We start from the raw sequence: 57,671 nt of genomic DNA on the forward strand, positions 1-57,671 counted from the left end.
GGTCTGACCAGTTTTTTTTCAACAATTCTCTAAAAGCCTCTTGACAAAAGACTTACAGTCTTAACTTGTCACCAATGCTCCTGCAAGGATTGCTATATGGTATGATATGCGTTGGCGTCATTACCAATTCCCAATTCTCACAACAATATTAATAGATTTCTTATGAAATACTGGTACGAAACGCTCGCAGTAGCGCAGCGAATTTTAATTGAATTGGGGAGGCGGCGACGCAGCTTAGTCTTGTGGAGTATATTTCCAGTTTCTATCTTGGTAATTAACGGTTTAATTTTAAAAGAACGCGCTAATCTCAGCACAGCAAAAGCCTTTGAAACTGCTGCACCTGCCAGCTTAGTAGGAGCAGCTTTATTTTTTAGCTGTCTCGGTGGTAGCGTAGCAACAGTAGTAGCAGAGCGAGAACAGCATACCCTCAAACGCTTGTTTATTTCCCCGCTGAGCGGCACTTCCTACTTTTTAGGAATTTTCCTTGCTCACAGTTGCATCGGCATCGGTCAGGTAATTTTAGTATACACGATCGCCTCTTGTTTAGGAGCAAAATTTCAAGGCTCAATCCTGTTAGGATGTGCGATTATTCTGCTCAGTATTGTATCTTATGTAGGTGTAGGCTTTATTCTCGGCACCCAGTTTGCGAGGCGCACTGAAGATGTCAACTCGCTAGTAGCGGCTTTCGGCGTTCCTTTGTTGATTTTAGGAGGCGCATTTTTGCCTACTTCGCTGTTTCCCAAAAGTCTGCTGGATCTCGCCCAGTATAACCCAGTTTATCACATGAACGAAGCGCTGATGGGTGTGTGGGCTGACGGCAAAGATTTGGCTGATATTGCAGAACACTTTTGGTATTTATTCATATTTTCTATTGCCATGATTGTAGGTGGATGGCTTTCTTACCGCAGGATGCTGAGAGTAGAAAGAAGACTTTAAAAGTATCTCATTATGTCCTAATTCTTCATCTCTCTCTTCTCTTCCTCTGCGGTTTAATCGTTCAGAAAAAACCGTAAATATATAAAATAATACGGAGAATTAAAGCAGTGCTGCAAATTGAAAATTTAAATAAGTCTTACGGCGAGCGTTCAGTGCTTAAAGATTTAACACTGCACATTCAAGCTGGAGAAATTTACGGTTTGCTCGGATCAAACGGGGCAGGAAAAACTACTACTATCAATATTTTATGTAATTTGCTAAATGCCGATAGCGGTCAAGTTTCTATCAATGGCGAACCTGTTTCCGAAGCTACAAAATTGTTAATAGGTGTAGCGCCCCAAGAAAATTTGCTTTACAAAAGCCTTAGCTGCGAAGAAAACCTCAACTTTTTTGCTCAAATTTACGGCTTAGAGCGCAAGCAGCGGCGCTATCAAGTAAGACACTGTTTGAAAGCAGTAAATTTGACAGATAGAGCTACAAGCCCCGTGGAAACTTTGAGCGGAGGAATGCAGCGCCGTTTGAATATTGCGGTAGCTTTGGTACACCAGCCTAAGTTAGTAATTTTAGACGAACCGACAACGGGTTTAGATATTGAGGCCCGCTATGAAATTTGGGAGTTAATTCAGCGATTGCAATCGGAAGGAATTACAATTTTGCTGACAACTCACTTGTTGGATGAAGCTGAGCGGCTGTGTCACAGGATTGGGATTTTAAAGAATGGCAGTATTGTGGCGGAGGGCAGTTTGGAGGAGTTGCAAAAACTGATTCCGGCCCAAGAGATTATCGTCGTAAAAACCGAGGAAGAAGCTGAAGTCATCGCCCGCGCTAAACAATACAGTTTCATTCCCCGCCGCTACGGTAGCGATTTAGCTTTTTGGCTGCCGGAACGTTTAGAATTAAAAGAGATTATTCTGCTGTTCGATGGGATTTCTATTGATTCAATCGCTCGGTATCCGGTGCGGTTAGAACATATTTATGTCGAAGTCACCAAACAAACTGCATCTTAAATATGCGTCCATCAGCGTACATCCGCCCGGTGCGCTTCAAAAACCAAAGAAACCGGGTTTTTTGCCATTTTTGGCGACTGTAACGCACTATCTCGCAAAAACCCGGTTTCTGACCACCCTAACGGGTTTACACAGTCTTAGCCCACTCGATCCAAGTTTCCATCGGGTGGAAACCCACTGATTTGTAAAGCTTTGTTGCCCCCGTCAAACTGTCAGCATCAACGCTGAGTTTAGCTGTGTTTGCACCCGCTGCTTTCAACTTATGCAAACCAGCTAATAGCATCGCTTTTCCTAAACCCATTTTCCGAAAGTCGCGCCGCGTACCCAACAATTCAATCCAACCGTCTTTTGTGCCACTGCGGGCGTTTTTTTGGGGTTTGATTTGACAGTCGCAGAAAGCTGCAAATTTTCGTGAAGCGAAGCTATCCCGCAGAGAATCGCCCGAAACAGCAATCAAGTCTAATTCCGGCTTATAATTCGGATCTTGCATCCAATAACGCACGGTTTCGGCAGTTAAATCGTGGTGATTCCAGTGATCGATAAATGACTGGTTGAACATTTCTACCCAGGGTTGGATGTCTTGTTCTCCTGATACGTGTGTCAGCACAAAATCTGCGGGAAATTCGGGTGTTGGTATTGGTTCAGCGAGGGATCGGGCCATTGTCCAAAAATAGCGATCGACCTCAAAGCCCTGTTTTTTTAAAAGCATGATTTCATCTGTTTTATCCTCCCGGCTGTAGGTACGCAATTTCGCGGGCAAGTTCCGTTCTTTCGCCACTTCGCGCAGCCGCTTTTCTCCCCACTTAATTATGTCTTTTTCTAATCCTTCGCCCCGGAAATTTGGATGCACATAAAACCACAGACAAGCGTCTATTTCAGCCGGGAAATCTGGCATATCTAGGAGTGACAAACCGATTAGTTTGTAATTACCATCTTCCCACAACTGCACGTCGCGGGCTTTGTCGAGTTTGGGTGCATCAAGTATTAGCTTGAGTTCAGTTGCTGACACTTCTTCGCCGAGTCGATCCACTGCTTCGCAAGCATCGATCAAATTTGCGATCGCGCACCAGTCAGTTTCGCCCTTGTAGGAGCGTGTTGTTAAGATATTCATAGAAAACTTGCAATCCGTAACTTCGGACTGTTCCTCTTAATGGGTATTGGCAAACAAGTACAGTGAATTTCTTGCAAAAATCCGAGTTTTTGATGCTTAACCGCAGATAAACGCGGATAAACGCGGATGTAATGCAGATTTATTGTGGTGTCGATAAAACTCAGAAACCTGTTTATATCACCCAGGCTTTCAGGTTTTATCTAATTAGGCAATCATAAAAATTGGTTTGCCCCTTCGGGCTAGTTTTGTATGTGAGTTTATGGCTGGATGTCGATGAGTCGCGCTCTCTTTCGTTACCAAGCTTGGTGCTTAAGTAACTATTGTTTGAATAAAGTTTCTACAGCTAAGTAAAGAAGTTGTCACCCCCACCGGGTAGTTGATTTTTACTTTTGCTCTGTTTTACAATAAATCCTTTTTCAGGGTTTTTTGGCTCCTCGTGTTAACTCGCCCGATCGGGATAGGGGAGAAGTTGAACTTATTTAAAAGTTGCCTATTTCAACTATAACCTGAGCTGTTTTTTTTTGCAACTTGGAAATTGAGGGAATGTTGCTAGTATTAACGAGGCTGGCATTTGATTGCAGGAGCGCTCCGGCTTTTAACCAGCCGTAACTGTAATTTATATAACGTTTTTGCCTGAGTTGATGATTTAATTTTATCCAAACGTTAAACTAACGTTAAACTGTTTTTTACAGATTAATATGAGGTAAATATGCTCGACAACCTCGATTTAGATATTTCGCTGGATAAAGAAACCTATGATGCCAAGATAGAAATTTTAATGCAACAGTTGCGATCGCTCCAACTAGCCTGCTGGGAAAAAAAATTGCCCGCAATTATCGTTCTCGAAGGCTGGGCCGCTGCCGGCAAGGGTGCTTTAGTCAAACAAATGGTAGGGTACATGGACCCGCGGGGGTTTGCCGTCCACCCGATTTGGCCGCAGTCAGATGCAGAAATGGGCTATCCTTTCCTGTGGCGGTTTTGGCAGAAACTCCCTGCCCGCGGCAAAATTGGTTTTTTCTACCACAGTTGGTACACTCACATTTTAGAAGACCGATTGTTCGATCGAGTCTCCGACGCCGAAGTACCCACAGCAATCAGGCAAATCAACGCCTTCGAGCGGCAGATGGTTGATGACGGCGCCGCAATTGCCAAATTTTGGATTCACTTGAGCAAAAAAGAACTCAAGCATCGGCTCAAAAAACTAGAAGACGACACCTTACAAGCTTGGCGAGTGCGGCCAGAAGATTGGAAACAAGCCAAAAAATACGAAGAATACACAACTTTTGCCGAAGAAATGGTAGCCCAAACCGGCACGGGCCCCGCACCTTGGACGCTAGTAGAAGGCGATTGTCAGCGGTGGGCGAGAGTCAAAGTTTTAACGCAAATGGCAGCGACAATTACAGAAGCCTTAGACAGACGAACGATGCAATCAGCACCGATACAATTGCCGCATCAAGAACACTTACAACCTACTGAACCCGACTTGCTGGCCCAAGTAGATTTAACTCAATCGTTGTCGCCCGACGAATACAAACAGCAACTTCGCGAGGAACAAAGTCGTTTTGGGAAACTGCAACAAAGTATCTACGAAGAGGAAATCCCCGTGTTAGTGCTGTTTGAAGGTTGGGACGCCGCCGGTAAAGGAGGAGCAATCAAACGCTTGACGGATGTATTAGACCCCCGCAGTTACACCGTTAATGCCTTTGGGGCGCCGACAGACGAAGAAAAAGCCCACCAATACCTCTGGCGGTTCTGGCAACGGCTGCCAACTGCTGGTAAAATCAGCATTTGCGATCGAAGTTGGTATGGTAGAGTGCTCGTCGAGCGAGTCGAAGGATTTGCCACCGAACCCGAATGGCGCCGAGCTTATCAGGAAATCAACGAATTTGAGGAGCAACTCACCAGTTTCGGTTGTGTCTTAGTTAAATTCTGGCTGCACATCAGTCCTGACGAGCAACTAAAGCGGTTTACAGAGCGGCAAAACAATTCATTTAAACAATACAAACTCACCGAGGAAGATTGGCGGAATCGGGAAAAGTGGAATTATTATGAAGTAGCGGTGAATCAAATGATTCAGCGCACCAGCACGCCGGCTGCTCCCTGGACGCTAATTGCGGCCAATAACAAGTATTATGCTCGTGTTAAAGTAATTCAAACGGTAACGCAGGCAATTCGGAATCAACTGAAGCGCCGATAAAGTGGGATTGCTGAATCGGTAACAGGTAATGGGGAAAAAAGTAGGCAGAACAAAGCAGGCTTGAATTGTCAATTCCACCTGCGGCGTCCTCGCTCCATTACCAATTACCAATCAACTATTACCAGTTATCAATTACCAATTAACAGTCAGCAATCTGTGACTGGAAGTAGCGGGCTTGCACCCTGCAACCAATAGTTGATAGCTGACCGGAATCGAGCATCAGAATAAATGCGATCGGACTGCGTTATTCGCGAAAGTTAAAAACCCACCGATGCCCGTATTTCCTCCCGCAGCTAAATTCGCGCTCGTTTCCACACTTCCGTACTAATTTATGAAGACACAGAATATTGCAAGATGCCAGAACTGTTAGCTCGCATTCTATTTCTATTCCTCCTGTTCTCACTGATCAAATCGTGGTGGGATCAATCAGGAGGTAAAGACAATCCGTTATTAGACCGACTGCGCGTTTTGCTGCTGATCAGCCTTTTGTTCCTGGCTTTTTTTGCGCCAGACACACCAGTCGGAGCAGCGATTTTCGGGCTCATAGCCTTCTTCTTTAAGCCGTTGGGTTTTTCCATCACTCTGCTGGTGATTGCGTCGGCGCTGATCACGAACGGGGGCATCCGCAACCCGGCGCCGAGAATGATCCTGGCAGCGCTGCTAGTTTTGATCCTTTCGAGTATGCCAGTTGTCGCTTACTGGTTCGCCGACCAAGCAGAACGGGACGCCGCTGCTGCCGTCCGCACAGCTTGCTGCGATGAAACTGCCGCGGCGATAGTTCTCCTAGGCAAGGGAACCACTCAGCCTCACATCCCCAACCGAGTAGCGATTCAACTGACAGATACAGGTAATCGCCTGCCCTATGCTGCCGTTTTGTACCGCCAAAAAGTGGCACCGATGGTCATCGTTACCGCTGGCCCCAGACCAGAGTTGGAGGGTTATGTTGGGGAAGCGAAGGATATCGAGACTTTGCTGGCAAACAACATGGGCGTGCCGCGCAGCAGTATCGTTCTCGACGATAACGGCAGCAACATACGCACCAGCGCCCAAGAAGTGAGAAAGATACTCGACAGCCGTGGCGCCCCGCGCAAAGTAATCCTGGTAACATCTGCGATTCAGATGCGCCGTGCCAGCCTCGCTTTTGCGAATATGGGAATCCAGGTGATTCCTAGGGCTACCGACTTCTACACTTTTCAACCCACATCAGGAGGAAAATCCAGACTCCGCTTAGACGCGGGAGATTTTCTGCCCAGTGCAGAAGCTTTGGTAACTACGACGCGAGTATTCGATGAATATTTCGGGTCTTTTTATTACTATTTGCGCGGCTGGCAGGCTCCCAGAGCCTAAAGTGGCAAGTTGCTGGTGTTTTTCTTAGGCAACAGCGACTGCTCCCCAGATTGGTTTAACATCTGATGAGAATGAGACCTTTGTGGGGAGCTGTATTTTTTTCTCATTCCGGCGGGGTCGCCGACAATCAAGTTTGCCATGAATGCAAACAATACCCAAAAGATAACTGGCTCCCACTCGGATTTTTTGGGCGGTGCTTCTGGGGTTGTGACAGATTCGACGTTGACTTTGATATCTAGTTTGCCTTCAATTTCTTTGCCTTTGAGAACTCCCTCCTTGCACACACCCTTAAAAATCATGGGAGCGGGCTTTGGTGCTTCTGCTTTCGCTTCATCTGCCATTTTTTTATCCTGGTTTTGGTGAATCCGGTTGGATAGTACATTCTTAAAGGTTCGGGGGTTTTCCGGACAGGATTTCGCGAACTCTGAAAGAATTAAGTTAAATATGCACCTCGCCCCTTACAGGGGCTTAAACATAAGCATCTGAAGGCATTTCGAGCTAGTGCTGGTTTTTTTTAGATAGCAGCCTGGCCTTGAAGCTGCTACTTATATATCGGGGTGAAGGGGAGATGTTTATGCAAAGTACAGGTTTTTTATGAAAAATTTATTTGCTCCCGGTGGGCAGAAACGTCAATAGCCTGAAGTTCGAGCTTGGTTGAGATCCCCGAAGAAACCCAGTTTCTTCCCGCAGCGGGCCCAAGTGACGCAATTCCGTTAATAAACCGGGTTTATGGCTCAATATCGCGCCAGGAATACCAATCTAAAATTTAAAATGATCGAAATAATCGAGCGTGAATATATCCACCAGCCAACTATCTTCATTGGAACCCGAACAACTAGCAGCTTGGGCAAAAGAGGCAATAAATTGCAGTAAATTCGGTCAAATCCCCGCGTACATACCTCTCCTTGCGCGAGCCGAGAGACAAGGATTTGCCGTGCAAATTCGGGCAATTGACGGTAAATTTTTGAGCTGGGGTAGCATTGCTCAAACATTCCCGCTGATGAGTGTAGTCAAGCCCTTTGTGCTGCTTTATTTGCTGTGCGAATTGGGCGAAAAAAGGGTATTTGACTGCGTTGGCTGTGAGCCTTCGGAACTGCCTTTCAATTCCCTCATTCAACTCGAAATAGACGAAGGGAAGCCGAGAAATCCGATGATTAATAGCGGAGCGATCGCCCTAGCGTCTTTGATTCCCGGTCAAAATTCTGTGGCGCGCTGTCAAAACTTGCTCGAATGGTTAAATCAACAGGCAAACAGTCAGTTATTTCTTGATGAGTTAATGCTCGATTCAGTGAAGACAAATCCGAATCCAAACAATTGGAATCTAGCCTTGAGAATGGTAGAATCTGGTTATATTCAAAATGCAGAAATTGCTTTAGAAACCTACAACCGCGTCTGCTGTTTGTCGGGAAGTGTGGAGGATTTAGCTAAGCTGGGGATGGTTTTGGTAAAAAGTGGCGATCGACAAATCGGCGAAAACAGCCGTACTGTCAAAGCACTGATGGCAACTTGCGGTTTGTATGAAGCATCCGCCCGCTTTGCGCTGCGGGTGGGACTGCCGGCCAAGTCGGGAGTTAGCGGGGCAATGCTGTCGGTAATTCCGGGTCAAGGTGCGATCGGCTTTTACAGTCCGCCCCTGGATAAAGACGGAAATTCTATCGGTGGCTTATTTCTATTAGAAAAAATAGCTCACAGTCTGCGGCTAAGCGTATTTGATTAGATTGGTCAGTAGTCAGTAGTCAGTAGTCATTAGGAATGGGGAATGTCTAATGGGGAATTGGAAAAAAGGTAATTTTCCCTACTGACAACTGACAACTGACAACTGACAACTGACTAATGCTTTTCGCCCAAAATAGCATAAACCACAGTCTCTTCTTTTTTGCCGCGTAATTGAATCGAGCCTACTTTTTGGCCTTCGTAGCGATCGCGCACGTAAGAAAAAGTCCTCGCCGTCACCAACAAATTAAAAGGACTGTCAGAAACAATTTCCTTATTCATCGCCTCCAATCTAGCAGCAACATTGACAGCATCGCCGATCACAGAATAATTCAAACGCCTGGAACCGCCCACGCTGCCAGCAACTAACTGTCCGGTATGCAAACCGATGCCAAACTTAATTAAAGGTTTGCGTTCAATTCTAAGCTGCTGATTAAGTTGGTGCAGCCGTTCGTGCATCGCAATACAAGCCGCAACTGCATTCAAAGCATCTTGTTGAATTTGTCCATATTCGGTATGGCAAAAAGGCACCCCAAAAACTGCCATAATTGCATCACCGATGTATTTATCTACAACGCCGCCGTGATCCATAATACAGTTGGTCATCGCTTGCAAATAATTGTTCAGCCAGGTGAGTAAATCTCGCGGCGGCATTTTTTCTGAAATCGAAGTAAAACTACGAATATCCATAAACAGCACCGTTGCTGTAAGTTCTTGAGGTTCGAGTTCTCCCTGTTCAAATATCTCAGCTTTGCGTTGCCAAATAAGCTGAGCAGTCTCTGGATCGACGTGCTTTTCAAATAACCTCATCAACTGCTGCTTTTCGTACTGTTCCCGCAGTTGCAAAGCAGTGCTAGATAAAATGAGAGTGCCGATAGGTGCGGCAATCGGAACCCACCAAAAAAAGAAGCCAAATAACAAAGCAGCAGCCGCAATCCAAATTATAGGCAAACCGAGAGCGATCGCAATTCTCTCTTGAACACCTCGCTTGCCCAGAACCAAAGCAGTAAGCGGGCCAATCCCCAACAATAACAAAATTTCTACCACTACCGGCAGCCGCTGCAGCAAGCGTTGATTGAGCACATTGTCAACCAACGCTGCATATAAATAAACCCCAGCCGTAGTCTTGTTGAGAGGTGAAGATATGGGGTCGAATCCCGTAGCAACTATGCCCACTAAAACTAACTTATTGGTCAGAGCATCTGCGGGAATTCTACCTTCTACGACATCAACAAAACCATAGGTAGATAGATTTTCTGTTTTCCCCGGCCAGTTAATCCAAACTTTTTTTTCCTGCTTATTTTTTGAATGTGGAAGCAATACTGGATCTTGGGGATTAGCAGCATTGTACCTGTGAGTCATGGCTAAACCGAAATTAGGAATCCCGTTGAGAAAGATTTTTGACTCGCGGGTAATACCGTCGCTATCGGCTTCTTGGCTGATGTGGCCGACACCTGCGGCGGCTGCTTTTAAAGAGGCTACGGGTTCTTCTTTGGGGGTTCTAGGGAGTACAACTTTGCCGTTGGCGGCGATTGCAGCGGCTAAAATATCATCTTTCGGACTTGGATCGAGAAAAAGAATGTCAAAACCAACTGCTGTAGGGGGAGATTTTTTCAGTGCTTCTAGCAGTTCGGCGTAGCGGTTGCGGGGCCAAGGAAATTGACCGTATTCTTGCAGGGAATGTCGTTCGATCGCAATTACCACAATTCTCTCATCCCATCCGGGATTGGGCAAAATTCCCAATTCTCGAATTTGAAAGAGAGTTTTGTATCCCAAATATTCAAGGGGTTTCCACATTCCCACTTGCAGCATGATGACAGACATTATACCTACTACTGCCCCTGTCATCCAGGGAGGATTTGTTGCTATATATTGCCGGAGGCCGAGCAGTTGATTTTGTTTGAGATGATCGATCCATTCTTTGAACTTCATGCAATTAATTTGACGAAATCATTGACATTTGAGTCCGACCTTCGAGAGGAGTTATATCAATCCTCGCATCCTTTTTAAATTTTTTACCCCACCCCAACCCTCCTCTTATCAAGGGGAGGGAGTAAGAAATTCACAAAGGATGCAAGGATAGCTATATATCAATTGCGGTGGCACTCCTGTTGATTGTTAACTGTTGACTGTTGGCTGTTGACTTGCTATTTAAAAACTGAATGCTTGACTGTTAACTATTGACTCGATTTTATGATTCCGATGCAACCGGAACGCATATGATAGTCATGAAGTTTTACAAAACCGTAATGGCGAAAGGTTAACGCCAAATTTATTTATTTTGAGTAATCTCTTGGGCATCTAAATTATATTTGTAGGCGAGCGGGACACCTCACAATAATTGAATTAAACTTGACTTTAAGATTTAGACGCGGCTGGGCTTACGAAGTTTCACCGCGAAATGCTTCGCCCTTACACGAAATAATCAACTCAACTAAAACTTACGATCTAACTCAGATCCTCAGAGACTGCCCGCGCAATTGGCTCTGAGAGGTTGTTTAGGGAACGGCGAGGCTGTAGTGCCGTTCTGTGACTGACGGCCCTCGCACTACGATTTGGAGGCGGCGGCTTGGAGGTAAAATTCCTTGGATCTTGAAGTTGCCATTTCGATCGATCTTAATAGCTTCGTTGTTGACATAAAGTGTGTCGATCGGGTTAATTTGACCGCTGAGGCGATAGATATTGCCGCTGAGTCTCAACAACCTGCGGACTTTGAGTTTAGCTAGGCGAGGGCTGGCTGAGGGCGCCACGGGCGAGGTTTGAGGGAAAATTGTCGTGGAGTTGCCGCTGTTGACAACTACTTCCGAGTCGGTGTTGCCGGATACTACGACTTCACCTTCAATCGTTTCGACTGCGGTTTTACCCCCGCCGACACTGACGCCAAAGGAAGTGCCGCGGACTCCCGCAACGCCTTCTGGGGTTTCAACCCTGACTGGGGCGGTTTTGGCAGATTTTTTTTGTTGGGCAATTTGACTCGATTTGCCGAGTCCGCTGAAGGTATTGAGGGACGCTATTTGGTTCGGCGGGATAATTGTTGAGGTGCTGGCTGCGGGAGTTGTCGCCGCAGTTTTGCCGATCGACAACCTGACTCGCCCCCTGCTGACAAAAATGGCTGTGTCTTTTTCGCCGCCTGCACTGCTTGACAAATTGGATATTCTGACTGCGGTTTTTTCGCCAACTTCCACGGTGCCGAGGTTGTTGTCGATGCCTAAACGGGCTGTGGAATCGGGGCCGGTGATGATTTCGTCTCCGGGGGCGAGTAGCCGATCGCCCACAACCGCCGGCCGCCCTTTAAAGCTGACTGTACCGCGAATTTCTTCTATTTCGAGCGATCGCGCGCCCGTTGTTGCCTGAGCGTTTATCATCTCTGCTGGGGATGGATTCGCCGCCACTGTTGTCGGATTTTTGGGAGATTTTGAGGCGGTTGGTAGTGCTGGCTGTCGATCGACTGAGATAATTTTAGTAGGGTTAGACGGCTGTTTGGGGGATGCAGAGAGCGGACTGGCGATCGTCGCACGACCAAGCGGCAGACAGGCAAACACAGCTAATGATAAACTTAGGAGCGGAATTTGGGTCGAGCGCCCACAGGTAAAAATTTTATTCATAATTTCAATTTTGTCATATTGAAGTTTCTAGACTTCCTTTCCTGTATCAGACACCCTAAATCCGGCAATCGTTCGACTTTTTATGCCCTAACACAGCAGCACAAATAAACTTTCTCAGCCTGAAATTTTAGCATTAAATCTTTTTTTTATTGTCCGATTGTAGTAAACCGTTACAACATGACCGTTTCCTAGAATCTGACATTCGGAAAATTTTGCAAGCTAGACTCCAAGTGCTTTACAGCATTAATCTTAGCCGATGTCAACGTTAGAAATACAAGATTTATATATAGCAAACCTAAAATTAATTACTGCTTCTGAATGTCTTTTGGCTTCTACCGGAAGGATGACTAATTGGAAATAAATCCTGTAGTTGTGGCAATTAATAAAAAGATTGTTTTTGGGAATGGATAAAAAATAATTATCTCCGTGGTGCGCGAGGCTCTGGAAGTTGAGCTTGCCGCTGTGTAACCTGATGAGGCAAACCCAAGCGAATCCGGGTAGACGATCGACGAACTCCGACTAGAATACCGTTTTTTAGGGAAAGTTGGTGGAAATTTCGAGGGAAAATCATAGCGAGCGATCGCCTGCTGGTGTTGCTGTTGAGAAGTAGACGCCAAACTGTAAAATAAACGGTTGTATATAGGTTATATAGAGCAGGAGAACAATTTCAGTGGCAATAGAAGTAGGTCAGAGAGTGAAGGTGCGCCGTCTCAGAGATCGGATACCTGCAAATATAGTGGGCAAGATAAAGGAGAATCCAGTAGGCACTGTTGACGGATTCAAAATGGTTGACGGTAGCGGAGTAGGCGTGGTTGTCAAGTTTGACGGTTTTGCGACTTGGTTCTTTGAAGATGAGCTAGAACCCGTTTAACAGAAGGCAGTTGTCAGTGGGCAGTGGGCAGTCGGTAGTGGTTGTTTCTGATTCCTGATGTGTGAGTTGTTAGCTGCTACCAATAACAACTGACAACTGACAACTGACAACTGCCCCCCTCCCCCACTCTGGCTGAAGGTTGCGCTTAAATGTTAAAGAGTAAGCTTTGGCAGTGAGAACAGAAAATGGCTTTGATTTTGACATTTTTGGGCAAAGGCGGCACTGGCCGCAGTACGATCGCGATCGCAACAGCTAAAAAATACGCGGCTCAAGGCAAGCGAGTTCTGCTGCTCGGCCAAGATCCGGGCCCTGCATTGGGCATCCTGCTAGGGGTTCCCCTGACTCTCAACCCTCAAGAAATCGCCCCCAACCTCAAAGCAGTTCAGGTGCAAAGCGCGCCGCTGCTAGAACGCAGGTGGGACGAAGTTAAACAACTAGAAGCTCAATATGTCCGCACTCCGTTTTTCAAGCAGATTTACGGTCAAGAATTAGGAGTGTTGCCGGGAATGGACAGCGCGCTGGCGTTAAACGAACTTCGGGAATACGAGGACAGCAAACAATACGATGTAATCGTTTATGACGGCAATGGCGGCATGGATACGCTGCGGATGTTGGGAATGCCGGAAATTCTGAGTTGGTACATCCGCAGGTTCCGTCAAGCTTTGGTAGATTCGGATTTGGGGAAAGCGCTTTCACCTTTTATTCAACCGGTTGTGAGTACCGTGTTGACGGTGGATTTGTCGGGAGACAATGCTTTTCAATCTACTAAGCAAGTCGATAATCTCTTGGATAAGGGTAAGGAAGCCCTGGCAGATCCGAACCGCACGGCGGCTTTTTTGGTGACGACTGGGGATGCAAGTGCGATCGCAACTGCGCGCTATCTTTGGGGAAGTTCTCAACAAGTTGGCTTGACTGTGGGCGGTGTCATTGTTAATCAAGCATCGGTTACAGAAGCTATTACTGCCGATTTTGAGCCTTTGACGGCTGTTTCGGTTCCGGCGCACACTGACAATAATTGGCAGCCGCTAATTGATGCTTTGCCCGATTTTTCTCAGGCGGCAAAAGCTCCTCAACCCATTAACATCAACATTGCACAGCGTCAAGTTAGTTTGTTTTTGCCTGGGTTTGACAAGAAAGAAATTAAATTGATTCAATCCGGGCCGGAAGTGACGATCGAAGCTGGCGATCAGCGACGCAATATTTTGCTGCCTCCGGCGCTAACTGGCAAGTCTGTTACTGGTGCTAAGTTCCTGAATGGTTACTTGATTATTTCTTTTTAGGGTAAGGAAGAAGGCATGACACGGATACAGTGATGAATTATCGAGTTCTCTAATATCCTGTCTTGTTGATTCGCGAGTGTATAATTTGTGAGATCGTAGTGGCGGGTTTCACAAACCAGAATCGCTGGAAAAAAACAATCTCGAAAACCCGCCCTCTCCTCCCCACGATAAATCGAAATATACATTCAGATTTACCGTGGGGTGGGGGCGGGTTTATATAGATTGTTGGTCATCGTTATACATTGTTGGTGAACCCGCCCCTAGGAACCAAATGTACATTCAACCGCCAAATCTGCTACAATCTCCAGACAGTTTTCACGATTACTGGTAAAGTTAATCCCTAACTTTTAAACCATCGACTCTTATGAAAGAAAGAGATATTATTAGGCTGCAAGCCCTTGGCGCTGCTTTAGCTAAACTAGATTCATCTGTCCAGCTTGGCGAGTTGGAAGAGAATATAAGTCGTCAGATATTGGCTTTAGAAAAATTAGCCGAACAAAACAACACTCTGAACGAAATTTACACAAAAGAACGCCTCGACTTAAAAGAGCAGTACCAAGCAAAATCAAAAGACAAACGATACCAGCCGACAAGTGACAGCATTTACAGCACGGATGCTGCAAATTTAAGCCCTTCCTTTCCTCAGCCGCCTGAAGAAATGGAAAATCCCTCTGAAATAGCTAAAGCCTTTGACAATTTAATTGCATCTTTTAATAAAATCAAAAGCCTGTACGCGGTTGAAAACCCTCTAGAAAGTTTTCAAATCATGATGGAACAAGAAGCGATCGCACCTTTGATTCTGGAAGGTTACGATCGCATTCGAGCGCTATTTCCTACGGAAAGATTAGGCTTGGAAGTGAAAACCGATCCAGAAATTGCCAACTGGCGATCGCTGTGGATTGCTATCTACACTAAACTCGAAGTCGAGGAAGCTTTTGCAAAGTTAAATATCCTTGATGATAGTTGGTGGCTCGAAGCTAAAATAGCTGCCCCCAAAAATGATTTACATATTAGCCTTGAATGGGAGTCAAATGAGATTTGATTGGTCTGAATATTTGAATTTAGCTCAAGAGTTAGCTGCCACGAATAGTGACAGTTCACCTAACAGGGAAGCCAAGTTGCGATCGGCGATAAGTAGAGCATACTATTCGACATTTTGCCTAGCGCGAAATTACTTGCGCGACATTGAACAAGACCCAAGACTTTTTCGTAAGAATCGCGATATCAACGAACATCAATATGTAGCAAAAGAATTTATATACCACCCAACTAAAATGAAAAATATGACCAAAATAGGTGAAAATTTAAGTATATTGAGAGAACTTAGGAATAAAGCTGATTATGAAGATACTATGTTTAACTTACAAAGAGAAGCGAGAACTGCGTTAATGCTAGCTGAGAATATTATTTCAGCGTTAAGTAAGTTAACTCAATAATCCCAGAAATGGGAATTGAACCCAATAAACTTTAATTGCAACTCGTGCAAAAACCCGGTTTATTGAAGAAACCGGGTTTTTTAAGACAATTACCTAACTTTTACCGTTGCCGTTTCCATTGCCGCCAGTGGTTAGCAAAACCCGCTTAGCTAAAGGTTCCGGTACTTCTTGCAGTCGATCGAACTCCCAATTAAAAAATCCAACTCCCATTGTCTGCGATCGCAATTCTACGATCAAATTCTGCATTTCTGCGATCGGCAAATAAGCAGAAACTGCATCCCATCCCTTCCAGTCTTTTTTACCTTCGTAGCCGAGAATTTGGCCGCGGTGTCCGCTGACCAACTGCAACACCTTTGATGTACACTCGTTCGGAGCGCAAATTTCAACTTTGGCGATCGGCTCCAGCAATGCCGGTTCGCACTTCGCCATTCCCTCCTGCATCGCCAAACGCGCCGCTTGCTTGAAAGCTTGTTCGGAACTGTCCACAGAATGGTAGGAACCGTTCGTCAGCGTCACCGCTACGTCTACCACCGGGAAACCCAGCGGGCCGCGATCCAAATATTCGCGCACTCCCACTTCCACGCCGGGAATGTACTGTTTTGGGACGACGCCGCCGACTATTTTGTCGGTGAAATTGAAGCCTTCGCCTCGTGGCTGCGGCTGAATGTCGAGGTACACGTCGCCGAATTGTCCGTGTCCGCCGCTTTGGTGTTTGTAGCGCCCGTGGATAGAAGATGCAGGTTTGCGGATGGTTTCTTTGTACGGCACTTGCGGTAAGTGAGTTAGCATCGGCAAGTTATACTTGCGGCGCAACCTGTCCAAGGCTACTTTCAGGTGGATTTCGCCTTGACCCCAAAGTATAATTTCGTGAGTGTCGCCGTGCTGTTCCCAGACTAAAGATGGGTCTTCTTCTAGCAATTTAGCTAAAGCGGAGCTCAGCTTAACTTCATCGTTGCGCTTTTCTGGGACGATCGCCAGTGCGTAGACAGGCGGGATGATTTCGGCTTTTGGCAATTCTTCCGATCGGTCTAGCGCCAGCGTATCGCCTGTTTTCAAGCCTTCTAGCCTTCCCAAGGCGACAATTTCCCCGGCGCTGACAGACTGCAAACTTTGCGTTTGCTGGCCGGTCAAGCGGTACAAACCGTTAACTCGAACGCCGTTCAAAATTGCTCCGTCTGCCAGCGTCCCCCGCCACATTCTCACTAACGATAGTTTGCCTCCCTGCGGCGTGTAATAGGTTTTGAGGATTTGAGCTAGAACTTTGTTTTCACTTAGTATAATGCCGCGGCGCTCGGCTGTAGTTTCCGGTGTCGGCGCTTCCCTCAGCAAAGCTTCGAGCAAAGGCCGCACGCCGAAATCTTGTTCGGCGATGCCGATGAATACTGGCACAATTAAATCTGCGCCTAATTCCATCTTTAAATCGCGGGTAATTTCTTCGGCGTCGGGATTGATTTCTTCGAGCAATTCTTCGAGTAAATGGTCGTCAAAATTCGCCAATTCTTCCAACATTTGCTGCCGCGCTGCGCTTTCTTGTGCTTTGAGGTGTTCTGGAAGCGGAACGGGATCTGCGGCGGCGCCCGGATGGTAGTGGTAAGCTTGTTCGGTTACTAAGTCGATAAAACCGATGATTTGTTCGTTTTTGCCGATCGGATATTGGTGAGGTACGATCGGTCTACTGGAAACGGATTTGAGCGCGTCGATCACCTCGGTGAAGTTGGTGCCACAAGTAGTTTCGTCTGTGTAAGCTCGATCGATCTTGTTGATGAAAACTAAGTGGGGAATTTCCCAATCATCGAGGAATTTAAACAGGGGTGCGAGGGTTAAAGTGCGATCGGCAACGGGTTCGCAAACAATTATCGCCGCATCCACACCAATCAGCGCATTGTAAGTTTCTTGGACAAATTCTACTGAACCCGGACAGTCGAGAAATGTGAAGCGGACGCCTTCATATTCAGCGGTGGCGGCGTTTACTTCTACGCTCATTTGGCGATCGCGTGCTTCGGGCGAACTATCACCTATTGTGTTGCCATCTTTGACATTTCCTTTGCGGGTAATTGTCCCTGTCACCGACAGCAAACTTTCGAGCAGTGCGGTTTTACCGCTTAAATAAGGGCCAACAATTGCAACGTTTCGCGTGGCCCCAAGGACTTTTTCGTTCATATTGCCTCCAACAGAAAACTTGTTTTCCATTGCTCTTGGTGCAATCAGTTCTCTATCATTTTCTAGACTTTTTCTAGGTTAATTTTTATTGCATTTTCGAGCAACTTCAGATTTTGGTATGATTCTATACTTTTGACGGTAGCGTATTTTGAGTGACGCAAACACAAATTGTAGTTTTTCTTAATATTTTTTTTTATTTTTAACCGCAGATGAAGGCAGATTGACGCAGATGAACGCAGATAAAATTTTGGTTCCCAGGAAGAGTCTGGGAACGCATTTTACTCTTGCTCTGCTTCGATTTTAGCGGTTTTTCGTGTCTAATTTCTCAGCAGTCGCAAACCGCTTAAGGTTACTATTACTGTAGAGCCTTCGTGACCGATGACGCCGAAAGGCATGGTGATATTTCCGAAAAAATTAGCTGCCAACAACAGCATAATGCAACTGAGTGCAAAAACAATGTTTTGTTTGATAACTTTTTGAGCGCGGCGGCCCAAACTAATTGCTTTAGCTAGTTGCTCTAACTTATCTGCCATTAATACGATATCAGCAGTTTCTAAAGCAACATCGCTGCCGGAAATTCCCATCGCAATGCCTACGGAAGCTTGAGCGAGGGCGGGGGCGTCGTTGATGCCGTCTCCCACCATTGCTACAGTTTGATACTGGGTTTGCAGTTGTTTAATTGCCTGCACTTTGTCTTCTGGCAAAAGTTCGGCGTACACTTCTTTGATGCCTAGTTGACGGGCGATGTGTTGAGCTGTTTGCTCGTTGTCGCCGGTTAGCATAATTATATGTTCTACGCCTAATTTTTGCAAGCGTTTTACCATTGCTGCTGCTTCGGGGCGGATGGTATCTGCTACTGCAATGATTCCTAAAAGTTGCTCGCCTTTTGCCACCCAAACAACGGTTTTACCCTCTGCTTGCAACTGCTGGCTGATTTGACTCAATTCGGAAGTTGTTTCGACAAATTCCGCTTTACCAATGGCAATGATTTGATTGTTGACTTTACCGATAATTCCTTGACCGATTTTTGCTTGTACGTCGGTAGCGGTTGACAATTGTAACTGTTGTTGCTGGGCGGCGCTGACAATTGCGTGGGCGATCGCGTGTTCGGAATGAGCTTCTAGGGCTGCCGCAAATTGCAGAACTTCTGTTTCAGTATATCCGGCTGCTGGTACAATTTGGATAACTTCAGGTTTTCCCGTGGTGAGAGTTCCGGTTTTGTCAAAGGCGATCGCCCTGACTTTACCAATTATCTCTAATTGCGCGCCACTTTTAAACAAAATTCCCTGTCTCGCCCCATTAGCAATTCCCGAAAGCAGCGCCGGCATAATCGAAGCCATCAGCGCGCAGGGGGATGCGACTACTAGGAAAATCAGCGCCCGATAGATTGTCTCTTCCCAATTCCAGCCCAAAACAAAGGGTGGCAAAGTTGCCAGCAGTAAGCCTAAACCGACAATTAATTTGGCATAACCGCGCTCGAATTTTTCCACAAACATTTGAGAAGGCGGCGCTGCTGTTTGCGCTTCTTGAACCAGCCGAATCACTCGCTGAATCAAGCTGCTTTCTGGAGTTTTATGAACTTCGAGTTTCAGCGCGCCGACACCGTTAATTGTACCTGCATAGACTTCATCGCCACTGGTTTTTTCCACGGGCATCGATTCGCCGGTAATCGAGGCTTGATCGATCGCACTGTAGCCTTCAATAATTATCGCATCTGTGGGGATGATTTCTCCGGGCTTGACTAAAATGTAATCGCCAATTTCCAATTTGTCGATCGCAACTTCTCGTTCCCCGCCGTACATTACCACCCTAGCAGTATCCGCCGTCAAACTCATCAAACTGCGGATGCTGCGTTCAGTCCGCTGCATAGCATAACCTTCCAGCGCGCCGCTAATTGCAAAGATTAAAATCAACACTGCACCGTCAACAATTAAATGATATTCTTGCCGCCACAGCCCCAAACCGGCCGCGCCCAAAGCAGCGACAATCATTAACAAATCTACATCTAATTCGCGTTCTTGAAAAAGGGTAGTTAAGCCTTCGCGGGTACTGGAATAGCCGCCGATAACATAAGCTGCGGGCAAGATTAACACGGCTACACCCAGCCAGCCGAATTGCAGGGCTAGCGAACCCAAGATTACTAGAATTCCGCACAGGGCGGCAGTCACAGCATCTGGATGTTCTTCGGCTAACTGGGAGATGCGAGAAAGTGACAAAGAATTAGAAGTCATTTGTAAAGCTTGATTTAGTAGAATGACTCCTGTAGCCTAAACGTTGACATTAATGTCAATGTCAAGAGTAAAACCCAACAAAATTACAAAACTCAATAACCATCCATACCCATCTGCGTCCATCCGCGTTTATCCGCCCATATCTGCGGTTAAAAAATCCCATGCAACAATACCTGACAATCAAACAACTTACAGAAGCGGTAAAAGGCACAATTACCCCTCGGATGGTGCGACATTATCACGCTTTGGGGCTGCTATCTCCGGCGGTACGATCGACCTCTAACTACAGATTGTATACCCGCAGCGATGTGCAAAGACTCCAAAGAATAGTGGCACTCAAGCAGCAAGGCTTTCAACTGTCTCACATCCGCAAACTGTTAGAAACAGACGCGGATGCTTCCCCTGATGCGCTGATGGCGACTCTGCAACGGCAATATCTGTCGGTTATTCAGCAAATTGTTCGCCTCAGAGAAACGGCTTCGGCGCTGGAAGGATTGCTGGGGCGGGATATTTCCTGTCAAGCGGTGCAAGCGGACGCACTGGCGCAATTAAGGCTGTTGCAGGCGGAAACTGAGGGGGGGTTGGATGAGTTGGAACAACTTTGGGAGGGTTGGGATGCGGGGGCGCACACTCACCCGGAGGATTTTGGGGAGTCGTTGCAGCATTTGTTGCCGGATTTGGCCGATCGCTCGGAAATTGAGGTAGACTTGCTTTCTAAATTGGTGTTAGCCTGCGGTGATTGTTCGCTGCTGCCGTTTGTGAAGTTGAGCGAAACGGCGATTCAATCGGCGCGGGAAGCTTTGAAAATTCAGTGTCAAATTGTGGCTGATGTGCCGCCTGTTTTTGCGGCTTTGGATCAAACTAGATTGGCGCATTTGGGAACAAGTATTGCAACTTTAATTGATGACCCGCACATTAATGCTGCGGCGGAAGCGGAACAGGAATTCTGGCAGCAGCCTGAGTGGTTGGATAAGTTGTTGAAACTCGAAAAGGGATGTATATTGGTGATAGGATATGCGCCGTCTGTGTTGATGGCGGTTTGCGAGGCGATCGAGAGTGGGCAACTGCAACCGGCTTTGGTAATTGGAATGCCGATCGGTTTTAGTCATTCTCCGGTGGCGAAACGGCGGTTAGTGCGATCGGGTGTTGCTTATATTACGACTGTGGGGACTTTTGGCGGCGGATTATTGGCGGCGGTTGCTTTGAATGCTTTGGTTGATTCTTTGATTGAAAAGCCGAATTGTCATTGTCATCTCAAGTGAAGAGGGAATTTAGGTTTATTGTGGCTTAATTTGTTTTTTACTCTTTTATTCGTTTCAATCCCTGATAGGGAGTTAGGTTAATTGCGGCTTTTAAAATCGCCACCGGAAACTCGCACCCGGCAAAGTTTCAATCCCTGATAGGGAGTTAGGTTAATTGCGGCGTCGATAATTGCTGTGATGGCGCGGGAGCGATCTGGTTTCAATCCCTGATAGGGAGTTTGGTTAATTGCGGCCTGCCCCCACTGCGATCGCAAAACAATGCACGAGGCACGTTTCAATCCCTGATAGGGAGTTTGGTTAATTGCGGCAAGACGACAGCGGCCTTTCTGGCGAATTTGAAGAGGAAGTTTCAATCCCTGATAGGGAGTTTGGTTAATTGCGGCGTTTACCAACAAACTGATTGTACCAAACTATTGAGTTTCAATCCCTGATAGGGAGTTTGGTTAATTGCGGCTTTGAGTTATCCGGAATCCCCCCTAAACCCTCTGTTTCAATCCCTGATAGGGAGTTTGGTTAATTGCGGCCAGCGCCAGCGCAATTTTGCCTGAAAGCACCGGGTTTCAATCCCTGATAGGGAGTTTGGTTAATTGCGGCGCTCTGACATCTAGTGCATCGTCAACGGCAGCAGTTTCAATCCCTGATAGGGAGTTTGGTTAATTGCGGCTTAGTTTTCTGACAACTATAGTTATAAATGCGTTTCAATCCCTGATAGGGAGTTTGGTTAATTGCGGCCGAAGTCTTCACTTGGATCGGAATCTGCGTTAGAGTTTCAATCCCTGATAGGGAGTTTGGTTAATTGCGGCTTGGCGCTAATTCTGCGTTAAATATGCAGTCTTATACACAGTTTCAATCCCTGATAGGGAGTTTGGTTAATTGCGGCGAGGATGGGGTTTTAAGTGGCTATCGGTCTGTCAGTTTCAATCCCTGATAGGGAGTTTGGTTAATTGCGGCGTAACAGCCAGAGGGTAATACCAGACAAGCTCAAGTTTCAATCCCTGATAGGGAGTTTGGTTAATTGCGGCGTGCCAAGCAAATCAGCTTTGACCTGGCAATCTGAGTTTCAATCCCTGATAGGGAGTTTGGTTAATTGCGGCCTGTTTCGCCAAGATAAAGACCGTAAGCAATAGAGTTTCAATCCCTGATAGGGAGTTTGGTTAATTGCGGCCGTCGCTGTTGCTCGCTGACATAAATCTCTGTTGCCGTTTCAATCCCTGATAGGGAGTTTGGTTAATTGCGGCGCTGGTTTTGATTTTTCTCAATCAGCCACAACTTTAAGTTTCAATCCCTGATAGGGAGTTTGGTTAATTGCGGCTTTAAAGTCATCGGGAGCTGATACCCGTTAAAAGTTTCAATCCCTGATAGGGAGTTTGGTTAATTGCGGCCCCGCCTTGTTCTTCTGTTTGTGTCGGAGCATTTTGCGTTTCAATCCCTGATAGGGAGTTTGGTTAATTGCGGCATTGAGGACTCGGACGCGAAGGTGCATAAATATGTTTCAATCCCTGATAGGGAGTTTGGTTAATTGCGGCAGGATTGGGGGGTTGACAAGGGGTTCCCGGAGGCGGGAGTTTCAATCCCTGATAGGGAGTTTGGTTAATTGCGGCATCGTTGCTGTGCTTGACGTAGGGAGTTGGTACGTGTTTCAATCCCTGATAGGGAGTTTGGTTAATTGCGGCGGTAAAGAGCAAGCTATTCGTGATGCCAATATCGTTTCAATCCCTGATAGGGAGTTTGGTTAATTGCGGCCACTCCGATCGCCACTTCGGCATCAGCGGCAAAATCGTTTCAATCCCTGATAGGGAGTTTGGTTAATTGCGGCTTTGAGGTTTGCGCCGATCGGGTTGAGTTTCTCAGTTTCAATCCCTGATAGGGAGTTTGGTTAATTGCGGCGCTTTCCGGGCCGCTTCCTGCGGTGTTGTACCGGGTTTCAATCCCTGATAGGGAGTTTGGTTAATTGCGGCTATTAAGCAGCCCCACCTGGGCAATGCGCGATCGGTTTCAATCCCTGATAGGGAGTTTGGTTAATTGCGGCTGATCCGTTTTGTCTTTCACCGTGTACACAGCAATGTTTCAATCCCTGATAGGGAGTTTGGTTAATTGCGGCCTTACTAGCTATATAGGATTAACTTGGACTATTAAGTTTCAATCCCTGATAGGGAGTTTGGTTAATTGCGGCTTTTGAGCCTTAAAAAGCAGTTCTATCGGGTCAGTTTCAATCCCTGATAGGGAGTTTGGTTAATTGCGGCTCAGTTTTAGACCAATGAGGAGTGACGTTCCTCAAGTTTCAATCCCTGATAGGGAGTTTGGTTAATTGCGGCTCTGCCTCAGCTTGTGCTTTTTGTTTGAGATTTTCTAGTTTCAATCCCTGATAGGGAGTTTGGTTAATTGCGGCAATAAAAGAAGACTATGGGCATCAGTGGAAGTTCGTTTCAATCCCTGATAGGGAGTTTGGTTAATTGCGGCACCGGATCGTTTGGTGTTGCTACGCAAACCGGAGGTTTCAATCCCTGATAGGGAGTTTGGTTAATTGCGGCTATCCCCTTTCTCTGGGATATCGGGATAGATAGCGTTTCAATCCCTGATAGGGAGTTTGGTTAATTGCGGCGCAGAAGCGGGCTTCAATGTTTGGCTCAATGACATTGTTTCAATCCCTGATAGGGAGTTTGGTTAATTGCGGCCCTCATTACCGCTCACGAATTGTTTGCCGATTTCCACCCCTGGTTTCAATCCCTGATAGGGAGTTTGGTTAATTGCGGCTTAATCAGCGGACTGCCAACGCCAGAGATAGAGCAGGTTTCAATCCCTGATAGGGAGTTTGGTTAATTGCGGCCGGCGAGGGAAAACCTGTCTAAGTCTTCCCCGCGCTCGTTTCAATCCCTGATAGGGAGTTTGGTTAATTGCGGCCTTAAGGGCACTCTAGCTTTGTCCGAGATTGACTTAGTACGTTTCAATCCCTGATAGGGAGTTTGGTTAATTGCGGCCTACCCATCGCGGTCGCTGTCCCTACCCTTCGATGTTTCAATCCCTGATAGGGAGTTTGGTTAATTGCGGCTCGACGATAATGGAAATCTCAAGTACATTACCGCTCTCGGGTTTCAATCCCTGATAGGGAGTTTGGTTAATTGCGGCTTGATAGCTGCTTGGGAAGTAACCGCTAAGGTAGTTAGTTTCAATCCCTGATAGGGAGTTTGGTTAATTGCGGCTCTAGTGAAGCGGATGCGCTCAAACAAAACCCTAACGCTTTAGTTTCAATCCCTGATAGGGAGTTTGGTTAATTGCGGCGAGCCCACCTAGAGCCAGGTAGCAGAGTTATGCGTTTCAATCCCTGATAGGGAGTTTGGTTAATTGCGGCGCTTGGGGGAAATCTCTGTTTCCCAGATATGCCGGCACGTTTCAATCCCTGATAGGGAGTTTGGTTAATTGCGGCTTTTAAACAGCACGCTCTATCTCTGGGAGTATATCTATCGTTTCAATCCCTGATAGGGAGTTTGGTTAATTGCGGCTGGCAATCTTCTCGGCAGAGGAGGCGGCCAAAGAAGTTTCAATCCCTGATAGGGAGTTTGGTTAATTGCGGCTAGATGCGGGGGAACAGCCCGACACAGAAGAAACGCGTTTCAATCCCTGATAGGGAGTTTGGTTAATTGCGGCTGTGCTTGCATTTCCCAATCTGCGGCCCAACAAAGTTTCAATCCCTGATAGGGAGTTTGGTTAATTGCGGCTTACGGCGCACCGTCTGCCAACCTCCCCGGTACAGTTTCAATCCCTGATAGGGAGTTTGGTTAATTGCGGCATCAAAGAGTTTCCGGTGTTTGAGGAGGTAATTGAGGTTTCAATCCCTGATAGGGAGTTTGGTTAATTGCGGCTCAAGACGCTGCTGGCAAACTTGCCAGCAGCAACGTTTCAATCCCTGATAGGGAGTTTGGTTAATTGCGGCCCTTACTCACCCAAGGCCACTCCGCCGATCTAATGTTTCAATCCCTGATAGGGAGTTTGGTTAATTGCGGCTTAGACCTGCCACTAGACAGATCAAAATTGCGAATGTTTCAATCCCTGATAGGGAGTTTGGTTAATTGCGGCTTTTTCTAGAAAAGTGAAAAAGCTTCTGATTTCTTGTTTCAATCCCTGATAGGGAGTTTGGTTAATTGCGGCTTCACAAGTTGTAGATGGCGCGCTGATCACTTTAGTTTCAATCCCTGATAGGGAGTTTGGTTAATTGCGGCAGCCCGTTCCAGAAGCTTTGCTGTATTTGGTTTTCAAGGTTCATTTGCGTCTGCATAAAACAAAAGTACCATTTCAGCCTTCGACGTGTCAATACCCAACTTTTCATACAGCCATCAAACCCTTGTCCTGCATAGATTCCAGCGATTGCGTCTACCATTTTTAAGCTTGAAGTGCCTCTAACCCTTAGAGCATATACATTATAGCCCCAAAATTTAACACCTCGATTTTTACACCTAGGCATAGACGCATTTTCCACCCAAAAACAGACATCAAGCGAATCACCACTTACCTAAAGCCCCCCAAACAGTACCCGAAACCACCCCCCAAATTGCCCCCAAACCAGCCCCCACGATCGCCCCCGCCACAGGCCCCAACTCCACCGGCACCCCAGCGTTAACAGCCGGAAACATCGCAGACACCCCCGCCCCCAACACAGTACCCGCAAAAGTCCCCAAAAAACTGCCCCAAATCGCCCCCAAACTCCCACCATTGACACCCGAAGGCTGAAACGAAATCGGCAACTTCGGCGCAAACCCGCAAAAACCCAACAAACCCCCAGAAACCACACCCCCAACAGAACCCACACCAGCCGCCACGATCGCCACACCCAGCAACAAACCAGCAAACTCATTCACCGGCCGCATCTGGACACCGTATTGCTGCCAAACCACCAGCCCAGCCCCCAAAAGAACACCAGCCAGAGTCCCCACAAACGAGCCCCAGACCGCCCCCAAATACCCTCCCCGCCGGCCCCACACCCTCCCCATTGGCAGCGCCAGAGGAGGCTGAAAAGTTGCCCAAACACAGCCCCAGAGAGCACCAACCCCCGCCCCAGCCAAAATCCTCTCCCCGATTCCCGGAGTGCTATTGATCGCGCCAAACACCGCACCGCCGATCGCCGCCAATAAAAAAGCCCCCCAAGACGCCCCCACCAAAACTCCGCCCCACTTCCGCCAAATCTGATTCGGCGGCAAAGTGAAAACCCCCCACATCACCCCAAAAAAACAGCCCCAGATCGAACCAACAAAAATCGCCCCCAAAATAGCACTGCCGCCCTCAGCTATTGCCGAATAAATCCCCCCGATCGCAGCCAAACACAAACTACCCCAAACACCTCCCCAAGCAGCATCCTGAAAAATGCGCTCAAACTTGCCCACCGGAAGCTGAGGCGCCGGAGTCCGACTCCGAGAAGACATCGGCATCGGTAGCAACGGCACTGCGTACTGGCCGAGGGGGCGCGAAAGCCCCGTGGAGGGCTGTTGCCGACGCATTGCGGGCTGGGGTACGACGGGCGGTGGTTGGGGCTTTTTACGCTTGGTTTTCGCGGGCTGCAAGTGCAATCCGTGGCTGATTGCTTGCCGCGAAGGAAACGGATCGCGCCCTTTCAGGAGTTTTGCCCGATCGCACCAAGGGCACCGACTGAGATGATTTCCGTATTTATGCTGACTATTTCTGCTGCAAGTTACTAAAGCATCTTCGGCTTCCCGAATCGCATTCACCCAAGTTTTCGCATCCGGGCGCGCCGCAGGATTGCTGTGCCCTTCCTCAAAACAGCGGATAAACAGTTGCCGCAGCCGGGGATGCAGCATCTCGAAAGGAGGCGCAGCGGGCATCGGGCGGTAGGGAATCCGTTTCGTACCTGTAGGGAAATGGCCCGATCGAATTCTCGCTTCCAAAGACGGTGGTTCATCGCTACCGAGATAAACTCCCGAAAACGGATGCGTACCTTCCATCAGCAATTGAAAAATTAATACCGCTAAACCGAACAAATCGTGCTCTGGAGATCGATCAATATCGCGGAAAGTCTGCCCCTGCAACTCCGGCGGCGTAAACTCGGGTTTCCCCACGGGACACCGATAAACGTAACCCGTATAAGGATCGCGGACTTGAAACGAATCCGTGTCTACCAGCGTTACCAACGCCGTATCCGTGACGAGAATGTTCGACTCGTTTACGTCACCGATGACGTAACCCCTGACGTGGAGGGCATTTACAGCCGAGGCGAGATTTCTGGCGGTACGGTGGAGGTAAAGATAGCTAAATAGCGGTTTTTGTTCGCGCCTGGTTTTGGGAGTGTAGAAAGTGTGTACCGGCATCACTTTGTTGACGCGCGGCATCACAAAACCGACGATTTTTTCTCGCCCGCCGACAGTATGCAGCAAATCGATCGGCCAAGCAATGGAAGCGTGTCCCGGTTCCGCGATCGGTGCATCCGGCGGCATACTGAACATGACTGTGAGTTTGTCGCCGTCTTCGTCTGTCGGTTTGTGGTAGATTTTTGCTACAAGGGACGAGTCTTGGGCGATCGGGTAGATGCGACCTTCACCCCCACTGGCGATCGCGGTTTTGGTGTCGATCGCAATCAGTTGTCCGCTAAATTGGCGCTGCAACTGCATAGAATTCCGTTATGGGATACAGGATTTGGAAGCCATCACTTAATAAATTTGACTTGCCCATTAAATCTTACCCTTCTTATGACTTAGGCACGGGTGAGGAGAGACCGAGTTTTTCACCAAAAGACGCATTGCAGCCCGCAGATTCGGTAAAAAACCCGATTTCTTGGGTGGGAGTCGGTAAGCCCTGTTGCTGTTAGTGGGATGGGCGTCCCGCCCGTCCGCGCTATCCAAATTAAATATGAACCAGCTTCAAATCCACCGATAATAACAACATTTTATCCTCAATTTTTTGTCTGACGGCCGGTGTCACCTGACAATTATCGCTGTTGAGGCATTCCACCAGCAAGTTGTGGGCATAATAATACTGTTGCAGCAAAGTTTTCTGTTGGGGGCCCAAATATAAATTGTAGCCGATCGCAGTTTTGAATTTTGCCAGCCAAGTGCAACCGCACTCTTTGCGCCACTTTTTCCAGTTTTGCAAATCTGGCATCTCAGTCTGAAATTGTGCCAGCAATTGTTTAAGTTCTGGTTCAATATCCAGCGCCCAAATGCCAACCAAGATACACGCCACATCCTCATTATCAAAAGCCAATTTCAGAGACTCGTTAGCATCTGCAAATTCTACATTTTTGCCAGCCTTTGCCAAACAACTTCGCAACTTACAAACTTTCGATCTATCAAACTTCAGACTCGGATCGAGGACGCGAGTCAAAGCCAAATCAAGTACGCAAACTAAGGCTACATAAAAAGCGCGAATTTCGACTGGTTTAAAATTCCTTTGCACTAACTGAGACTTGTGATTTGCCCAGATTAGCAACTGCTGCAAAGTTTCATCTTTAGCCACCATACTGTCTAATTTTTGTTGCATCAGCAGCAAAAGTTCGTCAGCAGGTTGCAAAATGCTGACAACTCTCACAAATTCATTTTTCCACTTTTTGTCTGTAATCCGGCTGACCAATTCTGGCAGCGATTCCGGGTTCGCACTGTCAATCACATATTCTGGTTGAGTTTCGCTTTCCTCTAGCAGTTCGTCAACTGCGGTTTTGATAAAGTTATCCACCAACCAGTCGCGGGTACGCGAGAAATTGCTTTCCAACTCTAGGTAATGACCGCCTAATTTGGCCTTAAACTCTTTGGGAAAAATCTCTTTGGCCACTAACATATTTTTCCAGCGAGTTAGCTGGCTGGCGTTGCGTTCGGGAAAGCGGTTGTACAAATAGTCGATCGCGATCGCATCTAGAATATCCGCCCCCAGGATTTCCCGCCGTTTCACCTCGTTTTCGGACCCTATTTGTCGCCCCTGAGTGAGATCCAGATGCTGGCTAACGTTTGGTTCAATCAAGTGCTGAATCAGCCAGTTTCCCCCACGGAAAAAATCGCGATCAAACTCCAAGTAAATCGCGCCAAACAAAGCTTCACCAGTCTCAGAAAAAACTCTATTGTACTCGCTTTCTTCTGTTTCTTTCCCATTCCATACGCCCCAACTGAGTTCGTTTAATTTTAATTTTTGTGCAAAATCCGCAAGTTTTTTAGGTTCTGCTAAACGAGCTTTTAAGGTTGAGATAGCATCGGGATCGAGTTCTGGATATTCGCGGTAGAGGTAATCGCTAACAACAGCAGCGAAAATCGCTCTCCCTAAGAGTGACAGCCGTTTGTACTTAACCTCTTGCCAAGCGGGAGACTCCTCTGGGCGATCGGAGTAATAGCTGGTAGAATAACGGCAATTTAAGGCAATTTCCAGTAGTTTTGTCTGCTGAAAGCTGGGAATGTCGATCGCTGCTTTGACTGCTTCAATATCTACCTTTTTATTTTTTATTAGCTCTAATTCTTCTTCACATTTACCCCACTTTTCCAACCAATCACCGCCCGCATCTTCCACATACAAATCTACAAAATCTACCCCGTAATTCATCCATTCATCCTGCATTTTTCTGGCTGCTTCCAGTTCTTCCCAGACTTTTTGCAAGTTATTTTCAACGGTATGTGTACCTTGTACTGTCATAGTATTTGATTTTGATGTAATTAGATTTTATTTCCAACAATTTCACCGCAATTAAATCAAATCTCAATTCAATTTAGGCCGAGTTGCTAGTTATTTCACCCGATTGATTGCTGCGGTAAATGTTCCCATTGCTTAGCCTTCGTATCAAGCACCTCTTGCCAGTGTCTGGCAAACCCCTCCCGGAGACAGAAAAGGAGAGGAAAAAGCTTGGTCTGTTTTCCCTTTTCCAGAAGCAGTCTGGGGGTTAGGTTTTTGGCTTTGTCGAAAATTGTGCAATAGGTGAGTTAGTCAAATTTTTTTCACCAAGTTTTTAGCAGTCGAACTATTCTCAGCAGCAGATATGCTTGATTTACGGGAACTTGAGGTAACGACCTGCGGGCAAATTATCACTATTATATAATGCAATGTTAACTAACTGATTCAGGAAATTTGCATCGTTTTTATCATAACTTAAAAATAATCCTCTGTCAATCCCCCAATCTTGAAGAGTTTGTTGCCAATTCTGATATTTTTGTTCAGAGAATTCATCGGAAAGAGTTGTGACTTGAATGCAGAGGGGCTGCTGTTGGCGGCTGCTAACGATCGAATCGGTTGCCATAGAAAGATCTGCAACATATCGATACAAAACAGTGCCTTGGCGATCGACAATTCGGGCTGCGATCGCACGAATCACGATATCATCACCCGGATCGAATTTGCCGGCCTTTAGTTTTTGTTTCCAGATATAAAATTTGCGATCGTTTTCGCTCAGCCATTTAGGAAATAGATAGCTATACCAATACCTTTCCCCCGGCGTCATTAACTCAAACGCGGCTTCCTGTTCTCTTTCCGAAGGTAGAGATTGAACTGCCAGCCAAACCTGAGAATCTCGGATAAGCTGCAGCAAAAAAGCCATCACAAATTTTTTAGCCGTTAGCGAACCGGGTTTAATATCTTTCACCCAGCGATTGATTTCATCCAATCTTCTCGCCAAACTCGGATCTATTAGATCTGCGTCGCTAATTAGGGAGTTGAGCTGATCCTTAATCTCTTGTGCTTGCAAATGACGACCTACTGTACAAACTAAAGCAGAATTGTTGACACCTCGATTTTATTATAGAACCGCGCCAAATTTTCACCGCTGATGAGGTTGAACGCATTAGACTTGTTGCAAAATTCAGAATCGGAAATTTTTAATCGCAAATCAACGCCAATCCACGCAGAGGGGTGTTGGCTTTGGCAAAATGTCTATCAAAATGTCTATTTTTAATTTTCCTGTGCCTCCGAACTCGAAAAAGTTGCTAACAATAATGTTAAGTCATCATCGGTGCGTTCGGAAACACGGGGCGATCGCAAAAATGACTCTAACTGCTGTTTCGCATCTTCCTCTTCTTTCCACTCGCCAGAAAACCGAAACAAAGGCGCAAAAAACGGCCCATGCGGCGTGCCTTCCGGGATTTTGAGGGCTAGCATTTGCAAGCCGTCGGAAAAAACGGCCAAGTGTCGCAGTTTTTCCCGCAGTACCTGAAATTGCGCTGTTTCTATCGCATTCGGCGAAATCAAAAAGATAGTTTCGTTGATGTATTCGCCGCAGGGAGGTACAGTCAGGGCGATCGCATTTCCTGCACTATCACCTGCTACCGCCGCACCGTCGCCGATTTGAGCAACTGCGATTAATTCCGGCGTAGCAACAACCGCAATTAAAGTGCAGGCTAAATCTCTCGCCGCCACTTCCCGCACTGCCGCTTCAGCTTCCACCTGTGCCCGCGCAACTTGCAGTGATGCTGTCAAGAATACCTGCCATTCATCGTCATTTTCAGGCAGCCTTTCCTGTTGCTGGCAAATCGTTTCAACAACCGCTTCCACAGCAATTTTTGCTCCAACTTCTGCGAGTGCTGCGGAACCCGCACCATCGGCAACCGCTGCCGCTAAAACACCGTTTGGCAAGAGACGCCAGCAGTGGGCATCTTGACAAGGCTGCGATCTTTTTTCGTGGCTCGTACCTATCACCGATGCCGCTACAACTTGCCAATTAAAGGATGAATTCTGCATTAATAACTCTTTAACTCAAAACTTCGTAAATTCACAACTCTGCAAAGTCTGAACGGGTTTATTTATCCCTAATTACAGCACTTTTCTGGGTTCGTAGGTACTAGCCATTCTAGGGACACGACAGTGCCGTAGGGACACGGCACTCTTACTAATGACCAATGACTAATGACTAATGACTAATGACCAATGACCAATGACTAAGGAGTAATGACTAATACCTAAACAGTTCCCCATCCGGGTGGTGGCAGTGCTACTTGTTCATCAATTTTTGAGTGAGAAACCCTCTGCATACTAGCCGAAAGCCAGATGAACATCTCTCTAAAGTCTAGTCCTCTCAACTTTACAGGCGTGCGCTCGACAATTTGCGCCAGACGGGTGATATTAGCACCTTCCACTCCGACTGCAAAAAATGCCACGCGCTTATTAATTTCTTCCTCTTTAATCCGCTGTGCTGCTATTTCCACAACATCGTCTGATTCACCTTGAGGTTCGCCGTCGGTAATCATAAATACCCACGGGCGGTAGTAGGTAATGCCGTTGTTGCGGTATTCGGATTTGCGGGCCGCAATGGTATCTAATGCTAGCTGAATCCCTGCGCCCATGTGGGTTTGTCCTTGAGCTGTCAGCAGTGGCGTCTCGAACTGGTCGGCGGTCACGAAGTCTTGCACGACCTTGATATGATTGTCAAATGAAATAATCGCGACTTCGACTCGCTTTTTAGCTAGTTCGTCTTTAATTAGGTCATTCCTAAAAATTTCCAGCCCCTCATTCAAGGCATCTATGGGTGCGCCTTGCATGGAGCCGGAGGTGTCCAGCAGGAGGACGCAGGGACAGCGCGGCTCTGGGTTTTCGGCAAATTCTACGGCTTCGTCTAGTCTCATGGTTCGGGGTTGACCTGGGAGTGGCTCGATTTCTAGGTTTGTTACTTTACTGTATCAAGTCAGTAACAAATTTAAGTGCAAATTGCTAGGGCGATCGCATTTTACCACTTACCTGAATCGATTTTTGATTTTTGATTGTATATTTTAGATTTGAGAATTGGATGTCTGCCGTCACAAAAACAAATTTCTTCCTGCCTGTGGTAATATAGACTAATAGTATTACTGCAAAATAAGGATAAATCTTATGATTGCAACAGTCACGCAAAAATTAACCTTTGACCAATTCCTTGTAGAATGTCCAGAAGATGGACTCTATGAACTGGTAAATGGAGAAATTGTAGAGATGAATTCCACAAGAAATCATGAGGATGTTGCTGATTTTACCTCTGACTCATTTAAAGATGAAATTAAACGGCTAAGTTTAAATTATGTAGTCAAAAATACCGCCGTTATCAGAACTGTAAGTAAAACCGGCATCGAACAAGGGCGGAGGCCGGATGTCAGCGTCATCGATCGCGATTTGTGGCGATCGAACCGTTCTGCTTATGCTGCATTGCGGGAACCAATTCAATTGGCAGTGGAAGTGACATCAACAAATTGGGAGGACGATTATATAGACAAATTGGACGAGTATCGGCGCCTCCGAGTTCCTGAGTATTGGATTGTCGATTATTTAGCAATTGGCAGCAGGGAATTTCTGGGAAATCCCAAAGTTCCAACTGTATTTGTTCACCTTTTGGATGCAGATGGCAACTATCAAAGAAGCGCGTTTAAAGGCAGCGAACGAATTGTGTCGCGGACTTTTCCCGAATTAACGTTGACAGCAGAAGAGGTGATGAATGTTTAACTTCCGTTAATCCAGCTAGTCAGACTATTCTCCATAAACAATCACTAAAAATATGAAATCTATTTCTGATAAAAAACTTTCTAATCAAAAAGCTATGAGTCCTTGGAGTTACAAACCTTGGTGGTGCCAGCCTTGGTCGATTCTTTTAACTGGTACTAGCCTGATCAGCGGTAGTTGGTTTTTATTAAAAACTGTTTGGATAACTGTTTTAGTCGCGATTCCTTTATTAGCTTGGATGGGTTTTTTCTTGTTAGTTTGGCCGAGGTTGATGCTGTCTGGCGAAGTTTTGGATTCTGATGCAGATTAGGTTTTAGTGGCGCGCACCCTATGTTTACCGCTTAACCCCACACTCCGGCAGGGATTTAAACCCCTGCCGGAGTGTGGGTGTTGCCTTAAGTTGAGACCAATGGTTTGGGCGGTGCGCGGTACACACCCTACGTTGTAAGTAAGGTGTACACTGCACGCCCTAAACATAGGGTGTTTCGCAGTCTAATTTTGCGGGTAATAGTCTTGAATTGCTTTTACTTCCATCGGGTGGGATTTGAGCGATCGAATTCCCGCTGCTGTCGCTTTGGCACCGGCTATTGTGGTAATAATCGGGATTTTGTAAGTCAAAGCTGTGCGGCGGATAAAGATGCCGTCGGATCGAGATTCTTCGCCGGAAGGTGTGGTGATAATTAGTTGAATTTTCTCATTCTTGATCGAATCCAACAAATTCGGCCGCCCTTCGTGCAGTTTCAATTCCAAATCTACCTCTAAACCTTGCTCTCGCAAAACTTTGCGTGTTCCGTGAGTTGCGACTACTCTGAAACCCAATTCTAAGAATTCCTTGACAACGGGTACAACTGCTAGTTTGTCCCGATCGCGCATCGAAACCAACACAGTTCCCAACAGCGGCATCATTTGTCCAGCACCTAATTGAGCTTTGGCAAAGGCTTTGCCAAAATCGGTGTCAATTCCCATGACTTCGCCGGTCGATCGCATTTCTGGCCCTAACAAGGTATCAGTTCCCGGAAACTTAGCAAAGGGCAATACAGCTTCTTTTACCGAAACATGAGTGGGTATAATTTCTTCAGTAAAACCCAAAGCTTCTAGAGTTTTGCCAGACATGACTCGCGAGGCCATTTTTGCTAAGGGAACTCCGATCGCCTTGGAGACAAAAGGCACTGTTCGAGAAGCGCGGGGGTTAGCTTCCAAAATGAAAACTTCTTCCCCTTGAACAGCAAATTGAATATTCATCAACCCGATGACTTTCAGGGATTTTGCTAATTCTACAGTCCAGCGGCGGATTGTTACCAAAGCTGCATCAGGAAGCGTTTGGTAAGGGATAGAACAAGCAGAGTCGCCGGAGTGGATTCCCGCTTCCTCGATGTGCTCCATAATACCGCCGATCGTCACATTGCCAGTAACATCGGCGATCGCATCGACATCCACCTCGATCGCATTCTCCAAAAACTTATCAATTAAAATCGGATGATCTGGTTCTACTAGCACGGCATAGGTCATGTAACGTTCCAATTCCGTATCGGAATAAACAATTTCCATTGCTCGCCCGCCTAACACGTAACTCGGTCGCACCACTACCGGATAACCGATCCGTTGAGCTACTATTAAAGCATCCTCAAAACTACGGGCTAAACCGTTAGCAGCTTGCTGAATATCCAACTCCCGCAGAATCTTTTCAAATCGCTCCCTGTCTTCAGCAGTATCAATGGAATCCGGCGAAGTTCCCCAGATTTTTGTTTGTACATCGGGGTGATTTTCGAGGGCTTTTTGTAAAGGAAGCGCTAATTTCAGCGGGGTTTGTCCGCCAAACTGAATAATTATTCCTTCCGGATTTTCGGCTTCGATGATGTTGAGAACATCTTCTTTTGTTAGCGGTTCAAAATACAGGCGATCGCTCGTATCGTAATCCGTCGAAACCGTTTCCGGGTTCGAGTTGACCATAATTGTCTCAAAGCCGTCTTCTCCTAGGGAATAGGAAGCGTGACAGCAGCAGTAATCAAACTCAATTCCCTGTCCGATCCGGTTCGGGCCGCCACCTAAAATCATCACTTTTCGTTTGCTAGAAGGCAAAACTTCCGACTCCGGCGCGAGACTGTGGCCTACAGGCGAAATCTTCTTTTCTTCATCGCCCAATTCCCAAATTGCCGCTCCCGCCTCGTAGGTGGAATAATAATACGGTGTAAACGCTTCAAATTCAGCGGCACAAGTATCGACTGTTTTGTAAATCGGAATTACGCCTAACTGTTTGCGGTAAGCACGGACTTGATCTTCCGATGTTTTGGTGGCGTAAGCAATTTGGCGATCGCTAAAACCCAACTGCTTTACTTCAAACATTGTCTCTTTTGTCAACTGTTCCAACCGCGTTCGTTTCAAGAACTTCTCAGTTTCCAGCAATTCCTGCATTTTATCCAAAAACCAAGGGTCGATTGCTGTGAACTCGAAGATATCTTCCACCGACATTCCCATCATCATCGCGTGGCGAACTGTAAAAATGCGATCGGGATTTGGCGTCCGCAATCCGGCGCGAATTTGTTCCAAACTCGGCAACTTTTCCGGTTTGTCGCACCCGAAACCTGCGCGGCCGGTTTCCAATCCCCGCAGGGCTTTTTGGAAGGATTCGTTGAAGCTGCGCCCGATCGCCATTACCTCCCCAACAGACTTCATTTGCGTTGTCAGAGTCGGTTCGGAACCGGGGAACTTTTCAAAAGCAAATCGGGGAATCTTCGTCACCACGTAGTCAATTGTCGGCTCAAAAGACGCCGGAGTTTTCTTGGTGATATCGTTGGAAATTTCGTCTAGGGTGTAACCTACCGCTAATTTTGCCGCCATTTTGGCAATAGGGAAACCAGTTGCTTTCGAGGCCAAGGCGGAGGAACGGGAAACCCGAGGGTTCATTTCAATAACGATGAAATCTCCGTTGACAGGATTGACGGCAAATTGAATATTGGAACCGCCGGTTTCAACTCCGATCTCGCGAATAATTTTCACCGAAGCATCTCGCAGGCGCTGATATTCTTTGTCTGTGAGAGTTTGCGCCGGGGCGACGGTGATAGAATCGCCGGTGTGGACGCCCATCGGGTCGAGATTCTCGATCGAACAAATAATCACTACATTATCTGCCAAATCCCGCATTACTTCCAGTTCGTACTCTTTCCAACCAATCAAAGATTGTTCGATCAAAATTTGCGATACTGGACTGGCATCAATCCCGCCTTGTGCCATTTCTTCAAACTCTTCTTGATTGTAAGAAATGCCGCCTCCCGTGCCGCCCATTGTAAAAGCAGGACGAATAATTAACGGATAACTGCCGATTTGGTGACCAATTGCTTTGGCTTCGTCGAGAGTGTTGGCAATTCCAGAAGGGCAAACAGCGACCCCAATTCGCGCCATCGCTTCCTTAAATAATAGCCGATCTTCTGCCATTTCAATTGCTGGCAACTTAGCCCCAATCAACTCGACGTTGTATTTTTCTAAAACGCCATTTTTAGCCACGGCAACTGCTAGATTTAGCGCGGTTTGGCCGCCCATAGTCGGTAAAATTGCTTGAGGTCTTTCTTTAGCGATAATTTGTTCGAGGATGACCGGCGTTAGAGGTTCGATGTAAATGCGATCGGCAGTTTCCGGATCGGTCATAATCGTTGCTGGGTTGGAATTAACCAACACTACTTCAAAACCTTCTTCTCGCAAAGCTTTGCAAGCTTGGGTTCCTGAATAGTCAAATTCGCACGCTTGACCGATAACAATTGGGCCGGAACCAATAAGAAGAATCTTTTTTAAGTCTTGACGACGGGGCATAGGTTCGTAATTAGTAATTGGACAAGGTGGAGGATTAATTTGATATTTTGCATCAGTCTTAGAAACAGGCTTTCTAAGCTGTTCCCCCCAAAGCTTACTCAAAATAGTGCAAGTTTTGTTGTTAATTTGAAATTGTGCACCATTCTCAGCATTTTGGAAGCAGAACCTCGCAACTCCGGCCCACAGACACCCCCAGCTAACCAGAAATATTGATGAGAAAAGGGTGCAGTCGATCGGTAAATCAAGACTATTTTAAGTGTTGCGGTCAAATCGTGTTCTAAAATACACAATCCCTGTATTCCGCCTAATTAATGATTGTAGGGACACTCCAAGAACCCTTCTTCGTGTCAACTTAACGTCTAACCCAATCACAGACTGTTGTTTGAGTATTAAATCTAGAGCCCCCCTAGCCAAGGGCGGGCACGGGGGTACCGCCCCTACGAAGGGGGGGACAAGAGTCTTCTCAAAGTCCCCCAACAACCAGGGGGATTTAGGGGGATCTAGAATTAGCTAAAAGCGAGACTTATCAATGGTTTCAGGCGATTGTTGACACGACAAAAGGCACGGTTTCCCTACCGTATTTAATCCAATTTTTAGGCTTTGCGCGATCGGCGAATGAGTACGCTAATCACTTGTCCCGTCTGTGCACATCGCTGTGGCGGGCTCCAATCCCCGACGGCGGCAAATCCCAGTCGGTACAAGGTATGGATGGTTTCTAACACAGCGGCGCGGGAACCGAGAACCGTGATCCGCACGACTTCCTGTTCCGATAATGCTGAGGCGTCATTTGGACGCGCGGACAAGTTATCGTCAGGTACGAATTCCTGTGACATAATATGGTCTCCTGGCTTTTGGTTTTCTAGGAAAACCCAAAAACCCAGCCGCCCCGCACGTTAACACAGAGCAGGGCGGCTACAGAGAATGTTAAAATTCTCAACTAGCCTCCAGACTGGTTAGCTCAGTTTGGCGGTTAGCTGTCCATTGCTGTTGGTAGCAGCTTTGGGCAGTGCAACTAGATTTTTGAGCGACGCGGGCTGCTTTCTCTTCGAGCAAAGCAGCCTTAATTTCACAGCGTAGCCGCAGATGGGGGCCGCCGTCAATCGATTTTAGATTTTAGATTTTAGATTTTAGATTGAGATTTTCCTGCAACAACTCTCCGGTCTGTCCCACCCTCCGCTTCTCCCACTCTCCCCCTCTCCCGTCTCTCCCTCTCCCTCAATCCAACCTACTAGATGAGGGAATGCGCCGAGGAAGAGGTAAAATATGGAATCGTTCCAAAAGCTTAAAATCAAAAATCTGAAATACAGATATGCCTAGAACTCAAGTGCGAATATTCCGTGCACCTGCTGCTTGAGGGCAACCACATCAATTTTAGATTTTAGATTTCACATTGTCCTCCAACAACTCTCTCCATCTCCTATGCCTAGAACACCCAGCGAATATTCCGTGCACCTGCTGCTTGAAGGCGGCCATCGCGAAGAAGTGCGTTTCGCAACGCTGCAAGATTTTCAAAAGTGGTACAGCAGTACGCTGGTGCCGAAACAAGATTCAAGAGAATTTCTTAACGTCCCGATTAAAAATATTCAAGGCGAATACATGGTAGTTCGGCCTACCAGCGTTCTCGCAATTCGCGTAGAACCGATATTTACTTCTAGCGTCGAACGATACGATGAATAAGGAAAATAATCAATTAAGTAGGGAAGATTGGAAATTGAGCAAGATTTTTCGCTATCAGCTATTAGCGATCGCCTGTTGCGTTTTGGCGATCGCTTTTTCGGTGCCCGCCGTTGCAGTTCCATCGCTGCAACCAATGAGTGTAAATCAATTACAAGCGAGTGAGTCAGAGTCGATCGCCTTTGACGCTCAAATCTGGGGCGCAAATGGCAAACCGGGCGATAAAGAATTGCTGTTAAAGTCGATCGACCACAGCCTCCGCTATCTCAATACATCGGCCGCCGCCACTGCTTACAGCCGCTATCCAGTAGCAGGAGTTACGCGCGATCGAGTCCGCCGTTCCCTCGATCGATTCCGCCAATTAGTTGTCAGTTCCACCACCCCATCACAACTTCAGGAATCTGTCAAGCGCGAATTTGTCTTTTACAAATCCACGGGCAAAGATGGCAAAGGAACAGTCGCATTTACAGGTTATTTCGAGCCGACTTACGCAGCATCTCGCACGCCTAATTCCGAATACCGTTATCCCCTGTACCGGATGCCGCCCAACATGGCATCTTGGCCGAAACCTCACCCGACAAGATTGCAATTAGAAGGCGCAGATGCTTTGCAGGCAAGTAAAGGATTGCTGCGAGGATTAGAATTAGTTTGGTTGCGCGATCGATTCCAAGCATTTCTCGTGCACGTCCAAGGTTCTGCGAGATTGCAACTAACAGATGGTAGCGAGATGACCGTCGGTTTTGCAGGCAAAACCAATCACAGTTATACAGGTGTCGGGCGAGAATTAGTTAAAGACGGAAAGTTTACTTTAGAAGAGTTAAATTTGCCGAAACTAAAGGAATATTTCACCAACTTTCCCGCAGATATGAACAAATATTTGCCGAAAAATGAAAGCTTTGTATTCTTCCGGGATACTAATGGAGTTCCAGCCACAGGAAGCATTGGAGTGCCAGTAACTGCCGAAAGGTCGATCGCCACCGACAAAGCCTTAATGCCCCCCGGTGCACTAGCATTAATTAGTACAAAACTCCCTTACCCGAATGCGGCGGGACAACTCGAACAAAATGCCGTGAATCGGTACGTTTTGGATCAAGATACGGGCGGTGCAATCAAAGGCGCGGGGAGAGTTGACGTATTTATGGGAACGGGGGATTTAGCGGGCGATCGGGCCGGTTATATCAACTCAACAGGAGAACTGTATTATCCGCTTTTAAAGTAGATTAATTCTAATTAATTAATTCTACTTCATGTGATTGTTCGCGGTGCATCGCAATCCCGGACACGGCATTGCCGTGTCCCTACAGATATCGCGGACAATCTATATGTAATCCAAGTTTTGATAATTGCTATAAAATAGAAAATACCCCACCCTCTCAACCTCACAAATGCTCAACAAAATTCTGCAATTCTTCAAACGACTAATTCAGCGGCTGTTCGGAACCCCAACCCCACCCACCCCACCGCCGGGAAATACCCCCATCCGCCCAACCGTAACTGACGCGGAATACGAGTCGAAATTCATGGAAATCCTGGAAGGGGTGAATGCTGGCTGGAGTCGAGGCGATGTAGCGGGATTCTTAATCGCAAAACGCCTTAAAGATGGTGAATTGGCTGCTTGGCTGCGACGGTTTGGGGAAAGATTGTTAGAGGGAGAACATGATGATACCGCTGCTACGGATGCGGTGGCATCGCTTCAGGAATTAGCGCAGCGGCTGGTATTGTTAGGTAGAATTGGCAGCGGGGAATTGTCAGAGGTGGCGAGGCAAATTGGGCGGGAGATATTGACACGGTTTCCGCTGCCGGAGGTTGAGGAGGAGGATACAAAGGGGAGGGTGATTGAGGCGGTGTTTGTTGGGGATGGTTTGGGTTTTTCTGGGGAATTGAACCGCAGAGGCGCTGAGGCTGCGGGGGAAGAATTGGAAGTTAATGTAGAGGCTGAGGCGTGGTGCGATCGAGGGAATGAGCAGTATAATTTAGGAAGATTTGAAGATGCGATCGCATCTTATACCCAGGCAATTGCTCTCCAACCAGACTATCACGATGCTTTGCACAACCGAGAGGTAGCGCAACGTAAGTTAGGCGAAATTCAATAGGCGAACTCGCTTGTATCCAGAATTTTTGCTAGGGATTGCGATCGGCATGATACTATTAAGAATTAAGCGCAGTTTCCGTCGCTAATTATCATACAGTGAAAATAGGAGTTTTAGGACTGAAGTCCTCACTAGAAACTTAATTGATAAGAGGTGCATGGCGCACCCTACAATAGGTTTATACTATTAGGATTAATCCCAGATCCTTGCATCCCAAACCCAAATCGAATGACACAAGTAATCGGCATTGACTTAGGCGGAACCGCAATTAAACTCGGCAGATTTAGCGAAGACGGCATTTGCCACCAATCCTTAACTGTCCCAACCCCTCAACCGGCAACGCCAGAAGCAGTTTTAGCTACAATGACCGATGCTATTTTACAACTGAATCCGACCGAAAATGCTGTAAGTGCGATCGGCATCGGCACTCCAGGCCCCGCAGATGCCACCGGCCGCATAGCCAGAGTAGCAATTAACCTCAAAAACTGGCATAACGTCCCCCTCGCTGACTGGTTAGAAGCTAAAACCGGACTGCCGACAATATTAGCAAATGATGCCAACTGTGCCGGATTGGGAGAAGCTTGGTTGGGTGCAGGAAGGCACTTTAAAAATCTAATTTTACTAACTTTAGGTACAGGAGTCGGCGGTGCAGTTATCTTAGACGATAAACTATTTGTAGGTCATCAAGGCGCGGCCGGAGAACTAGGATTGATTACTATAAATCCCGACGGCCCGGAGTGCAACAGCGGCAATCGCGGTTCTTTAGAACAGTATGTTTCGGTGCAAGCCATTCGCCGGGAAACGGGTTTGGAACCTATAGAATTAGCAAATTTAGCTAAGTCTGGAGATGCCCAAGCTTTAGAATTTTGGCAAAATTACGGGAGCTATCTGGGTATCGGTTTGGCAAGTCTCATTTATATTTTGACGCCGGAAGCTATTATTATCGGCGGTGGAATTAGTGCAGGTGCAGAATTTTTCTTGCCGAAGGTTCGAGAAGAAATTGAGCAACGTGTACTGCCGAGTTCTCGCGAAGATTTACAGTTATTGGTGGCTGAATTGGGCAATCAAGCAGGCATGGTAGGGGCAGCAAAATTAGCTTGGCAGCTTGTTCAATAGTTAAAATTTAAAAAAGCAGCGCATTTTACTGCGCTTTTTTAATATCTAAAACTAGGGTGCCACCTAAGCACTTTAGCTAAAAAAAATAAAATGAATGTGAGGAGTTACTAAACATAGCCTCCGTTCATCCTTCATTGTTCATGCTTCTAACTAATGACTAATGACTAATGACTAATTACTGCTTCATGGCAGAGATTGTCCAGTCGTATTTTTAATGTATTCCTGAATTTCTTGATAAGTTTCCGGGTTGTTTTGGCGGAGGATAATAATATTAGTTGCGCTGTCAGGCAGGCAAAAGCTTAGCCGACCGTTCTGTTCGCAAGCAAAAGAGCTAATTCGACTCATATCGATCGCAAATTCTTTGCGGTCATAATGAATTTTAATCCACGAACCTCTCGAATTGCGATCAATGGTTTTTTTGAGGTAATCGAGAACTTGCTTGTAAGCCTCATAATTGCCTTGGGGATTGAGGATAATCGGCTGACTGCTATTAGGCAGCCAAAAGGTGAGACGCTTGTTATCCAGTTCGCTAGAAAAAGCACTAATAGTGTCAAGGTCAATTATGTATGTACTTTTCTCATAAGTAATTTTGCTCCAATAAGCCACAAAGCCTCCTCAAACCTGTGTTTCCTGGTATTTTAGGATAGTTTGACAACTCCTACCATTTTAGATTTTAGATTGTAGATTTTAGATTGGGCATGACTGATGACTATCTGGGCTGGGAAGTTGCCTAAAGTTGCATTTTTTTGGGAAACTGGTATCACCCTTGAAATCCGTAAAAAGTTAAGTAAAAATATCAAATTTTTACCTTCTGCTTTCTGCCTTCCGCCTTCTGCCTTCTGCCTTCTGCCTTGCGGTACTAGCCCCCCAGCCCTAGTATAGGGGTTGGGGGGTGAGGTCTTTCACTCGTTGAGAATGCTGCCCGATATCTAGTCCGATAAGTGCGACCCCTATCAAATCCTATTGGTCTGTTGGGCGGGTTTTGTAATGTCCATTGTCGGGGCGATTTGAATATTGTCTACTCTGAACCGCCCCTACAGACATCTAATATATCAGAACTAATCGATCGCACATGATATGAGATCAGTTTGCGACAACTTTCCCAGCCACCAAGTCGCGACCCTCATCTTCTAAAACATCCTGCTTTCCCTGGATGCTAGCGGCCTGGATAAACCCTTGAAACAAGGGGTGGGGGGTGCTAGGTCGAGATTGGAATTCGGGGTGAAATTGGCAGGCTATGAAAAAGGGATGGTTGGGAAATTCGATCATTTCTACTAATCGGCCGTCTGGAGATGTACCGGAGACTGCATAACCTGATTCTAAGAAAAGATTGCGGTAGGCGTTGTTAAATTCGTACCGATGGCGGTGCCGCTCGTAAATCACTTCTTTCTGATAAAGTTTGAAAGCTAGCGTGTCTGGGTTGACACGGCACGGATACAAACCCAGTCGCATTGTACCGCCCAAATCGACTACATCTTGCTGTTCTGGCAATAAATTAATTACCGGATTTGATGTATCCGGGTCAAATTCAGCGCTGTTGGCATCCTCTAGTTGTGCGATGTGGCGCGCCCATTCAATCACAGCACACTGCATCCCCAAACACAATCCTAAAAAGGGTATTTTATGGTGTTTGGCATATTCGATCGCCGCTATTTTGCCGTCCACTCCCCGAACCCCAAAACCTCCCGGTACAAGAATGCCGTTGATATCTTTGAGATAATTATCGAGGTTTCCCGATTCTAAATCTTCTGAGTTAATCCAGTGCAAATTTAGGTCGCAGCCGATCGCAATTGCCGCGTGTCGCAAAGCTTCGACTACCGAAAGATAAGCATCGTTCAACCGCACGTATTTGCCAACTAAAGCAATATCAATTTTGTGATTGGGACTGTAAAGCCTGTTGACTAAAGTTTGCCACTGATGCAAATCTGGCTGGCGATGTTCCATTTGTAGTAAATTGAGCGTTTGTTGGGCCAAACCTTCCTGTTCCATCATCAGGGGTACTTCGTAGATACTTTTAGCATCTTGAGATGTGATGACGCATTCTTCCGGGACGTTGCAGAATTCCGACAATTTCTGTTTCATGCCCAAAGACAGGGGGCGATCGCACCGACAGACTAAAATATCTGGTTGAATGCCGATCGACCGCAATTCCTTCACCGAATGCTGAGTCGGTTTAGTTTTCATCTCCCCAGCCGAAGGAATCCAAGGTATCAGCGTCACGTGCATATACACAACATTTTGCCGGCCGACATCCTTGCGAAACTGGCGAATTGCCTCCAAAAATGGCAAAGATTCAATATCTCCCACTGTTCCGCCGATTTCCGTAATCACGATATCGGGATTAGTATTTTTGGCTACTCGGTGAATTCGCTCTTTAATCTCATTAGTGATGTGCGGAATCACCTGCACCGTACTCCCCTGATACTCGCCGCGGCGTTCTTTGTTGATCACCGCTTGATAAATGGAACCCGTGGTGACGCTATTGAGGCGAGACATGGAAGTATCGGTAAAACGCTCGTAGTGCCCCAAATCCAGGTCAGTTTCCGCACCGTCTTCCGTCACGAAAACTTCTCCGTGCTGAAACGGGCTGAGAGTGCCGGGGTCAACGTTAATATAGGGGTCTAGCTTCAAAATCGAGACAGAATAGTCCCGCGACTTCAATAGGCGGCCCAAGGAAGCACCGACAATACCCTTGCCGATGCTGGAAACCACGCCGCCAGTCACAAACACAAATTTGCTCATAGGATTTTCGACTTTAGATGTTTCAATGTCAGGTCAGACTCAAATGTGACATAGGTAATCCATAAGGGCAACCACGGGGGATTGCCCCCTACACCCATTTGACCAAATTATTGACGATTGTTATGTGCTTGCAACCAAGTTGTCAAATCTGACACACTGGCAAAGTCTAATAGCGCCTCTCCTAAACTCTGTAATTGCTGAGCGGATAACTGAGCGATGCGAGTTTGAATCTCCGGCGACAGCACGCCGACACTGTGCTCCAACTGACGAACAATTAATGTCACATTTCCTTGTTTAATGCCTTGTTCGATGCCTTGTTCGATGCCTTGTCTGATTCCTTGTTCTATCCCGATTCTGGTAGCTTTGGTAATTGCCCCGCGCTGGTCTTGAATAAAAATTTCTCGCCTTTCTAAATCTTCCAATTCATCCGGATCGAGATTCGCTTCATTGGCAATTGCAAAAGCTTTGCGGAGTTCCGGTACATTTCCCAACTCTTCCGGCACAGACCTTAAAGTCCGAGCGGTTTTCATGAAATATATCCACTTGTCAGTCAGAGTCTCTAATTCTGCTAAAGTCTTGTCAAATTTGGGCAACTCAACAAATACAAATTCTAATTCATCCGCCAAATACTCGACCCGATTGTTTTTTTCTTTGATACAAAATCGCGAAATCACTGTTTCCAGATGCTCAAACATTTGGAAATCTGTAATCGTCAAGGCAATCACGGGATTTAATAGATTGTAGTTTTCTCCGCTTTTCAATTGCACTGAGTAAGCTTTGGTAGCATTGTATAAAATCCGCTTTTCAAAGGATTCTACATTCAATACCTGCATTTCAATTATCACTGTTTTGCTGCCACCAATTTTAGCTTTAACATCCAAGTAAGTATCTTTGACTCCTTTGATTTTGGGAGCTAAATAAGGGTCAAGAATTTCTAAATCTTCGATAACTGGCTGCGCTTCGTAGAGGATGGCATTTAAGAAGCTAATCAAAATGTCTTTGCTGTCAGCAGAGCCGAATATTTTTTTAAATGCAAAGTCGGTTTTGGGGTTAATAAAATTCATGGCTTTTTCAATTTATTAGAGATTGAGAGGTTGAGGTTAGAGTTATTTAATTATTTAACTATCATACAATCTTCTAGGTTGGGTTCGCCGACGATCGCCCCAACCGACCTCACCCCAATACGGATGGAAGCCCACAGCAGTCTAGACAAAAGTTCCAGTCCCCGATTAGCGCCTGTGGAGTCAATCAAAAATCAGCCCTACGCGCTCAGTCATTTTTCCCAAAAAGCTAACTCAGGAACGTTTTGCAAAGGGTAAAGTCATGGTAAACAAAGCACCTCAAGTCTGCTAAAAAAACAGCTATGAAGTTTGTCTGCGTTCTATCCCCTCAACGGTTGCTTTGTACTGGTATGGCATTGCTCGCTGCGATCCTCTTCGAGGGCTTCGCTAACGAGTGTAGCGCGTGGCTCGCTCCCAATGCAGCGCGAGCAAAAGATCCTGGAAAAAATTATTCGTCTGTGTCGCCGAAAATCATCGCTAGTAACGATGTTAATTGCAATGGCGGACGATCGCCCAAAACTAGCTGTCGAGTCGGCGGTTTGTTCGTCAAAACTCCCAATACTACTCCAGAACAAGTCTTTCCTCTCAAGCAGACTGAAGTTAAAGCCAAAATAGCTGGCAATATCTCCCGCGTCGAAGTTGTTCAGAAGTTTGAAAATCCTTTTCCTGAATCTATAGAAGCTGTTTATGTATTTCCTTTGCCCGACGAAGCGGCGGTGGATGATATGGAAATTAAAATAGGCTCACGAATTATTAAAGCTGATATCAAACGCCGCGAGGAAGCTTTGGAAATTTACGAACAAGCCAGAAAGCAAGGCAGGACTGCTGGTTTGTTGGAACAAGAACGCGACAATATTTTTACTCAGTCTCTCGTTAATATCAAACCAGGAGAAAAAATTGAAGTTACGATTCGCTACACGGAAAGTCTCAAGTTTGCCGGTGGCGATTACGAATTTGTGTTTCCAATGGTGGTTGGGCCGCGTTATATTTCGGGAAATCTGACCCCCCCCTTAGCAAGGGGAGGCTATAGTTCTGCTGCCGATCGCATTAACCCGCCTGTTTTGCCTCCGGGAACGCGATCTGGTCACAATATTGCTGTGTCGGTAGAAATAGATGCCGGAGTTGCGATCGGCGATGTCCGCTCTACTTCCCATCAAATTACAACTGACCGCAGCGGCAATATTGTGCAAGTCCAATTAGCCAATTCAGACACAATTCCCAATAAAGATTTAATTCTGCGCTATCGAGTCGCGGGCGAAAATACTCGGGCAACTATTTTGACTCAATCGGACAAGCGGGGCGGTCATTTTGCTACTTATTTAATTCCGGCTTTAAACTACCAAACTAATGAAATTGTACCTAAAGATGTGGTGTTCCTGATGGATACTTCCGGTTCTCAGCAGGGCGAACCGCTGGCAAAATCTAAGGAGTTGATGCGCCGCTTCATTCAAGGGCTCAATCCCAACGATACTTTTACTATTATTGATTTTGCAAACACTGCTAAAGCGCTTTCAACAACTCCTTTAGCAAATACTCCAGAAAATCGACAAAAAGCAATTAATTATATCGACAAATTGCAGGCTAACGGTGGCAGTGAATTGTTTAACGGCCTTCAAACAGTGATGAATTTTCCGGCGGCGGCAACGGGAAGGCTGCGGAGTATTGTATTAATTACTGACGGTTACATTGGCAATGAAAATGAAGTGCTGGCTCTGGTTCAGCAGAGTCTGAAACCTGGAAATCGACTTTATAGTTTTGGTGTTGGCGGTTCGGTGAATCGGTTTTTGCTCAACCGTTTGGCGGAAGTGGGAAGAGGCACGTCTCAGGTAATTCGTCAAGATGAACCGTCGGCAGAAGCAGCAGAAAAGTTTTTTCTGGAAATTAATAGTCCGGTATTGACTAATATTCAAATTAGTTGGGAAGGAATGGGGGAAAAACCGCAGATTTATCCGATCGCACCTCCAGACTTGTTTGCGAGTGGGCCACTGGTTTTGTTTGGCAAAAAGACCGATCGAACTAACGGCCAACTTCGCATCCGCGGCACTCTTGCGGGCGGCAAAACTTACGAGCAAGTTTTACCTGTTAATTTTGCTCCATCCGGCGGGCGGCAGCGGGAGTCAACATCAGTCGCAGCAACCGCTACGGATTTTGGCAATTCGGGGGTAGCTCAGCTTTGGGGTCGATCGCGAATTAAAGATTTAATGAATCAAATGTTTGGTGGCGAGACTCAATCTCTGGTGGAATCTGTGACTAATACTGCTCTGACTTATCGGTTGCTTTCGGAATACACGGCTTTTGTGGCTGTGAGCGAAGAAGTGCGAGTCGAACCAGATGGATCTCGTCGCCGCGTGCAAGTGCCTGTGGAATTGCCGCAGGGTGTCAGCTATGAAGGTATTTTCGAGTCGGAGGGGGCAGAGCAAACTAGGGGTGGCACTCGCAGCGTTACCTTGACTCCCCGCCCGGCACCGGTGAGTCCAGCTCCTGCTATGCCGCGGCAGCCCGGTTACGGTGAGTCGCAACGCCCGAAGTCTTTGGTCTCTCGCCTCCAAGTAGTTAGCGCCGAAGGGTTGGATGCCGGGGCAATCGCCGCTTTGACTCAATACCTGCAATCGGTTAATCTCCCGGCGGGGGTTAGCGGTGAAACGGTGTGGGAGTTATTGGTACAAGACGGTCGCGTTGCCCGAGTGGCGATAGATACTCAAACCTCGACGCTGCAAGCAACAGACGCCGTAGAAGCTCTCAAGAGGGCCTTGAGTTCCTGGCAACCTCCTGCAGGATTCAAGGGCACGCTGCGCCTGAAGTTGCGAATTACGGTTGAGCCTTAAGGAATGACTTTCTATGTCAAGAAACATTAACTTTTAATTCAAAAATACCGAAAGCGCGATCGCTACCGCGTGGAAGATATAAAATCTTTATTAAGAGATTGCCTTTAAACAGAAAGTGATGTTAATGAAATTTATACCGTTTGAGGCAAACGCTAAAACAGTTTCCTTTCTGAAACAGTTTCCTTTCTGAAACAACCTTAACAGTAAAGATTTCTGGATCGAAACCCCCCAATCATAGAAGGTATGATGCCCTATGGAAGTTAGTGAACTGCTCAACAATTACGAAAAAGGAGAAAGAGACTTTACTGGAGCCGACCTCAGCGGGAAAGACCTCAGCGGAGCAATCTTAATCGGAGTCAACCTTTCGCGAGCTAATCTTTCCGGGGCGAACCTCAGCAGAGCGTTTCTCACCAAAGCAACACTCAAAGATGCACAGATGCAAAGAACAAATCTGACTTTTGCCAAAATGGGCGAAACCCAACTTTCGGGTGCAGATTTGACAAAAGCTAACTTGAGTGGAGCTTTTTTGGTAAAAGCAAAATTGCCCAGAGTAAAGTTAAGCGGCGCAACTTTAACTAGCGCCAACCTGCGGGGTGCTGTGTTGTGGAATGCCAATTTGTGCAGCGCCGACTTGCAATTAGTTAACTTACTGGGCGCGAATTTGACGGGCGCTAATTTTAAGTGGGCAAACCTTTACGGTGCAAGGCTCAATAGTGCAAAACTTTTTGGAGCTCAATTAACCGGAGTCAGTCTGCGGCGAGCGCAGTTGACAGGGGTAAATCTCTGCGGTGTAGATTTGAGCGGCGTTAACGTGAGCGAAGCTAAACTCATGGGAGCTAATTTGGAAGGCTCGAATTTGGCGGGGGCGAATTTCAGCGCGGCCCAGTTGCGTGGGGTGAAGTTGGCGGGTGCAAACTTAACCGGGGCTAAGTTGAGGGGAAGTTGTTTGAGAGGGGCAAATCTGAATTGGGCAAAGTTGTGTCAAGCAGATTTGATGGCGGCAGATTTGAGCGAGGCGACGTTAATAGGAGCTAATTTAGATAATGCTTTGTTGACGGGAGCTATTTTGCCAGAATCTACTAGGCGCTATTTTTCCTTAGCTGGGGCTGGCAAAGTCAATTCTTGGGAAGTTAATGAGATTAACGGTTGATTGTTGACTGTTGACTGTTGACTGTTGACTGTTGACCGAAAGCATCCAGGATACAAGCCCCCGGATTCATCTGTGGAGAAAGAAAAAACCTGTATCCGATAAAGGAGCCCCCGAATTTATCTCGTGCAAGTCAATGCTTAAATCTAAAATCTAAAATCTAAAATCTAAAATCGATTGACTGTTCACTGATGACTATGACAATTAATTTTGGGGTGGTGCTGGTAACTGCGGCATCGGAGGTGGAGGCGGAGAATCTGGCAAAATCTCTAGTTGAAAACAAGCTGGCTGCTTGTGTGAGTTTGTCACCAATTCGCTCGATTTATAGTTGGCAAGGCGAGATTCATTCCGAGTCAAAGTGGCAGTTGGTGATTAAAACTGATTTGGCTAAATTTGAGGCTTTAAAAACAAAAGTTCAGGAACTCCATTCCTATGAAGTTCCCGAAATTATTGCTATTCCTATTATCGCTGGCAGCGATGCTTATCTCAATTGGCTGGGACAATCTTTAAGTTTGTAGTCAAGATTTTTGTCCTAAATTATCCAATGAAGAGGGACGGAATTCTCTACTAAAAATGGTCAGAAACCTAGGAATTATGACTGGTAGGGCCGATGACGCCGATTTTGTGGCGAAAACTTAGTTCGCCGCCGAACCAGCCTGTAATGCCCAGCAAGGTTGCCACGACGATCGATATAGCTAAACCTGTGTATACGATCGGCTCAGCCGGATTTCCTTGTCGCAACAGCAAGTTAATCAGGGTAAGTACCATAACCGCCACATTGCCGCCCATGTGCAACCAACCGGCACTGCGATCGCGCACTCTTTTAACTTTGAAAAAATCTAAAAAGCCCGTGATTGCTGCCAAAATCCCCGCAGCAAAACCGACACCCATCAGCCAAACCGAAGCTCTGGCCCAAAACGGATCGCTTGTGAGCCAATAACCGATGTCCGTGCCCGCGGCTCCTACTAAAAAGGCTACCGGAAAGATGACGATGATGGGGTGGATGGGATGGCCTGCAACTGAAAGCGTACTCGTAATGCCGGCGTCGCGATACTCTCTGTCGTCACTTTCTAGAATCGGCGGAATATTGGGATAAGGGGTACTATTTCTTTGATTTGTTTCCATGATTTCTAGCGATAAATTTTGTACAACAAAGCCGTTTTTATTGGATTGAACTTAATCCCAAATCCGTTCGCCATTTTCGTCAACGCGGGCCTGCCGAATTACGTCAGAAATTTCGTCGGCGTCTTTGACGTGGTGCAAAGCTTTCTTTTCCCCATCGGGTTCTTCGACGATCACATAAGTTGGAACTGTAACAACATCTCCCACGATGTCGGGTACGTGGTCTACCGCCAGTTGCTGTGCTTTTTCTTCAATGGTTTGCGGTTCGTCGGAAATACGATCGCCCGGATTGACCGTGCGCTCCATATCTTTGCCTGGTTTGTCGATACTCATAAAAACCTCTCTGGTATTTCTAATTTTTTGCTGACTCTAATTCCTACTATTGAACGAAAAATATCCCTGCACAAACATCTCCCGACGGGTGGAAGTTTCAGTTAGGGCGATCGCAGGCAGCCTCTTCCTGTAGGTAGAGGTTTTTCGATTTGTTCGGAAAAAACTAAGCTAAAATCTAAGCATGATATTTTCCTTCCCTTTGAGTTGCCCATGAAAAGTTACGATTGGATTGTTGTCGGCGGCGGCATTACTGGTGTGGCACTGAGTTACGAACTGGCAAAAAAAGGTTTTGCTGTGCTGCTTTTGGAACGAGATGCTACCATGCAAAATGCTACTCGTTTTAGTTATGGCGGCTTGGCTTATTGGTCGGGAACGACTGATTTAACTCGGCAATTGTGTCGGGAAGGTATCGAACGCCACCGCCATTTATCTGCCCAATTAGAAGCTGATACTGAGTTTCGCGAGTTAGATTTGTTGCTGACAATTGATGCGGGCAATGATACCGAAAAAGTGGCGTCTAATTACGCGCATTTTGCGATTGTTCCGCAGCTTTTGAGCGTTGCAGAAGCTGGCGAGTTGGAACCTTTGCTGAATAAAAGTGCGATCGCCGGAGCTCTGACGGTGCGTCACGGTCACATTTCGCCGACTGCCACAAATAAAGCTTATTGTCAAGGGTTTCTGCGGTTGGGAGGAACTATAGAATTTGCTGAAGTAATTGGGTTTATAGAAGAGGGCAATCGGATTTCGGGAGTCAAAACGGCACAGGAAAGTTATACCTGCCAAAATACGGTTATTTGTGCTGGAGGTGGGAGTCGGAGTTTGCTGAAAGCTGCGGGTGTTTCTGTGGGAGTTTATTTTACTCGCACGGAGATTTTGGAAACTGCACCTGTGGATTTGAAACTCAGGACTTTGGTGATGCCTGCGGTATTAAAACGTTTTGAATTGGAAGCTAAATCTAGTAAAAATGAGGTGGATTTTCTTTGGGATGAACCTGGTAAAGAGTTACAGCCACCGATTTTAGATTCGGGTGCAATTCAATTTAATGATGGGAGTTTGCGGATCGGGCAATTGTCGCGCACTTTGAGCGATTTGAATGCTAAAGTCGATCGCGAAACCAGCGAAACGGCAATTCGTGCAGGAATCAGCAAGGTTTTGCCTGATTTGGCAGGTTTACCGGCAAGTTGGCACGAGTGTAGTGTGGCATTCAGCGCGGATAATTTGCCTGTAGTGGGGCCGATCGCCGATCGCCCTGGATTGCACGTTTTTTCTGGTCTCAGCAATCCTTTGACTATTGTACCTGCTTTGGCTGAGCGATTTGCGAAGGCGGCGGGGGGAGAAGAAGATAGGGCGATCGCACTTTTGTCTCCCCATCGATTTATGGCAGAAGGAAGTTCGGCAACGCATTCTGTAACGGATGTCAGGAAGAAGGAAGAAGGAAGAAGGAAGAAGGATAGATGACTAATCACTAATGACTAATCACTAATGACTAAAAAAGGCAGCGCGACAATAAATGTAGTACCTTTGTCGATCGCACTTTCCACACTTATTGTACCGCCGTGCAGGTCAACGATGTGTTTGACAATGCAGAGTCCCAAACCCGATCCTTTAATCTTGCCTACATTAGCACCCCGTTCAAACTGCTGAAATAGTTTTCCTTGATATTCCGGTGTCATCCCAATTCCCTCATCTCGAACGCACAAAATTATTTGTTGGTTTTCGCAGCTTAAGTCTAAACTGACCTTCCCACCGTTGGGAGAATATTTAATAGCGTTTGAAAGCAAATTAGTCAGAAGGTGGTGCAGTAGTTTGGCATCGAGATTGGCGTGCAGCGGATTTGTGTGACTGCGGAAATATAGTAGGTGTTTGTCGGTGACGATAGGTTGCAGTTCTTCTAAAATAGAATTGCATAAATCCGTCGCATTGATCGGATTTAAGTTTAAGGAAATTTTCCCGGATTCTGCTTTGCTAAGCATTAAAATATCTTCCAGCAGCCCACTCATATTACTGACGGCTTTTTTAATTCGGTCAACATTTTTATTGCTAGTTCCAGGGTTTCTCTGCAAGTCGCTATCTTCTAACATTTCAGCCGATAACTGTATGGTAGTTAAAGGAGTGTTTAAATCGTGGTAAGCCATTGAAATAAAGCGCGATCTATTTGCGCTTTTTTCTGCTGCCAACGCCATTAATTTTTTCAACCTGACCGCTTCTTGATGTTTGCTCAATGCTATCTTGATAGTGGCGTGCATTTCTCTTTCTTTAAAAGGTTTGAGTAGGTAGCCGTAAGAACCAGTATTTTCGGCTCGCTGCAAAGTTTCGTCGTCAGCATAGGCAGTTGTATAAATAATTGGTATATCTAATTCTTGATTAATTATTTCTGCTGTTTCTATGCCGTCAATGTCGCCTTTGATAACTATATCCATTAAAATTAAATCGGGTCTTAGTTCGTGGGCGCGCTGGATTGCATCCGCTCCTGAAGAAACTATATCGGCGATTTGATATCCCAATTTCTCTAGTTTTGGGGATAAATTTTTAGCAATTAACAGTTCGTCTTCGACAATCAAAATCTTAATTGGTTTTTCGGCAAAACTCATATTATTACAATCTTTGAAAGTAGTTTAACTCGTTAAATTTTAAGTGAAAGGATGTACCAAATTCTCTGGATATTTCGATGGTTCCTTCTAACTGCTCGGTTAAAGTACAGACAACTTGAAACCCCATCGAATGAGTTTTCCGAAAATCTAAGTTTTGAGGAAAGCCAATGCCGTTGTCCTTAACTAAGAGGTTGATTTCTCGATCGCCTGTTTGATAGCATTCTACACTAACTGTACCAGTTGTGCCATCAGGAAAAGCGTGTTTCAGGGTATTTGAAACCAATTCATTGGCAATTAAACCGCAGGGAGTAGCCGTTTCAAGATTTAGGGAAATTGGCTCAGCTAATACCTGCAACTGAATTTGGTTGTTGCTAATATTGTAAGAGTGAAACAAATTACTTACCAAATCTTCGAGATATTCACCAAAATTAATTTGCGCTAAATTAGTCGAACGGTACAGTTTTTCGTGAATCAGAGCCATAGAATAAAGGCGATTCTGACTTTCTTCAAACATTTTGCTTACTTGCGGATCGGCAACTGTGTTCGATTGCAATTCTAACAGGCTAGCAACTACGCAGAGGTTGTTTTTGACGCGGTGGTGAATTTCTTTGAGCAAAATTTCTTTTTCTCTGAGGGAGTTTTTCAAATTTGCTTCCGCTTGTTTGCGATCGCTCAGTTCAGCTTGCAGTTGCTGGTAAAGTAGAGATTGCTGAATGGCGATCGCCAATTGATTCACCAACTGCTGAAATAAATTGATTTCCCATTCTTTCCAATCACGAGGTCGATCGCATTGATGGGCAATAAGCAATCCCCAAAGTTTGCTGTGCTGAATAATCGGCACTACTAACTTTGCCTTAACTTGAATTTGTTTCATAAACTCCATCACACAAGGTGTAATGCTGGGAGAATCCAGTTCGGAAATTGCAGAAATTCGCCCTTGCAAATAAAGCTGATAACTGTCAGGGGGGAAAACCTCTTCGCCAAAACATCTATCTATGAGTTGGCTGCATCCTTCTGCCACGGCTTCAGCAATGACTCGCCCGCCGCTTTTGGGTAAAAGTTGATAAACCAAAACTCGATCGGCTAATAATACTTGCTGGAGTTCGGCAACCGTGGTGTTAAGAATTTCCTCTAATTGCAAAGACTGGCGGACACGACGGGCGATCGCCTCCACAAGCCGTTCTTGCTCGAACTGCTGCCCTCTAGCGAGTTCGGCGTATTTAGAATTGCTAATATCAGCGGCATAACCAATAATTTCGATCGGAATGCCCATGCTGTCAACCAATAATTTTAGTTCCGTCCTTAGCCAGCGGTAACTTCCGTCTTGGTGTAGAAAACGATACTCGCAAATGCAATTTCTTTCCTCGGACAAATCCAAAAAATTTACTAGAAATTGTGGCCTATCTTCAGGGTGAATCCGGCTCGACCAAAATTTACAATCTGCTAACAATTCTTGGGGATAGTAGCCAACGATTGTCTGAACGTTGTCGCTGATGTAAGTAGTACAAAAGTCCCCCGTCGGTGCGGCGGTAAAAATTACCGCCGGATTAGAACCCAGCAAAAATTGCAGGCGTTCTTTTAACTGCTGAAATTCCATTTCTGCTCGCTTACGATAACTGATATCTTCGATCGCCCCCATACTGTAGAGAGGAATGCCCTCGCGATCGCGGATCAGCGTCACCGTTAAGTTTGCCCACATCAGCTCGCCATTCTTTTTAATCAAGCGTTTTTCCCTTTGGAAGCGAGAAATCTTGCCGTAGATCAACTGCTTGACTTCCTCTAAATCTGCGTGTATATCTTCTGGATGCGTGAGTTCACTAAAAGTCATGCTAGCCAACTCCGAATCGCTGTAGCCCAACATCTGGCGGTGAGCTTCATTCACTTTGATCGTGCGGTAGTCGCGCACGCTTGCCAAACCAAGCGCGATCGGAGCATCGTCAAATAAGTTGCGAAACTTTTCCTCACTCTTTTGCAATGCAGCTTCTGCGTGTTTGCGAGCGGTAATGTCTCGGGCTACCCACATCACCCGATCACAATCCAGTGGCGAAATACTGGCATCAAACCAAAATAATTTGCAGCCAATTTCCATGCTGTATTCAACTCTGTGGGTTTCCCCAGATGCTAATGTTTGGCGAATGTGGGCCAGGGCAAAATTAGCTTCCGCTTCTGGGAAAATTTCGGCGAGGGTTTTGCCCAGTACTTCCGGAGCAGGTTTGTACAGCAGTTCGGGAGCCGTGGGGGCGATTTTGAGGTAGCGACCGCTTGCGTCGAAAACCAGCACGATATCCGTCATGGCGTTAAACAGCGCCAGCAGTTCGGCTTCGGAGTTTTGAAGTTTTTCTTCGGTCAATTTGCGATCGGTAATGTCGGTGTCAGTGCCAGTCAGGCGTAATGCCTTGCCAGAAGGCGATCGGATCGCGCTGCCGCGGGCAAGTATCCAGCAGGTGCTGCCGTCTTTACGCACCATCCGGTGTTCTACTTCATAAATTTCTGTCACACCCTCTAGATAAGCATTTACTGCTTCGGCGACGGAAACTTGATCGTCGGGATGAACGTGAGACGCCCAATTTTCCATGCGGTTAGGAATCTCTGCGTCCTGATAGCCCAACAAAGCTTTCAAAGACGGAGCAATGTAGATTTCGTCGGTTTCCAAATTCCAGTCCCAAACCCCCACTTTGCCGGCCGATACTGCCATTTCGTACCATTGTGTCCGCTGCTGCACTCTCTGTTCTAACTCTGTATTGAGCTGCTGCAAAGCGATTTCTGCTTGTTTGCGATCAGTGACATCCCGGCCTGCTGCTTGATACTCGACGATTTGTCCGCTCTCGTTGAATATAGCCCGATCGATCCACTGCTGCCAGCGAATTTCCCCGCTCGACAAAATTACTCGATGTTCGCAGGTAAAAATAGGGTTTTCGGGAGACACAGAAGTATATTGCTGTTGAAAAATTTCTCGGTCTCCTTCTGGCAGCAGCGACATGAAGCATTTGCCGAGTAAGTCGAACTGCTGCAAGCCGAAATAACGGCAGTAAGCTTGATTGACAAACGTTATTTTACCGTTGGGGAGGTAGCGGCAAATCAGTTCGGTTTGGTCTTCCACAATCGCCAGGTAGCGCGCCTCGCTCTGCTGCATGGCATTTTCGGCATTTTGGCGATCGCTGACTTTTTCTAGTTCACAATTACCCTCTAACAGTTCGCATTGTTCCTGGAGTTTTGCCACTTCTTGATGCAGTGCCTCTATCCAGCTATACATTGCTGGGCGAATACTTTTTTCACTGATTAAACCTACGAGCTGGCCCCGTTCATCTACAATTGGCAAGCAATCGATCGAGTATTGACAAAATAGCTTGAATGCGGTAGTAATATCTGTAAATTCTGATTCTTGTAAGACAATTAAATTCCGCGTCATTGCCTCGGCAACTTTCATGCCTTGCCATCCGTATTCGGCCGCGGCTAAGTTCAGCACATCTTCCGGGCTTAGCAGTCCGACTAGCTGATTTTCATCGACAACTAAGACGCAACTAATCGATGCTTTTAAATTTTCGTTTGAGTCGGGAAGTGCAGGGGCATTAGGCCGTGAGCAAGGGTCGATCGCCCGACGCATCAGGGCGATCGCCTCTGGGAGCGAAGTTGAGGGA

The 57,671-nt window shown here is 46.4% G+C and carries 42 protein-coding genes and 1 CRISPR repeat array (1 of these 43 running past the window's edge); of the genes, 20 read left to right on the forward strand and 22 right to left on the reverse strand.

Annotation, left to right across the window (positions count from 1 at the left end):
• Nucleotides 1-162: 162 nt before the first annotated feature.
• On the forward strand, nt 163-936 hold the full coding sequence (locus QUA03_RS02250) for an ABC transporter permease (protein ID WP_333209321.1): 774 nt from the start codon (nt 163-165) through the stop codon (nt 934-936).
• A gap of 107 nt (nt 937-1,043) precedes the next feature.
• A complete protein-coding gene (locus tag QUA03_RS02255; RefSeq protein ID WP_333209322.1) occupies nt 1,044-1,943 on the forward strand; it encodes an ABC transporter ATP-binding protein in 900 nt (299 codons plus the stop codon).
• 127 nt (nt 1,944-2,070) lie between these two features.
• Here the strand turns inward: QUA03_RS02255 and QUA03_RS02260 are convergent, their stop codons facing one another.
• Nucleotides 2,071-3,054 (reverse strand): GNAT family N-acetyltransferase, encoded by a 984-nt coding sequence (locus tag QUA03_RS02260; protein WP_333209324.1) that lies wholly within the window; start codon nt 3,052-3,054, stop codon nt 2,071-2,073.
• A 709-nt stretch (nt 3,055-3,763) separates the two neighbouring features.
• Between QUA03_RS02260 and pap the strand changes: the two genes are divergently transcribed.
• Both pap and QUA03_RS02270 read left to right on the forward strand, forming a co-directional pair.
• The gene (gene pap / locus QUA03_RS02265) at nt 3,764-5,251 is read left to right on the forward strand and encodes a polyphosphate:AMP phosphotransferase (RefSeq protein WP_333209325.1); all 1,488 of its coding nucleotides are present in this window, start codon (nt 3,764-3,766) and stop codon (nt 5,249-5,251) included.
• Nucleotides 5,252-5,605: 354 nt separating this feature from the next.
• The gene (locus QUA03_RS02270) at nt 5,606-6,598 is read left to right on the forward strand and encodes a YdcF family protein (protein WP_333209327.1); all 993 of its coding nucleotides are present in this window, start codon (nt 5,606-5,608) and stop codon (nt 6,596-6,598) included.
• On the opposite strand, the gene QUA03_RS02275 is transcribed toward QUA03_RS02270, so the two are convergent.
• Nucleotides 6,595-6,939, reverse strand: a complete 345-nt coding sequence (locus QUA03_RS02275; protein ID WP_333080265.1) for a hypothetical protein — start codon at nt 6,937-6,939, stop codon at nt 6,595-6,597. The two genes, QUA03_RS02270 and QUA03_RS02275, sit on opposite strands and share 4 nt — an antisense overlap.
• A 449-nt stretch (nt 6,940-7,388) precedes the next feature.
• Between QUA03_RS02275 and glsA the strand changes: the two genes are divergently transcribed.
• The gene (gene glsA / locus QUA03_RS02280; RefSeq protein ID WP_333209329.1) at nt 7,389-8,315 is read left to right on the forward strand and encodes a glutaminase A; all 927 of its coding nucleotides are present in this window, start codon (nt 7,389-7,391) and stop codon (nt 8,313-8,315) included.
• Between the two features lie 113 nt (nt 8,316-8,428).
• Here glsA and QUA03_RS02285 read toward each other — a convergent pair whose 3' ends face one another.
• Both QUA03_RS02285 and QUA03_RS02290 read right to left on the reverse strand, forming a co-directional pair.
• Entirely contained in the window at nt 8,429-10,243 is a 1,815-nt protein-coding gene (locus QUA03_RS02285; protein WP_333209330.1) for an adenylate/guanylate cyclase domain-containing protein, read from the reverse strand.
• Nucleotides 10,244-10,809: 566 nt separating this feature from the next.
• A complete protein-coding gene (locus tag QUA03_RS02290; RefSeq protein ID WP_333209332.1) occupies nt 10,810-11,916 on the reverse strand; it encodes a FecR domain-containing protein in 1,107 nt (368 codons plus the stop codon).
• 670 nt (nt 11,917-12,586) lie between these two features.
• On the opposite strand from QUA03_RS02290, the gene petP reads away from it, so the two are divergent.
• The 4 genes from petP to QUA03_RS02310 all read left to right on the forward strand — a co-directional run bounded on the left by petP (nt 12,587) and on the right by QUA03_RS02310 (nt 15,503).
• Complete coding sequence (gene petP / locus QUA03_RS02295; protein WP_333070922.1) at nt 12,587-12,787, forward strand: cytochrome b6f subunit PetP; 201 nt, start codon at nt 12,587-12,589, stop codon at nt 12,785-12,787.
• 185 nt (nt 12,788-12,972) lie between these two features.
• On the forward strand, nt 12,973-14,067 hold the full coding sequence (locus tag QUA03_RS02300; RefSeq protein ID WP_333209333.1) for a Get3/ArsA fold putative tail anchor-mediating ATPase NosAFP: 1,095 nt from the start codon (nt 12,973-12,975) through the stop codon (nt 14,065-14,067).
• A 364-nt stretch (nt 14,068-14,431) separates the two neighbouring features.
• On the forward strand, nt 14,432-15,109 hold the full coding sequence (locus QUA03_RS02305) for a hypothetical protein (RefSeq protein WP_333209335.1): 678 nt from the start codon (nt 14,432-14,434) through the stop codon (nt 15,107-15,109).
• On the forward strand, nt 15,099-15,503 hold the full coding sequence (locus tag QUA03_RS02310; RefSeq protein ID WP_333209337.1) for a HEPN domain-containing protein: 405 nt from the start codon (nt 15,099-15,101) through the stop codon (nt 15,501-15,503). Before QUA03_RS02305 ends, QUA03_RS02310 begins: the two co-directional genes overlap by 11 nt.
• 93 nt (nt 15,504-15,596) lie before the next feature.
• On the opposite strand, the gene QUA03_RS02315 is transcribed toward QUA03_RS02310, so the two are convergent.
• Entirely contained in the window at nt 15,597-17,663 is a 2,067-nt protein-coding gene (locus QUA03_RS02315) for an elongation factor G (RefSeq protein ID WP_333209338.1), read from the reverse strand.
• Nucleotides 17,664-17,980: 317 nt separating this feature from the next.
• Complete coding sequence (locus tag QUA03_RS02320) at nt 17,981-19,894, reverse strand: heavy metal translocating P-type ATPase (protein ID WP_333209340.1); 1,914 nt, start codon at nt 19,892-19,894, stop codon at nt 17,981-17,983.
• 161 nt (nt 19,895-20,055) lie between these two features.
• Here QUA03_RS02320 and QUA03_RS02325 point away from each other — a divergent pair, with 161 nt between their 5' ends.
• Nucleotides 20,056-21,156: a precorrin-8X methylmutase gene (locus tag QUA03_RS02325; protein WP_333209342.1), complete on the forward strand. Its 1,101-nt coding sequence runs from the start codon at nt 20,056-20,058 to the stop codon at nt 21,154-21,156.
• A gap of 51 nt (nt 21,157-21,207) precedes the next feature.
• A CRISPR array of direct repeats spans nt 21,208-25,373; the repeat unit is 37 nt; unit sequence GTTTCAATCCCTGATAGGGAGTTTGGTTAATTGCGGC.
• Nucleotides 25,374-25,652: 279 nt separating this feature from the next.
• Here the strand turns inward: QUA03_RS02325 and QUA03_RS02330 are convergent.
• The 5 genes from QUA03_RS02330 to QUA03_RS02350 all read right to left on the reverse strand — a co-directional run bounded on the left by QUA03_RS02330 (nt 25,653) and on the right by QUA03_RS02350 (nt 32,684).
• The gene (locus QUA03_RS02330) at nt 25,653-27,770 is read right to left on the reverse strand and encodes a DNA-binding protein (RefSeq protein WP_333209343.1); all 2,118 of its coding nucleotides are present in this window, start codon (nt 27,768-27,770) and stop codon (nt 25,653-25,655) included.
• A 232-nt stretch (nt 27,771-28,002) separates the two neighbouring features.
• On the reverse strand, nt 28,003-29,772 hold the full coding sequence (locus tag QUA03_RS02335; protein ID WP_333209345.1) for an NACHT C-terminal helical domain 2-containing protein: 1,770 nt from the start codon (nt 29,770-29,772) through the stop codon (nt 28,003-28,005).
• Nucleotides 29,773-30,121: 349 nt separating this feature from the next.
• On the reverse strand, nt 30,122-30,814 hold the full coding sequence (locus tag QUA03_RS02340) for a hypothetical protein (protein ID WP_333209346.1): 693 nt from the start codon (nt 30,812-30,814) through the stop codon (nt 30,122-30,124).
• Between the two features lie 203 nt (nt 30,815-31,017).
• Nucleotides 31,018-31,803, reverse strand: coding sequence for a PP2C family serine/threonine-protein phosphatase (locus QUA03_RS02345; RefSeq protein ID WP_333209349.1), 786 nt, complete (start codon nt 31,801-31,803; stop codon nt 31,018-31,020).
• 218 nt (nt 31,804-32,021) lie between these two features.
• Nucleotides 32,022-32,684: a VWA domain-containing protein gene (locus QUA03_RS02350; RefSeq protein ID WP_333080292.1), complete on the reverse strand. Its 663-nt coding sequence runs from the start codon at nt 32,682-32,684 to the stop codon at nt 32,022-32,024.
• A gap of 244 nt (nt 32,685-32,928) precedes the next feature.
• On the opposite strand from QUA03_RS02350, the gene QUA03_RS02355 reads away from it, so the two are divergent.
• Entirely contained in the window at nt 32,929-33,531 is a 603-nt protein-coding gene (locus QUA03_RS02355) for a Uma2 family endonuclease (RefSeq protein WP_333209351.1), read from the forward strand.
• A gap of 52 nt (nt 33,532-33,583) precedes the next feature.
• The gene (locus QUA03_RS02360; protein ID WP_333209353.1) at nt 33,584-33,838 is read left to right on the forward strand and encodes a DUF6737 family protein; all 255 of its coding nucleotides are present in this window, start codon (nt 33,584-33,586) and stop codon (nt 33,836-33,838) included.
• Between the two features lie 182 nt (nt 33,839-34,020).
• On the opposite strand, the gene carB is transcribed toward QUA03_RS02360, so the two are convergent.
• The 3 genes from carB to QUA03_RS02375 all read right to left on the reverse strand — a co-directional run bounded on the left by carB (nt 34,021) and on the right by QUA03_RS02375 (nt 38,432).
• Complete coding sequence (gene carB / locus QUA03_RS02365; protein ID WP_333209445.1) at nt 34,021-37,332, reverse strand: carbamoyl-phosphate synthase large subunit; 3,312 nt, start codon at nt 37,330-37,332, stop codon at nt 34,021-34,023.
• A 593-nt stretch (nt 37,333-37,925) separates the two neighbouring features.
• Nucleotides 37,926-38,165, reverse strand: coding sequence for a hypothetical protein (locus tag QUA03_RS02370; RefSeq protein WP_333209354.1), 240 nt, complete (start codon nt 38,163-38,165; stop codon nt 37,926-37,928).
• A gap of 120 nt (nt 38,166-38,285) precedes the next feature.
• Entirely contained in the window at nt 38,286-38,432 is a 147-nt protein-coding gene (locus QUA03_RS02375) for a hypothetical protein (protein WP_216670777.1), read from the reverse strand.
• 319 nt (nt 38,433-38,751) lie between these two features.
• Here QUA03_RS02375 and QUA03_RS02380 point away from each other — a divergent pair, with 319 nt between their 5' ends.
• The 4 genes from QUA03_RS02380 (at nt 38,752) to QUA03_RS02395 (ending at nt 42,212) form a co-directional block, all read left to right on the forward strand.
• The gene (locus QUA03_RS02380) at nt 38,752-39,009 is read left to right on the forward strand and encodes a hypothetical protein (protein ID WP_172192361.1); all 258 of its coding nucleotides are present in this window, start codon (nt 38,752-38,754) and stop codon (nt 39,007-39,009) included.
• Entirely contained in the window at nt 39,002-40,225 is a 1,224-nt protein-coding gene (locus tag QUA03_RS02385) for a murein transglycosylase A (protein ID WP_333209357.1), read from the forward strand. The genes QUA03_RS02380 and QUA03_RS02385 overlap by 8 nt, the downstream gene beginning before the upstream one ends.
• A gap of 166 nt (nt 40,226-40,391) precedes the next feature.
• Complete coding sequence (locus QUA03_RS02390) at nt 40,392-41,099, forward strand: tetratricopeptide repeat protein (protein ID WP_333209359.1); 708 nt, start codon at nt 40,392-40,394, stop codon at nt 41,097-41,099.
• 225 nt (nt 41,100-41,324) lie between these two features.
• Entirely contained in the window at nt 41,325-42,212 is an 888-nt protein-coding gene (locus QUA03_RS02395; protein ID WP_333209361.1) for an ROK family protein, read from the forward strand.
• Between the two features lie 183 nt (nt 42,213-42,395).
• Here the strand turns inward: QUA03_RS02395 and QUA03_RS02400 are convergent, their stop codons facing one another.
• The 4 genes from QUA03_RS02400 to QUA03_RS02415 form a co-directional block, all read right to left on the reverse strand.
• Nucleotides 42,396-42,818, reverse strand: coding sequence for a hypothetical protein (locus QUA03_RS02400; RefSeq protein WP_333080303.1), 423 nt, complete (start codon nt 42,816-42,818; stop codon nt 42,396-42,398).
• A 477-nt stretch (nt 42,819-43,295) separates the two neighbouring features.
• Entirely contained in the window at nt 43,296-44,954 is a 1,659-nt protein-coding gene (locus QUA03_RS02405) for a CTP synthase (protein ID WP_333209364.1), read from the reverse strand.
• A 107-nt stretch (nt 44,955-45,061) separates the two neighbouring features.
• Entirely contained in the window at nt 45,062-46,018 is a 957-nt protein-coding gene (locus tag QUA03_RS02410; protein ID WP_333209366.1) for an Rpn family recombination-promoting nuclease/putative transposase, read from the reverse strand.
• A gap of 50 nt (nt 46,019-46,068) precedes the next feature.
• On the reverse strand, nt 46,069-46,206 hold the full coding sequence (locus tag QUA03_RS02415; RefSeq protein WP_333209367.1) for a hypothetical protein: 138 nt from the start codon (nt 46,204-46,206) through the stop codon (nt 46,069-46,071).
• Nucleotides 46,207-46,317: 111 nt separating this feature from the next.
• Between QUA03_RS02415 and QUA03_RS02420 the strand changes: the two genes are divergently transcribed.
• The 3 genes from QUA03_RS02420 (at nt 46,318) to cutA (ending at nt 50,505) form a co-directional block, all read left to right on the forward strand.
• Nucleotides 46,318-48,840, forward strand: coding sequence for a VIT domain-containing protein (locus tag QUA03_RS02420; RefSeq protein WP_333209369.1), 2,523 nt, complete (start codon nt 46,318-46,320; stop codon nt 48,838-48,840).
• A gap of 253 nt (nt 48,841-49,093) precedes the next feature.
• The gene (locus tag QUA03_RS02425; RefSeq protein ID WP_333209371.1) at nt 49,094-49,990 is read left to right on the forward strand and encodes a pentapeptide repeat-containing protein; all 897 of its coding nucleotides are present in this window, start codon (nt 49,094-49,096) and stop codon (nt 49,988-49,990) included.
• 194 nt (nt 49,991-50,184) lie between these two features.
• A complete protein-coding gene (gene cutA / locus QUA03_RS02430) occupies nt 50,185-50,505 on the forward strand; it encodes a divalent-cation tolerance protein CutA (RefSeq protein ID WP_333209447.1) in 321 nt (106 codons plus the stop codon).
• A gap of 67 nt (nt 50,506-50,572) precedes the next feature.
• On the opposite strand, the gene QUA03_RS02435 is transcribed toward cutA, so the two are convergent.
• Entirely contained in the window at nt 50,573-51,112 is a 540-nt protein-coding gene (locus QUA03_RS02435; protein WP_333054314.1) for a DUF2231 domain-containing protein, read from the reverse strand.
• A gap of 51 nt (nt 51,113-51,163) precedes the next feature.
• Nucleotides 51,164-51,442, reverse strand: coding sequence for a hypothetical protein (locus QUA03_RS02440; RefSeq protein WP_333209373.1), 279 nt, complete (start codon nt 51,440-51,442; stop codon nt 51,164-51,166).
• A 210-nt stretch (nt 51,443-51,652) separates the two neighbouring features.
• Here QUA03_RS02440 and QUA03_RS02445 point away from each other — a divergent pair, with 210 nt between their 5' ends.
• Nucleotides 51,653-52,900, forward strand: coding sequence for an FAD-binding oxidoreductase (locus tag QUA03_RS02445; RefSeq protein ID WP_333209375.1), 1,248 nt, complete (start codon nt 51,653-51,655; stop codon nt 52,898-52,900).
• Between the two features lie 14 nt (nt 52,901-52,914).
• On the opposite strand, the gene QUA03_RS02450 is transcribed toward QUA03_RS02445, so the two are convergent.
• A complete protein-coding gene (locus QUA03_RS02450; protein WP_333209377.1) occupies nt 52,915-54,033 on the reverse strand; it encodes an ATP-binding protein in 1,119 nt (372 codons plus the stop codon).
• 4 nt (nt 54,034-54,037) lie between these two features.
• Nucleotides 54,038-57,671, reverse strand: the 3' portion of a protein-coding gene (locus QUA03_RS02455; protein WP_333209379.1) for a PAS domain S-box protein. It continues 74 nt past the right edge of the window; 3,634 of the gene's 3,708 nt are visible here — the last part of the coding sequence; its start codon lies off the right edge, out of view; its stop codon occupies nt 54,038-54,040.

The sequence above is a fragment of the Microcoleus sp. S36b_A4 genome, from assembly GCF_036700645.1.
GTDB lineage: Bacteria > Cyanobacteriota > Cyanobacteriia > Cyanobacteriales > Microcoleaceae > Microcoleus.

What these genes read in the sequence shown, in the direction of transcription:
- QUA03_RS02250 (WP_333209321.1), top strand. Translation starts at nt 163, where the DNA reads ATGAAATACTGGTACGAAACGCTCGCAGTAGCGCAGCGAATTTTAATT.
- QUA03_RS02260 (WP_333209324.1), bottom strand. Translation starts at nt 3,054, where the DNA reads ATGAATATCTTAACAACACGCTCCTACAAGGGCGAAACTGACTGGTGC.
- pap (WP_333209325.1), top strand. Translation starts at nt 3,764, where the DNA reads ATGCTCGACAACCTCGATTTAGATATTTCGCTGGATAAAGAAACCTAT.
- QUA03_RS02270 (WP_333209327.1), top strand. Translation starts at nt 5,606, where the DNA reads ATGCCAGAACTGTTAGCTCGCATTCTATTTCTATTCCTCCTGTTCTCA.
- QUA03_RS02275 (WP_333080265.1), bottom strand. Translation starts at nt 6,939, where the DNA reads ATGGCAGATGAAGCGAAAGCAGAAGCACCAAAGCCCGCTCCCATGATT.
- QUA03_RS02285 (WP_333209330.1), bottom strand. Translation starts at nt 10,243, where the DNA reads ATGAAGTTCAAAGAATGGATCGATCATCTCAAACAAAATCAACTGCTC.
- QUA03_RS02290 (WP_333209332.1), bottom strand. Translation starts at nt 11,916, where the DNA reads ATGAATAAAATTTTTACCTGTGGGCGCTCGACCCAAATTCCGCTCCTA.
- QUA03_RS02300 (WP_333209333.1), top strand. Translation starts at nt 12,973, where the DNA reads ATGGCTTTGATTTTGACATTTTTGGGCAAAGGCGGCACTGGCCGCAGT.
- QUA03_RS02305 (WP_333209335.1), top strand. Translation starts at nt 14,432, where the DNA reads ATGAAAGAAAGAGATATTATTAGGCTGCAAGCCCTTGGCGCTGCTTTA.
- QUA03_RS02310 (WP_333209337.1), top strand. Translation starts at nt 15,099, where the DNA reads ATGAGATTTGATTGGTCTGAATATTTGAATTTAGCTCAAGAGTTAGCT.
- QUA03_RS02315 (WP_333209338.1), bottom strand. Translation starts at nt 17,663, where the DNA reads ATGAACGAAAAAGTCCTTGGGGCCACGCGAAACGTTGCAATTGTTGGC.
- QUA03_RS02320 (WP_333209340.1), bottom strand. Translation starts at nt 19,894, where the DNA reads ATGACTTCTAATTCTTTGTCACTTTCTCGCATCTCCCAGTTAGCCGAA.
- QUA03_RS02325 (WP_333209342.1), top strand. Translation starts at nt 20,056, where the DNA reads ATGCAACAATACCTGACAATCAAACAACTTACAGAAGCGGTAAAAGGC.
- QUA03_RS02330 (WP_333209343.1), bottom strand. Translation starts at nt 27,770, where the DNA reads ATGCAGTTGCAGCGCCAATTTAGCGGACAACTGATTGCGATCGACACC.
- QUA03_RS02335 (WP_333209345.1), bottom strand. Translation starts at nt 29,772, where the DNA reads ATGACAGTACAAGGTACACATACCGTTGAAAATAACTTGCAAAAAGTC.
- QUA03_RS02345 (WP_333209349.1), bottom strand. Translation starts at nt 31,803, where the DNA reads ATGCAGAATTCATCCTTTAATTGGCAAGTTGTAGCGGCATCGGTGATA.
- QUA03_RS02350 (WP_333080292.1), bottom strand. Translation starts at nt 32,684, where the DNA reads ATGAGACTAGACGAAGCCGTAGAATTTGCCGAAAACCCAGAGCCGCGC.
- QUA03_RS02355 (WP_333209351.1), top strand. Translation starts at nt 32,929, where the DNA reads ATGATTGCAACAGTCACGCAAAAATTAACCTTTGACCAATTCCTTGTA.
- QUA03_RS02360 (WP_333209353.1), top strand. Translation starts at nt 33,584, where the DNA reads ATGAAATCTATTTCTGATAAAAAACTTTCTAATCAAAAAGCTATGAGT.
- carB (WP_333209445.1), bottom strand. Translation starts at nt 37,332, where the DNA reads ATGCCCCGTCGTCAAGACTTAAAAAAGATTCTTCTTATTGGTTCCGGC.
- QUA03_RS02370 (WP_333209354.1), bottom strand. Translation starts at nt 38,165, where the DNA reads ATGTCACAGGAATTCGTACCTGACGATAACTTGTCCGCGCGTCCAAAT.
- QUA03_RS02380 (WP_172192361.1), top strand. Translation starts at nt 38,752, where the DNA reads ATGCCTAGAACACCCAGCGAATATTCCGTGCACCTGCTGCTTGAAGGC.
- QUA03_RS02385 (WP_333209357.1), top strand. Translation starts at nt 39,002, where the DNA reads ATGAATAAGGAAAATAATCAATTAAGTAGGGAAGATTGGAAATTGAGC.
- QUA03_RS02390 (WP_333209359.1), top strand. Translation starts at nt 40,392, where the DNA reads ATGCTCAACAAAATTCTGCAATTCTTCAAACGACTAATTCAGCGGCTG.
- QUA03_RS02395 (WP_333209361.1), top strand. Translation starts at nt 41,325, where the DNA reads ATGACACAAGTAATCGGCATTGACTTAGGCGGAACCGCAATTAAACTC.
- QUA03_RS02405 (WP_333209364.1), bottom strand. Translation starts at nt 44,954, where the DNA reads ATGAGCAAATTTGTGTTTGTGACTGGCGGCGTGGTTTCCAGCATCGGC.
- QUA03_RS02410 (WP_333209366.1), bottom strand. Translation starts at nt 46,018, where the DNA reads ATGAATTTTATTAACCCCAAAACCGACTTTGCATTTAAAAAAATATTC.
- QUA03_RS02420 (WP_333209369.1), top strand. Translation starts at nt 46,318, where the DNA reads ATGAAGTTTGTCTGCGTTCTATCCCCTCAACGGTTGCTTTGTACTGGT.
- QUA03_RS02425 (WP_333209371.1), top strand. Translation starts at nt 49,094, where the DNA reads ATGGAAGTTAGTGAACTGCTCAACAATTACGAAAAAGGAGAAAGAGAC.
- cutA (WP_333209447.1), top strand. Translation starts at nt 50,185, where the DNA reads ATGACAATTAATTTTGGGGTGGTGCTGGTAACTGCGGCATCGGAGGTG.
- QUA03_RS02435 (WP_333054314.1), bottom strand. Translation starts at nt 51,112, where the DNA reads ATGGAAACAAATCAAAGAAATAGTACCCCTTATCCCAATATTCCGCCG.
- QUA03_RS02440 (WP_333209373.1), bottom strand. Translation starts at nt 51,442, where the DNA reads ATGAGTATCGACAAACCAGGCAAAGATATGGAGCGCACGGTCAATCCG.
- QUA03_RS02445 (WP_333209375.1), top strand. Translation starts at nt 51,653, where the DNA reads ATGAAAAGTTACGATTGGATTGTTGTCGGCGGCGGCATTACTGGTGTG.
- QUA03_RS02450 (WP_333209377.1), bottom strand. Translation starts at nt 54,033, where the DNA reads ATGAGTTTTGCCGAAAAACCAATTAAGATTTTGATTGTCGAAGACGAA.